Below are 57,671 nucleotides of genomic sequence, written 5' to 3'. Positions count from 1 at the left end.
GAAAGCCGTGTTCGTTGTTCGGGTCGTTGGTCTGCAGCGCTTTGAGCAATACCGGATTGAGGTTTTTCCAGTTCGGCAACTGGCTCTTGTCGAGTTTCTTCAGCGCCCCGCCCTGAATCTGCCGGGCCATGAAGTGGTTGGACGGGAACACCACGTCGTAACCGGATTTACCGGTCATCAACTTGCCGTCGAGGGTTTCGTTGCTGTCGTAGACGTCATAGGTGACACCCACGCCCGTCTCTTTCTGGAAATTTTTGGTGGTGTCCGGTGCGATGTAGTCGGACCAGTTGTAAACCTTGACCGTTTCCGCTGCCTGAGCAAGGGAAACGGCGAGCATCAGCGGTGCCAGAGCGAGGGTCTTGCGGATCATGGATCGATTCCTGTGTGGGTTTTCTTTTTTGTTGGCAGGCAATCAAAGGATCAAACAATCAGAAAATCAGCACGTAGCTCTTGCGCACGGTTTCCTGGATATCCCAGATACCGAGCGTGTTGGCCGGCAACATCAGTGCGTCGCCACCTTGTATGTGCAGGGTTTCGCCGCCACCGTCGGGGGTGAACGTGCAGCGCCCGGAAATGAAATGACAGAACTCCTGTGCGGTGATCTGCCGACGCCAGCGCCCCGGGGTGCATTCCCAGACGCCGGTTTCGACGCCATCGTCGCGCTCGACGCTGGTGGTCGAGGCAATCGCCACCGGTTCGCCGAGGGGCACGGCGACCGGGCTGGATTCGTCGAGCTGCAATGTCGCGGTGTTTTTGAACTGGGTAATGCTCATGGTCTGACCTGTCTTTTGGGCTTTCTTGAAGTCAATCGGCGTTTAGTGCATGAAACCTTCCATGAAACCCGCGACCTGGCTGGCGAGCTTGCGCCGCCATGGCGCGGTCGCCGGGTTGGCCAGGGTCTGGTCTTCGTGGACGAAACTCTTGATGATCGCGTTGTAGCCGAGCCAGCGGCACGGCTCCGGTTCCCACGCACGCAGTGCATGAATGCCGCCGTCGGGCAGCACCCACGGCTGCTGAGTCAGTTCGGTGTCGCGCTCAAGAATCAGATCCGCCAGGGTGCGGCCGCCAAGGTTGCTGGCGCCGACGCCCTCCCCGCCATAACCGCCGGACAGCGCGATACCGTTGGCGCGATCGCAGAGCATGTGCGGCTTGAAGTGCCGGGACATGCCGAGATTGCCACCCCAGGCGTGGGTGATTTGCACGTTTTTCAGTTGCGGGAACAGTTCGCCGAATAGATAGCGGCGCAGCTCGACTTCATCGCGGGTCAGATCGAAGTTATGCCGCAGCTTCCCGGCAAACTGATAACCGCCTCGGGCGCCGAAAATCAGACGATTGTCGGCACTGCGCTGGCCATAAGTAACCTGCCGGCTGAATTCGCTGAACGCCTGTCCACGGCTGAGGCCAATTTCGTCCCAGGTCGCTGCAGACAACGGCTCGGTGGCGACGATCAGGCTCTGCACCGGCAATTGATAGCGTCCCAGCGGCGGCAAGGTCACCGAATAACCTTCGACGGCCGGCACGATCCAGCGACTGCGCACGCTGGCCTTGGCGGTGCGCAAGCTGCCCGACTGCCAGTGCGTGACGGGACTGTTTTCGTAGATCTTCACGCCCATGTTCTGCACGGTGCGCGCCAGACCGCGCACCAGTTTCGCCGGGTGGATGGTCGCCACGTGTGGCGCGTAAATCCCGCCATACGGCTTGGCCACACGGATCTGCTGCGCCAGTTGCTCGGGACTTAACCAGCGGTAATCGTCGTCGGTCAGGCCTTGGGCGTGCAGTTTGTTCAGGTATTCGCGCAGGGAGGCTTCCTGCTCCGGATAGCGCGCCGCGCAATACAGCACGCCGCCCTTGCGGTAATCGCAGTCGATGCCTTCGCGTTCGAGGACGATCTCGACTTCATCAGGAATGCTGTGCAGCAGATCGAAGGATGCGCGGCGCTGTTCTGGCGACAGCCCGGCCAGCAAGCGATCCTCGCCGAGCAGGTTGCCCATCAGCCAGCCGCCATTGCGACCGGACGCACCGAAACCGGCGGTCTGGGCTTCGACAATCGCAATGTCGAGGCCCGGCGCCAGTTTCTTCAGGTAGTACGCGGTCCACAGCCCGGTGTAGCCCGCGCCGACGATCGCCACGTCGACATCCAGATCCCGCTCAAGCTCGGGCCGCGCGGTCAGCGGCTCATCGAGTTGATCCATCCACAAACTGATAGTGCGCCACGCCGGCATGCAAGACTCCGCCACTGAAACCTTCGATGGCGTCGATCCTAGTGGCTGTGCTCAGTCGATGTCTTGCGCGCGTGCCCGCAAAGAAATTTGTTTGGCGTAGGCCTTGGGCGACTGGCCGGTGTGCTGGCGGAAACAGCTATAGAACGCCGACAAAGAATTGAAACCGGCAGCGAAAGCCAGTTCATCGATGCGCAGCGGCGGCGTGGCGTTATCCAGCGAGCGCAGCAGATGTTGCAGACGTGCCTGATTGACGTAGCGATAGAAGCTCTGCCCGAGCACTTGATTGAGCAAATAGGAAATCTGATTGCGGCTGTAACCGCATTCCTTCGCCACCCGTTGCAAGTCGAGTTCGGGATCGAGGTACGGCTGCTGCTTTTCGAAATACTGCTGCAGGTCTTCAGCCATGAAACTCAACTGGCGCGGCGACAAGCCCAGGCGGCTGACCGCCGGGCGCTGGCTTGAAGAGGTTGGGCCATGAGTTTGCGTACGCACCAATGAAGCGTATTCGTTGACGCGCCAGATCAGCCCGTCCTTGACCGTGATTGCCTCACTGGAGCGAAACGACACCAGCCCGTCGCCGCCGCGCAATGTCACTTCGTATTGAATGAACGCGGTGTTGCCGTCGACGCGAATGCGGTCGCAATGCTCGAGCAGTTCGTCGGATTCGCGCGGCATGCTGACACGCACGTACTCGCGCAATTCTTCGAGGCCGAGCACGCGATTCTGGAAGAAATCGTTGTACTGGATGTCGGGGTGGTACAACGCCATGACGCTGTCGAGGTCGCGGTGCTTCCAGCTAAGGTGATAGCGCATGACCGTGGCCGCCGTGGACTGGGTCTGTTCTGGGCCGTCATCGTCGGCGTGCATAAAGGGCTCGGCGCAAAAGAAACGAGCTTGCCGAAGTTCGGCGCGGGCTTCAATGGCTAATCCGTAGTGGCCATTTGGCGATGATTGCGTAGGCCGTGACTTACATCAAAAAATACGAAGCAATCGCAAAAAGAACTGAAAAATCTCACAGAGATTTCACATCAGGATGCTACTTTTAATGTCAGTCACCGGTTGAGCCAATGAAGGCTCTTCCCACCTAACATGAGCAAACGGAAGCGCTCGATGAAGAAGGCGGGCAACACATGAATAAAGGGTCAAGCAAAGTCACGTTCCCCAATGCATGCCAGCTGATGCGCTGGCATTTTCATCCCATGGGCTTCGAGGCGACGATGGACGCGCCGGGCAGCATGATCGCCCGTCTGTTCGATCGCGCCAGTGGCGAAACCATGATCGCCATCGCCGGCATCCCGTGCGCGACGGTGATGAATGCAGCGGATGTGGAGCGAATCATCGAGGCTGTGGAGGACGAGCTGGAAGCTTTCGTACCTCCGGAGTCTCTCAGGAGTTACGCATAAGCTTATGATTTAAAACAAAAAGCCCACATCTCTGTGGGCTTTTTTGTGCCTATGCGGGTTGTTTGGTGACGCGGTGATCAACGAAGAACGGCTTGCCCTTGGCCACCCGGTCAGATGCCCGTGGCATGTTCACGGCTTGCGCCTCCTGCGGTTCGACGTACCAGTAGCAATGGCTGACCGCACGCGTGATGCCGACATACGCCAGGCGCAGGATCTCGTCTTTTTGCGCCGTGTCGTACGGTTCGCTGTCACCCGTTTTACCCAAACCTGCCATGCGATAGACCTGGTTCTTGTAAGGCGAACTGGTCAGGTGCTGGCAATCACCGAGCAAAAACACTGCATCTGCCTGCAGGCCTTTGGCGCTGTGGTAGGTCAGTTGTTTCAGGCGCCGCGCCTCGTATGGCAAGCTCGAATCAACATTAACTACAGACTGAATATGCTCTTCAATCAATGACTTATCGCTACTTTTTCGATAAAGCATCAAGATCGAATGACCTTGGCGGTAGTGCTCGGCGAGGCGTTGCCCCAAGGCCTGATCGTCGCGCTCCAGCACATTGACTGGCTGCAGCGGCTTGGGCGCACCGCTGGCCTTGGCTTTTTTGCCGGCGATCGCTGGCGCAGCGCGGACGATATGCTCAGCGGCATCGATGATGTGCTGGTGACTGCGATAGTTGTCACTGAGCATCACCCGCGTGGTGCTCGGCGACGGGAACTCCTTGTCGAACGCCATGAAGTAACTCGGCGAACTGCCCCGCCAACCGTAAATCGACTGCCAGTCATCGCCGACGCACAGCAAAGATGAACGCTGCGCGCCCCGCCCGACATGCATGGCCGGGCCGCGGCTGCGGATTTCGCTGAGGCTCGCGCGTATCCACGAGACGATCTGTGGCGATACGTCCTGAAACTCATCGATCATCAGGTGCGACAGCGGCCGTAGCAACTCATCGCTTAATAGCTTGAGGTTTTCCGGCGAGTGCTCGCTGAACAGCGCGAACATGCGGTTGTAGGTCATGACCGGCGGCTTTTGATCCAGTAGATGATCTTCAAATGCCCGCCAGAACAGACTCAGGGCCTCAAAGAAAAACCGGTCGGGGTCGTCCTTGGCAAAACTCATGCGAGCGACCGCGTCAGGCACGTCCAGGCCGAGGTTTTCGATGAAACCGGCCGCCGCAACAAAACAGTCGAGCATCGGCGCGGAAGCCAGCTCGCCCTTGACCTTGTAATCGAAACCGGGACCGGCGCTGGCATCGCCGGCCAGCGTCGCCAGAACGCGCTTTGATGACTCGTAACTATCCAACCAAATCAAGGGCTTACGACAGAAAGCTTGAAACAGGGTTCGCTTCACCGCCCATTCTGCGCGTACGCTGAGCTTGGCATTTGGCCGGCTCGTTTGCGGGTTTTCCCGCGGATCGAAGCCGAGCACCACCCATGCATCCAGGCTCGGAATGTAGCCATGGCAATGGAATTTTGCCCCGTTGATATCGAAACTCTGCCGGTTCGGCTCGATGCCCTTGATCGGCCAGGCGCCAGCGCGGAACCACAGATCTTCGATGGCATCGCACAGCTCTTCGTCGCGCTGGGAGGCCAACTGCGTTACCGCTACGCGCTTCTGCACGTCCGGGTGATCACGCTCCAGTTCCTTGAGCTGCAAACCGGCGCGAGACAATGGCTGAATCAATTGGCGGAAACGCTCGTCCTGGCTGAACAAGCGGTGATAGCAGGCGTTGAGTTGCTGGCGTTGTGCATCGTTGATGCGCAGATCGAACGGATTACTGTCGACCTCCTCGTCAGCACCTTGCGCTCGATGGCTGAGGTTTTCAAAGGCCTGCAAGCGCTCGAAACCCGGCAAGCTGCGCACCATCGGCAGAATGCGCGAGTGGAAGGTACGCACCAGTTCCCGAGCCTGGCGCAGATTCAGCGTCTGGCCCCAGAGTCCGAACAGCTCGATCAGCTTATTAATGAAATCCTTGCGCGACTCGCGGGTGAAGGTCACCACGGTCATCGAGTCCAGCTCAAAGCCCAGATAGTGGTTGAGCAAGAGGATGCGCAGCACCAGCGTGGTGGATTTGCCCGCGCCAGCGCCGGCGACCACAGATGTCGAGGGCGTTTCACTGAAAATCATTTTCCATTGTGCAGCACTTGGCTGAGCGTACTCAGGCAATAAGCGCGCGACATCAGCCTTCATGCGCTTTTTCAGCTCGGCCGTCAGTGGCAGGCGCCAATCGTCGAACAGATGATTATCAACGCTCGGCGGGCGATGCTCAGTGTTGCGGCTGTCACGGATCAGCAACACCTGCCGGCCTTCTTCCAGCCCCTCAAGCTTGCCTTCCTTAAAGCCATATTCGACGCCAGCGGTGTGGCCGCTTCGGAAGCCGTCGGCCTGACCGTGCAACCACGATGCACGGTGCTGCGCGCGCAGACGCGTCAAACCATGGCCGAAGAAGCGCGCCGCCAGGCGTTTGAACCAGGGCATCTCGGCCAAGGGGCGAAGTTCGGGAGGAAGATCGGGGGTGTGTTGCGCCACGCTGAGGGGCTCCAGTGTGTAAGGCTGTTGCGGCTATGGTGTCTGTATTTGCCGCTCAGTTCTAGCGAAATGCTTACAGGTCATCGGTTTAGGCGATGAACTGAAGGTGAGATGAGACGCTTTCGAGCTGTTTTCCTATCTGAAATATCGATCATAACGCCGCAGTTTTTACGCTTTTTATCGATTATTAACTGATAGATGATGGCCGTCATAAACCACCGGTGTCGCGTCGGGTGTCGCCATTCACGCCCCACGACGAACCTTTTGAGGAGACGATCATGCTTGAACTCAGACCTTTCAGCTCGCTGGGCGGCGCCCATCACGGCTGGCTGGATGCCCATCACCACTTTTCGTTCGCCGAGTACTACGACCCGCAGCGCATGAGCTGGGGCAACCTGCGGGTGTGGAACGATGACGTGATCGCGGCGGGCACCGGGTTCCCGCAGCACCCGCATCGCGATATGGAAATCATCACCTATGTCCGTGAAGGTGCGATTACTCACCAGGACAACCTCGGCAACAAGGGCCGCACCGAAGCTGGTGATGTGCAAGTGATGAGCGCCGGCACCGGCATCGCTCACAGCGAATACAACCTGGAAGCGAAAGACACCAAGATCTTCCAGATCTGGATTCTGCCGACGGAAACCGGCGCACCGCCATCGTGGGGCGCAAAACCGTTTCCGAAAGGCCAGCGCGAAGGCTTTGTCACCTTGGCCAGTGGCAAGGATGGCGATGACCAGAGCCTGCGGATTCGCGCTGATGCGCGATTGGTCGCGGCCAACCTCAAGGCGGGTGAAACTGCCGAATATCATCTGGATGAAGGCCGTCGCGCGTATCTTGTTCCAAGCACTGGCGTGATTGAAGTCAACGGCTTGCGCGCACAAGCTCGGGACGGTGTGGCGGTAGCACATGAGCGCGTGCTGAGCGTCACGGCCATTGAGGACAGTGAAATCGTCCTGGTGGATTTGGCTTGATTGCCTGAAGGGCAGGCAAAAAAAGGGGCGACCATCACGGTTGCCCCTTTTTTCATGCGCTTGCGAGCATCACTTGCTGGAGATGGCGCCATCCACCAGTGTCTGCGCTTCAACAACCAATTGCTTCAGATGGTCGTCACTGATGAAGCTTTCGGCGTAGATCTTGTAGATGTCTTCGGTGCCCGACGGACGCGCGGCGAACCAACCGTTTTCAGTCATCACTTTCAGGCCACCAATCGCCTGATCGTTGCCCGGTGCATGGCTGAGAATGCTCTGGATTTTCTCACCGGCCAGTTCGGTCGAAGTCACCTGCGCAGGCGACAACTTGCTCAGCAGCGCTTTCTGCTCCGGATTGGCCTTGGCATCGACACGGACCGAGAACGGTTCGCCCAACTCATCGGTCAATGCCTTGTAGGCCTGACTCGGGTCGCGACCGGTGCGCGCGGTCATTTCGGCGGCGAGCAAGGCCGGGATCAAACCGTCCTTGTCGGTGCTCCAGACGCCACCGTCCTTGCGCAGGAACGATGCGCCGGCGCTCTCTTCACCACCGAAACCCAGCGAGCCGTCGAACAGGCCGTCGGCGAACCATTTGAAACCGACCGGAACTTCGTACAGACGACGCCCCAAGCGTTTGGCCACGCGATCGATCAGACCGCTGCTGACCACGGTTTTACCCACGCCAGCATCCGCGCGCCACTGTGGGCGATTCTGGAACAGGTAATCGATCGAAACGGCCAGATAGTTGTTCGGCGCAAGCAAACCACCGGACGGCGTCACGATGCCGTGACGGTCGTGATCCGGGTCGCAAGCGAAGGCAACGTCGAAACGCTCTTTCAGGCCAATCAGGCCCTGCATCGCGTGGCTGGACGACGGGTCCATGCGAATCTGGCCATCCCAGTCGACAGTCATGAAACGGAACGTCGCGTCGACTTCCTTGTTGACCACTTGCAGGTCCAGACGGTAATGCTCGGCAATCGCCGACCAGTAGCGCACCCCTGCTCCACCCAGCGGATCAACGCCCAGACGCAGTTTGGCGTCACGGATGGCATCGAAGTCGATCACGTTGATCAGGTCGGCAACGTAGGTGTTCAGATAGTCGTGGCGATGCGTCGTGCTGGCCTTGAGCGCTTGCTCGTAGCTGATGCGTTTCACACCGGCCAGTTTGGCGGCCAGCAGCTCATTGGCCTTGGCTTCGATCCACTTGGTGATGTGGGTGTCAGCCGGCCCGCCGTTGGTGGGGTTGTATTTGTAACCACCGCTTTGTGGCGGGTTGTGCGACGGCGTGATAACGATGCCGTCCGCCAGGCCCGAGGTACGGCCTCGGTTGTAGCAGAGAATCGCGTGGGAAATGGCCGGTGTCGGCGTGTACTCATCACCTTCGGCGATCATCACCATCACACCGTTGGCGGCCAGAACTTCCAGCGCACTGGCCCCGGCCGGGGTCGACAGTGCGTGGGTGTCGATGCCGACAAACAGCGGCCCGGTGATGCCTTGGGCTTCGCGGTACAGGCAGATCGCCTGGCTGATGGCCAGAACGTGCCACTCGTTGAAACTCAAGTCGAACGAGCTGCCCCGGTGTCCGGATGTACCGAATGCCACACGCTGAGTGGAAATCGAGGCGTCGGGCTGTCCGGTGTAGTAAGCCGTTACCAGTCGCGGGATATCGACCAACAATTCTGCCGGTGCCGGTTTGCCCGCAAAAGGACTGAGTGTCATGCAAAACCTCTGAAATAGAGTGGTTCAGGAATAGAGCGCAGTTTACTGGCTGTTTGACCGCAGTGCGATGGGATCTATCCGGGACGCTCCCGATGTTTTTTAACGTTATTCAGCAGGCGCCAGACGCAGGGCGTCGCCCAGCAGTCCGACGACGCTGGCCAGGTCATGGTCGCCATGGTTCAGCGGGCTCAACCGCAGATGGTGCGCATGCAGGCCTTGCAGGCTGAACAATTCGCCCGGTGCAATGATGATTTGCTGTCTGAGCAGGCGCTGGAACACCTGTGCCATGTTCACCGGGCGCAGAGAACGTACCCAAATCGTCGCGCCACCTTGCGGTTCGACAATCTGCAGCGCATCGCCAAGACGCTCTCGCAACAACTCGATCAATTGCGTGCGACGCTCCCTGAGCATCCGTCTCAGTACCAGCAAATGCTGATCCAGCCGCCCTCCTCCAAGCAGCCTGGCAACGGCCTTCTGGCGGATCGGCGACAAGCGAAACGCGCGTAACAGGAATTGCCGCTGCAACTCATTGCGCCAATGACGTGAGAGCAAAATGCCAAAAGGCGCCTCGGCCCCGATGAATTTTTCGAACGTGGAAAACACCAGCAAACGGTCAGGATCAAGCCAGTCGCGCAACCGTTGGGCATCAGCGCTTTCATGAAGCTCGCTGTAACAGTCGTTTTCCAGCACCCAGGTGCCATGACACCCGAGCAAATGCGCGACGGCCTGCTGGTTACTCAGCGGCAGATGGCTGCCCCTGGGCATGCTCAGCACTGACGACAACAGCATCAAACGCACCGGCTCATTTTTGAGCACCGACTCCAGCCGCTGCAAATCAATCACGCCACCAGCGAGCAACGGCAACTCGATAACGCGTACCTCGGCGGCTTCCAGCAGACGTAAAATCACCCAGTCACAGGGCGATTCAACAACCACAGTGGCCCGACGCAGCTCAAGCACGGAAATCAGAATTTCCAGTACACCGCGCAGATCTGCGCCGATATAGACGTCATCCGCCCGCCAGTAATTGGCCGTGGACGAGGTATAGCGTGCGGCCAATACGGTGCGCAGCTCCAGCTCTCCCCAGGGTTGTACCAGCGCTTGCGGCTGGCGCGGATATTGACGCAGCAGCTCCCGCTCCAGCATCAGTAATGGACTGTCCAGCGGTTGCAGTGAGGCCGGCTCATCGGCACTCAGCACACACATGCCCCAGCGCCTGGCATTGACGTAAACGGTTTCCAGCAAATCACTGCCACTGTCGGGTGAGTCCATCACATGTAGCGCTTGCGCGTAGTACCCGGATTTGGCAATCGAATAGACCCGGCCTTCCTTTTCCAGAAGCGAATACGCGTACTGGACAGTCGAGATCGACACATTGAGCCGATCCGCCAATTGTCGCAGAGAGGGCAGACGCACCGCCGAGCTACTCCCGGCCTCCTCTATCAGCAGCGTCAGATATCGATAAACCGCCTGATAAACGAAGTCGTTCTCCCTCGACGCTTTCACGAACCGGCATCCATGGGCATGCCTTCATTTCCAGGCTCGCGGATCACGATCAGCCTTCCGCCGATCGATCGGCGGAAGGTTTGGCTACCGCGTCATCCTCGTCGTGGCTCTGCGCTGCCGCTTCGTCGGGTGCAGACATGCAAACAGGCCCCATTGCATACAGACGCACAATCAACCTGACCGGCAGCCCACTGACATCCGTCATCCATTTCATGACCTGTTCCGGCGCATGCAGGCCCTGCATGGCCCGATGCAGCTCCGGCAACGCCACCAGCATGCCGGGATGACAATTGCGCAGGAAGCGCTCGAGCCCGGCACCCGCATTAATGAACGGTGAAAACAACAGGCACGTGAGCTGAATTTCATTCAGTTCAAAATTGGCCAGCAGAGTGCTTTCCGCCTGCATGCGCAGTTGCTCGGGCTCCTGCAGATTGCCGAAGCTCGCCAGCAACTGTTCGCAAACGGGTTCCGGGACCTGTTTTTGGCGCATGGCGATCAAGCTGTCTTTCAGGTATTCGCTGACGCCGGCCACATAGGTCCGCCCCTCGATAAACTGAGCCTGCATGCCTCGAAGATGCGCGGCTACCAAAGGCTCGACGTGTTCGTCATCACCTTGATATAGCGTCAGGTCATCCGCTTGAAAACCCAGAAAATCACTCAGCAAAGGCCAGCGCTCTTCGAGCTTGCCGACAATCATGTCGTTGATACTGACAAAACTGGTGCGCCGACACGCCTCGAATTGACCTTCGGGACGCCAGGCTACCCGCTCCTCCTCGGGGTAAAACTCGCGGTAATAATCGCCACCGAGCCCATCGAGCAGCGGGAACAGCATGTCAAAGCCGACAGTGCTCACTTGCGGTCCGGCGATCGTGGCTTTCTGTACGGCGCGACCCAATCCGTCGAGGAAGTGCTTCTGACGGCGCGTAGACTCACTGCCGATCATCGCATCGACGCCATTGTTCCAGCGGGCAACCTGCCCGTAGAACTCGGCCGTGGCCAGATAAGCGTCATCCCATAGCTCGAGCGGTTCGTTCCAGGTTCGACGATGCCCGATCAACAGCAGATTGATGCGGTTCGCCTCACGCCCCGCCTCGCCAATAGGTGCCTGATGGTCAAACGGCAGAACCTCGCGGTGATCCACCATCACCAGTTCGACCCGAGGATCGTCATACAGAAACAGTGCGCTATAGCTGCGATGCATGTTTTGCAGCGACACCTGGCTGCTGCCGTTCCAGCGCAGGTTGGCGACCCGCAATTGAAAGGTCGCGGGCGAACGGCCAGCGATGGTCAGCTGGGCGGCCCGTAACAATGCCAGCGTATAACAACTGTCGCGCGACCCTGACTGGTTCACCAGTACCTTGAAATGACCAATGCTCTCCATACCGCCGGCAGCCACCGCCAGTCGCTGGATCAGCAACTGCAGCGCCGTGCGTTCTGCGCGAGAGAAGAAACTCAGCAAACGTTGCAATACTTGCTGGTAGACATAGTTCATTGCCTGATCATGGATCGTGCTCATCGGTATTTACCCGGTATCGAAAGTTTCATGCCACGCGAACTGAAAAACCAGTCAGGCGACAATTCATCAATAAGTAATAGACGTTCGAATGCTAACACTTACAAGTTTGTAGTTATTTGAAACACTTGAACTGACAAACCCCCTTAAACCGCCAAACTCAGCCTCCAAGCCACTGTAATTGTTGAGATATTTTTTCCCGAACGCAATCCTAGGAAACTTCCCACAACGTCCCACGGAAAGTGAGCACAAGAAAAAGAGAAGCGGTTTCCGAATAGCCCTACAACAATTAAACAAAAGTTGGCTTGATCAATCGATTTATTCGTTTGATATCGCGCAGGACAAATTGAATGCACAGCCATGACTCATTCCTTGAGATGAAAGTAATCATTCAATTATCAGGGCTTACATTGTGATTAGAAGATACAGATGGAGAGCAAAAACCAGTTCAGTTGCTGAACGGCCCCGGGCATAGCGCCAGGGAGCTCTGTTTTTCCGGAGGGGAAGTAAACGCACAAGAGTCCGTGGGGCCACGGACTCTGATGACAGGGCTTACGCCGGCTCGACCTGCAGCGCGACCCGTTCGCGGCATGGGCATTCGTCCATGTAGCGATGCGCTTCGACGAACTCGTTGAACGGGAATACACGCGTCTTCAGCGGCAGCAACACGCGATCAGCGGTCAACTGGTTGATGTCACGCAAGGCACGCTGCAAGGCGACGTGATCCTGAGTAATGCCCAGCTCAGGCTTGCCGGTGAAGTTGCCGATGCAGTGCACGAAGAACTGGATGTTCTTCTGGAACGCTGCGCAAGCCGGGAACGGCGTCTGGTTGCCGCCCTGCAAGCCGTACAACACCAGGCTGCCACGCGGCGCCAGCACATCGCCAAGCAACGACATCTGCGGACCGCCGAGGCCGTCGAACACCACGTCGACACCACGGTTGTCGGTGATCTTGTTGATTCGCATCAACAGATCTTCCTCTTCGGTGACGATTACCTTTTCTGCACCAAGGGACAGCAGGTACTCACGTTCTTCGGCTTCCTTGGTCGCGGCAATCACCCGCACGCCCATCGCCTTGCCCAACTGGACAAACGATGGACCGGCACAATGACTGGCGTCAGTGACCAGGGCGAACTGGCCCGGTTTGACCCGCGCCAGATCGGCGTAGGCAAAGTAGGCGATCAGTAACGGCGTGTAATGCACGCTGGCTTCGATCGGGCTGAGCACATCCGGATAACGGGTCAGCGCGGTACGTGGCAATACGATCGACTCGCCGTAGACCGGGTAGTCGTTCGCACTCTCGGCCGGAAAGCTGGCGACCTTGTCACCCACTGCCAGATCATCGACACCGTCGCCGACAGCGGTGATCACACCGGCCATCTCGTGACCAAGACCCGCAGGCAGTCGAGCCTGAGACGAGGCCAGATTCTGACGCCAGAGGGTGTCATACCAGCTGATGCCGATCGCCTCGACACGCACCTGCACTTCGCCAGGACCTGGCTGAGCGGCCGCATGCTCTTCGCATTTGAGCACCTCGGCCGGACCAAACTTGTGAAAACGGATCGTGCGGGACATCGCAAACCTCGTCAAAGTAACCTCTAATGCCATGAACTCTATCTGGGCTTTTGACCCAAGACTATCAGTGGCTATTAATAGTCGACATGCCTGTCATTGATTCCGCAACAGGGGCGGCATTGGCAAAATCCATGAAAAAACTGCTGCCACCGTCTCAGTAAAGCTGAATTTTCCGGTGCAGAGTACCAGCCTTTCCCCGTAAGATTCATGCCGGCCATTGTTCTCATATGGCCGCTCTCGTCAAGCTTGATGACTCTGCCAGGACTCCAGATGAATCGTAATGACCTGCGTCGTGTCGACCTGAACCTGTTGATCGTATTCGAAACATTGATGCACGAACGCAGTGTGACCCGGGCGGCAGAAAAGCTGTTCCTCGGTCAACCGGCGATCAGTGCGGCGCTCTCGCGCCTGCGCAGCCTGTTCGATGACCCGCTATTCGTGCGCACCGGGCGCAGTATGGAACCGTCCGCCCGCGCGGTGGAAATCTTCGCCCTGCTCTCGCCCGCCCTCGATTCGATTTCGACGGCGGTCAGCCGTGCAGCGGAATTCGACCCGGCCACCAGCACTTCGGTATTTCGGATCGGTTTGTCCGACGACGTCGAATTCGCCCTGCTGCCGATGCTGCTCAAACGCTTGCGCGCCGAATCGCCGGGCATCGTGCTGGTGATCCGTCGCGTCAACTACATATTGATGCCGGGCCTGTTGGCCTCCGGCGAGATATCCATTGGCGTCAGCTACACCACCGACCTGCCGGCCAACGCCAAGCGCAAGGTCTTGCGTCGCAGCGCGCCAAAACTGCTGCGTGCCGATACCGTGCCGGGGCCGTTGAGTCTGGATGACTACTGCGCGCGTCCGCATGCGCTGGTGTCGTTTGCCGGCGACCTCAGTGGGTTTATTGATGAAGAGCTGGAGAAACTGGGGCGCAAACGGCATGTGGTACTGGCCGTGCCGCAGTTCAATGGCTTGAGTACGTTGTTGGCGGGTACTGACATCGTGGCGACCGTGCCGGATTACACGGCGGATGCGCTGACGGCGGCTGGCGGTGTTCGCGCGGAAGATCCGCCGTTGCCGACGCGTACGTTTGAGCTGCATATGGCGTGGCGTGGGTCGCAGGATAATGATCCGGGTGAACGTTGGTTGCGGTCGCGGATTCAGATGTTTTTTGGCGATCCGGATAGCCTCTAGGCATCTTCGAAGCACACGGCAGCATCGATTACGAGTACCCCGTTCCTCCCGATCTTTAACCGCGACCGCTACCCGCATGACCGCGGTGTAACCGAGCTACGTTCTGATCGATGCGGCCCTGGATCGTGCGTAAGGTGTCTGGAGTAATCGCCTGTGGAAACAGGTCCTCGGCGATGCTTGCAAACCGGCTCGCCACGTCACAGATGCCGTCAATCATTCTGCCTGCAACGTCCTGTGGCACCTCGGCTTCCTCGGCAAGCCGAAGCATTTGCGTGCGGGAAATCGACAGGGCTTCCCCCATCACATCCATCTGGTGATATCCACCTGGCCCCTCGCAGAAGGTCACGTCATAAGCCGGCGACAGTCTCCAATGACCGTCTTGCGACATGATGTAGGCAAAGCTCTTGGGATGATCGTCTCGGTTGTTGAAAGCCACATTGAAGACGGCACGTTCGAAGGCTACTGCCATCTCTCGTACGTCGTTGGTACACATCTGTGTCGCCCGCAAGAAGTTGACGTAGTCCACCACTCCCGGAGATCGGTAATCTGTCCCTGTAAACGCCGCGAGGCTTTGCATGGGGACGCGCAGACCATCCCTACGGTCAAATCGCCTACTGGCAAACGCCGCCAACCCATCCGGCAGACTGAGGTACTGCGTGTCAGGGGGCTCGATAGCGCACATGCGCAGGCATTCGGCGTAGACCATTTCGATAGAGCACACCTCGGCATGCTCATCTTTGGCCGGGAATTTAATCAACCATGCCTCATAGCCCGCCGTGACGGCAGTGGTAAACCGGCCGGTTTCGGGATCGCGATAGACCAGGGCCTTAGGCCTTTCACCTTGAGGCGAGCCGCCCACTAACAGCAACGCCTGCAAGAACTCGCCACCCTCTCCATGGAGCACTTCCTGCACTTCGGCAGCAAGTTGCTCCAGCGGGATGTGGACTTCAGACGCCTGCCCTTCGGGCGCCACTGGCTCAAACGTCATGGCCCCCCATTGCATTGCTACCGATACAGGCCAGCCGTTCCAGTGAGCCGATGCGCGCCGTGGTGAGCCCCTTGCGCCTGAACATACGATCCATCAGCAACACGCCCCAGCCATCCGGCAAGGCGTCGTAAACAGGCCCTGGCAAGTACAGTTGGTGGTCGGGAAAATCTCGGCGCAACTGAGTCCCCTCCAACGGCAACCTGTAGGAGGACAGTTCCAGGCCCCTTTGCCTTGTTTCATTGCTGTATTCGAACACGATTAGCGGGCGGCCGGTCAGGGCGGTCGTGGAGACCAGTGTGCCGCATTGGAATCGCTCACCCCAGCCCTCGTAGAAGACATTCACCTGCTCAAGCATTGCGGGGCTTCCTCTTTGTACGGAGACGATTGGCGCTGTTTTCGTAGCGCCGAATATCCTCGAGGGTGTCCAGCTTCGGCAGGAACAGACCTTCAAGCTCCTTGAATATTGTTGAACACAGCAGTGGCTTGCGGCATGCTCCGTAACGAAATTTCCAAGGACGGTAAGAATCCATGCATGCTTCACGTATGCAAGCGCTTGTTCCTCTCGCTTCTTCTAGCCTCTTCGGTGTGATTGAAGGCGCCCCTCCCCCTATCCGTCCGGATACACAAGTGGTCAATGTCTCGCTGAGAGGACACCACACTTGCGCAATGAATAGCCTTCATGCACCGCCATCCGGTTACCCATCACCGTCGCCCGATCTGAACTCTTGAAACGGAACTTCTTATGAGCGGAAAACCTGCTGCACGCCTTTCGGACCCCACTAGCTGCCCTCTTCCGGGGCATGGCACGAATCCAATTGCCAGTGGTTCACCCAATGTGAACTTTGACGGGCTTGCTGCCGCCCGGATGACCGACAAGTCCGCTTGCGGCAGTCCAATCACGGGGGGCGTCAGTTCGACCGTTTTCATCAATGGCTTGAACGCTGCGACGATAGACAGCACGGGCGGGCACGGCAATGTCGTGGTGGGTGGCTCCGGAACAGTCATCATCGGCGACACATTCGTCTCGGCACCTTTCAGCGGCCTGCTGCCGATGCCTGTGCACTTCAGCGACAAGATCAAACTGATCGACGAAAGCACTGGTGAGCCCATGCCTAACCATGGCTACGCCATTCAACGCGCTAACGGCAGCTTCGAGTACGGAACCAGTGATGCGCAGGGGTTCACCCACGTGGTGAGTTCACACGTGGCAGAAACCTTCAAACTCTTTCTGGAAGATTGACAGCATGCCGGCAGAGCAAATCCAGCTTCCCAATGGTAATACCGCGAGCCTGGCAGTCACACCGACGCTAACGCTCGTGAAGGATCAGTCGGTAAAGACGGCTCCCGTTGCAGTAAAGAAAGCGATCGTTTTTTTCATCGGTGGGGCTGCCGACCAGGAGAAATACTATTTCCAGGGCGCGTTCCACAATATCGATGCCGCACAGCAACTGCTCGACGGCAAAATTGCCGGTAACGAAAAGCTGAAGGCGAAATACTCGGGATTCCCCAAAAGCTACAAGGATGCAAGGGGGGCCGGCGATATCCAGACTCACTTCATCGACAACATACCCAGCAAGTCCTGCCCGGTTTATATCGTCGGCCACAGTCTCGGTGCGTGGAACGGGGCGCATCTGTCACAGATTCTGTCCGAAGCCGGTTACACCATCAAATATCTGGTGACACTCGATCCCGTGGGTGAAGGGTTCCTCGTATGGCTGGGTTCTGACATCTACTTCTCTGAACCAACGCCGGTCGCTGAAACATGGATCAACATCCGGGCCAACGCCAGTACACCTGACCAATCCGACGGTGTCGCGGACTTCGGTGAGCGCTGGATTATCGAGGCAGGTCCGACCATCAATAAAACCATTGATAAGCACCATGCTTCTGCTGACTGGATGTTTTACGAACTGGTGCAAGGAACGAAGTCCGCTTGCGATCTGATTTTTGATTCAATCAACGATATCTTCGGCCAATGAACAGATTCCGCGCAGTCATTTACCTGGTAGTTCTTTTCTGCACCGGCTGCGTAAAAACAGCCAGCATCCCACCCGCTGACCTCACGTTATCGTCGTTCGAGCTCGGCCCAGCCAATCTGTTCACGGCGCACTTCAACTCCACTGTGGATTTGCAGAGCGCTTTCAATGATTACGAAAACTCCAACCAGCTCACCCCTACCCTGATCTGCTCTCTCAATCGAGACACGGAATTTTCATCCGAGCATTCAATCGCGGTAAAAGCCGAAGGACGGGTGACCGCGAGCAGTCAAGCCAAACCCAATTACAAATTTTCCTCTGATCTGATCTTTTACTACACCAATCCGAATGGCACGCAACGCGACCTGAATGACTACGACGCCATCAAACCGTTGCTGGCGTCGCAAGCTTCAATCCCCTGCAAAGTTCGCATAACCGCCTATGGGTATGAGGCCTATTACACGAACACGTTATTCATCCCATCCCGAGTCATGATTGAACAGATTTTCAGATAGCCACCCTTCGCTGAACTTGGTGCCGGGATTTGCAGAAGCGCTGGTCGTCGGTTGATCTCAGCCATAAAACAAGCCCGGGAACCTTCCCCCCGGGTTTTTTCATTTGTGCGCCTCTTTTGCATTTTTGTGCGACAGATCCCCTTTCAGGACTCCCGCAAGGCTCTGGCGCGGTGTTAGTTTGTAAGTGTATGTGTCTCAGCGCTGAGACACGCCTAACTCACTGCCCTGCAAAGGAATGCCCTTCGTAATGAATGTCCCTTTCAAAAAACTGGCTGCCACCACCTTGATGCTCGCCGGTCTTGCCGTGTTCACCGCGCCCGCGCAAGCCAATATCACCCCGCAACAGAGCGCCGAAATTCTCAAGACCTACAGCGCCGACAAAGCCACAGACTTCCGCCAATTCCTCGGCAATCTGGGCAAGAGCGATCTGGCGAAAACCGCCGACATCGGCCCGGCAATTGGTGCTTATCTCGACAACAAGACTTTGACGGCTGATCAGCAGAATGAAATCTATCGTCTGCTCGGTCTCTACACGCGCGCGAAATACAGCGCTGCCGCCACTGAAACCCTGCGCGAACTGGTCGAGATCCCGACTTATCGCAAAGACGGCGTCGATCAGCATGACAACCCGGAATTCACCAAGATCGCGGCGAAGATTCAGAGCCTTGCCGAGTCCTTCAACCTGAAATTCCGCAACATCGACAATCGTGTCTACGAGATCTCTCTCGACGGCACGGGCGATGAAGTCGTCGGTATTCATGCGCACGCTGACGTGGTGCCGGTGACGCCGGAAAACTGGGTGCTCAAGGATGGCACCCGCCTCGACCCGTTCAAGATCACCCTGATCGGCGATCGCATGTATGGTCGCGGCACCGAGGATGACAAGAACGGCATCGTGGTCACGCTCTATGCCATGAAAGTCATCAAGGAAGAAAAACTGCCACTGGTGCGCAACTTCAAGTTGCTGGTCGACACCACTGAAGAAACCACGGGCGACGCGATCCCTTACTACTTCGAACGCAATCCGACGCCGAACTACAACCTGGCGCTGGATGGCGGATATCCGGTGGTGATTGCCGAGAAAGGCTACGGCACCGTCATGGCCAACTTTGCCAAGCGCAAAGGTGAAGGCAAAGGTGCGGAAATCATCTCGATGACCGGTGGCCTGGCGACTAACCAGATTCCATCGGTGTCGGTCGCCACGCTGGTCACCGACAAGCCTGCGGAACTGGCCGCCAGTCTGCAAAAGGCCGGCGACGAGTTTGCCAAACGCAATGGCGGCGATTTCCAGGTGAGCGCCAAGGTCGACGGCAAAGACGTCAAACTGACCGTGACTGGCGTATCTGCACACTCCTCCGAGCCCGAATCCGGGGTCAACCCGGTCGCGCGGATGCTGGTCTTTATCAATAGCCTTGATGGCAAAGTCGCGTTCAAGCACAACCACATCACCGATGCCGCACGTTACGCTGCCGACAACTGGGGTCTGGATTACCTGGGCAACAAGCTGAGTGTCGGTTTCTCCGATGCCTTCATGGGGCCGCTGACAACGTCGCTAACCTACGTCGGCACGGACGAAAAGGCCTTCAAACTCGCAGTCAACCTGCGCGTGCCGAAGGGCAAATCGCCAGAGAAGCTCAAGGCTGAAATCGCTGAGAAACTGGCGGCGTGGAGCAAGAAAAGCCACGTCGCCGTTGCCTTCGACTACTCGATTGCCGAGCCGATGTACCGCAACCCTGAGGGTGAGTGGGTCAAAGCGCTGTTGGCAGTATCGACTGAAAACCTCGGCATGAAACACGAGTTCGGCACCTCCGCCGGCGCCACCTCGGTGCATGAATTGCCGAACGGCGTGCAATTCGGTCTGGCCATGCCGAACGTGAAGTACACCGGTCACACCGATGGCGAGTTCAAGACTGTGGAGCAATTCCAGCTGGATCTGCAGATCGTGACTGAAATGATCGGACGCATCGGCCAGTTGCCGAAACTCTAATACAGCTGTGGCGAGGGGCTTGCCCCTCGCCACAGATTATTAATCTGTTACGCAACCCCCACTGCTCAACATTCGCAGGTCTGGCAAGGAAGTCTTGCAGCCACAACCCGCCGCTCTATATGATAAGCATTATCATTTGTGATACAGCTCACACGGCGTCCCATTAAATGCTTCCATCCACCCAGACCAACACTTTCTGCGATGTCGCCGTGCTCTATCGTCAGCAGCACAGCTGGCTACAGAACTGGCTACGTCGCCGGCTCAATTGCTCGCAAAGCGCAGCGGATCTGGCACAAGACACGTTCTTGCGCCTGCTGGCCAAGGAACACGTGCCAGAACTGCGTGCCCCTCGCACCTTTCTGGCGAAGGTCGCACAAAGCGTTTTATCCAATCATTACCGCCGGCAGAAACTCGAGCGTGCCTACCTTGAGGCGCTGGCGGCAATGCCCGAGCAACTGGCGCCGAGCCTGGAAACCCAGGCGATCCTGCTGGAAACCCTGATTGCCCTCGACGGCGCACTCGAAAGTCTCGAGCGCCCGGTTCGCGAAGCGTTTCTGTTGTCGCAAATGGACGGCTTGAGTCACGGCGAAATCGCTGCGCGGCTCGACGTTTCGGTCACTACGGTCAAGCGCTACGTCATCAAGGCCGGGGCGATGTGCATCATGCTCGATGAGAGCCTCGACCTGCCATGAACCGCGAAGACACTTTGGCGATTTCCGGCGACGTGGCCGAGCAAGCCATGCAGTGGCACCTTGAATTGCAGGAACCCGAGGTCAGCGAAGCAACCCTCGCCGCATGGATGCGCTGGCGTCAGGCGCATCCGGTGCACGAGCACGCCTGGCAACGGGCGGAAGTGTTTACGCGACGCATGCGTGAAATGCGCAGCCCCGACCAGCGTCCCCTCGCCCACGCAGCCCTGCGACCGACGCTGTCGCGGCGTTCGGCACTCAAGCAGTTAAGCGTTTTGTTCGCCGCCGGTGCAAGTGCCTGGGCCATGAAAGACGCGGCGTTCGTGCAAGACTGGAGCGCTGATTACTACAGTCGCATCGGTGAGCAACGCAGCTTCACGTTGGCCGATAGCACGCAAATCCAGCTCAACACCGACAGCGCGATCAATGTGGTTTTCGAACGTGAATCGCGGCGCATCAAACTGCTTCGTGGCGAGATGCTGGTCACCCGCGCCGATGAACGTTTGTTGTCGGTCGACATCGCTCAGGGTCGGCTGGAATCCGCACTCGCGCGTTTCAGCGTCAGACAGCGTGCCGGTTTCACTCAGGTCAGCGTTTATAAGGGCACGCTGGTGATCAAGCCATCCCGGCAACCACATCAGCCCATCGCACTGAAGGCAGGCGAACAAATCAGTTTCAGCGCAGGGGAGATTTTCAGCAGGCAAGCCGTGGCGCTCACCCCGCCGGCCTGGAGTCAGGGCATGCTGGTCGCGCAGGGGCAGCGTCTGGCGGACTTCCTCGAAGACCTGAGCCGCTATCGCCAAGGCCATCTGGCGTGCGATCCGCGATTGGCCGACCTGCGGGTTTCCGGCACCTTCCCCCTCGGCAACACCGAGAAAATCATCTTCGCCGTTGCCGACACCTTGCAGCTCGATGTCCAGCAATTCACCCGTTATTGGGTGACGCTAAAACCGCGCGCCGCCTGATACTGAAAAATATTCGCATTTGGGTGATCCGATTTCGATTCTCACGAGACTTAAACCCCAGACATTCAATTCTATGGGGAAACAACTCGTGAATCTCACCGCACGCAAACGCCAGAGCTGGCAGTTCTCGATCAAGCAAAACCTGGCCGGCGCCGTGGTTCAAGGCATCGCTTGCATGACCGTGACCGCACCACTGCTGATCGCGCCAAACTGGGCCGCTGCCGAGCAAACTCAAGAAGATTTCGATATTCCCGCCGGAGCGCTCGCACCGGCATTGACGCGCTTCGGCCAGACCGCGCACATCCTGCTGTCCTATTCCACGCTGCTGACCGAGGGGCGCAACACTTCCGGGCTCAAAGGGCGTTACAACGTCGATCAGGGTCTGGCGATTCTGCTGGCGGGTTCCGGGCTTGAGGCCAGTCGCGGCGCCAATGGTAATTACTCGCTGCAAGCCAGTGCCGGTGATGCGCTGGAGCTGGGCGCGGTGTCGATTTCCGGCAAGGCCCCGGGTTCGACCACTGAAGGCACGGGGCTTTACACCACGTATTCCTCCAGTAGCTCGACGCGGCTCAACCTCACGCCGAGGGAAACACCGCAATCGATGACGGTGATGACCCGTCAGCGCCTCGATGACCAGCGCCTGACCAACCTGACCGACGCCCTTGAGGCCACCCCGGGCATTACCGTCGTGCGCGACGGACTCGGCTCGGAAAGCGACTCCTATTGGTCGCGCGGTTTCGCGATTCAGAACTACGAGGTCGACGGCGTTCCCACCAACACGCGCCTCGACAACTATTCGCAAAGCATGGCGATGTACGACCGCATAGAAGTCGTGCGTGGCGCCACCGGTTTGATCAGCGGCATGGGCAACCCGTCCGCGACGATCAACCTGATCCGCAAGCGCCCCACCGCCGAAGCCCAGGCCAGCATCACCGGTGAGGCCGGCAACTGGGATCGCTACGGTACCGGTTTTGACGTCTCGGGGCCGCTGACCGAAACCGGCAACGTGCGTGGACGCTTCGTCGCCGACTACAAAACCGAAAAAGCCTGGATCGACCGTTACAACCAGCAATCGCAACTGGTCTACGGCATCACCGAATTCGACCTCACGGAAGACACGCTGCTGACCTTGGGCTTCAGTTACCTGCGCAGCGATATCGACTCGCCGCTGCGTTCCGGCCTGCCGACGCGCTTCAGCAGCGGCCAGCGCACCGACCTGCAACGCTCCCTGAATGCCGCGCCAGACTGGTCGTACAACGATCATGAGCAGACCAGTTTCTTCACCTCCATCGAGCAGCAATTGGGCAACGGCTGGAGCGGCAAGATCGAGTTGACCCACGCCGAAAACAAGTTCGACGAACTGTTCAACTTCGCCATGGGTGACCTGAATACCGACGGCAGCGGTCTGTCGCAACTGCCGGTGCGCTTCTCCGGCACACCGCGTCAGGACAACCTTGATGTGTACGTCACCGGCCCGTTCAGCCTGTTCGGTCGCGAGCACCAACTGATCACCGGCATGACCCTCTCACAGTACAAAGAAAGCACGCCGAGTTGGGGCGGTTGGCGTTACGACTACAACGAGTCGCCTGCGGGCGCCATCGACAACCTGTTCACCTGGGACGGCAACTCGGCTAAACCGGACTTTGCCGTCAGTGGCAAGTCGTCGATCGACGAAGACCAATACGCGGCGTATCTGACCTCGCGTTTCAGCGTCAGCGATGACCTGAGCCTGATCGTCGGCAGCCGCGTGATCGACTGGAAACGCGACACCCACGAACGGCCTTACGGCGGCGAAGCAACCGAAGTCAATCGCGAAGAAAATGGCGTGTTCATTCCTTACGCCGGCGTCGTTTACGACCTCAACGACACCTGGTCGCTGTACGCCAGCTATACCAAGATCTTCAACCCGCAGGCTTCGTGGGTCACTGACGAAAACAACAAACCGCTCGAACCAATGGAAGGCAAAGGCTACGAGATCGGCATCAAGGGCACGCACCTCGATGGCAAGCTCAACTCCAGCCTGGCCGTGTTCAAACTCGAACAAGACAACCTGGCGATCTGGCAACACGACAACGTCTACGACTCCGAGCAGGACACCACGTCCAAAGGCATCGAGATGGAGCTGAACGGCGAACTGGCCGAAGGCTGGCAGGCCTCCGCCGGCTACGCTTATTCGGTGACAACCAACGCCGACGACGAGCGCATCAACACCAACCTGCCGCGCAACAGTTTCAAGACCTTCACCACCTATCGCCTCCACGGCCCATTGGACAAAGTCACGATTGGCGGTGGGGTGAACTGGCAAAGCAAAGTCGGCGCCGACCTGCACACCTTCAGCCAAGGCAGCTACGCGGTAACCAACCTGATGGCCAAGTACGACATCAGCCAAAACCTCAGCGCCTCGGTGAACCTGAAAAACCTGTTTGATCGCGATTACTACAGCCAATCCGGTCTGTACGGTGTTTACGGCGCACCTCGCAATATCATGACAAGCTTCAAGTACACCTTTTGATCCGAGCCGAGTGGCGCGCCCTCTTGATGGGTGCGCCACGTGACGGCAGGCCCTCATGCATGAAACTTTCATTAAGGATATTGATAGCACCCTAACGAAAGGTGCATGCTAGAGGGCTCGTTCGGCTCTTATATCATTCCGAATGATAGTTACCTTTGCTTCATTCGATTCGTGCCATCACACCCCGCCGAGCATCATCCGCCCATCTTCAATACATTGGCGGATGCATCCATGGAACAGTCACTCAAACATTTGCGCTTCCCGTTGGCCATGTTGGCCGTACTGGTGATGAGCGCCTGCGGCAAGACTCCGGAGACTGCCGCCACCGCGCCTGCTGCCAAAGTCAGCGTGGCCAAGGTGCTGGAACAACCGGTCAACGAGTGGGACGAATTCACCGGGCGCCTCGAAGCGCCGGAAACCGTTGAAATCCGTCCACGGGTCTCCGGCCAGATTGATGACGTTGCGTTCACTGAAGGCGCACTGGTCAAGAAAGGCGACCTGCTGTTCCAGATCGACCCGCGTCCGTTCCAGGCTGAGGTGCGCCGCCTCGAAGCACTCGTAGCTCAGTCCCGCGCCAACGCCACCCGCAGTGAAAATGAAGCCGGTCGTGGTGAACGTCTGCGTGCCAGCAACGCCATTTCCGCCGAACTGGCCGACTCGCGCACCAGTGCTGCACAAGAAGCCCGCGCCGCCGTCGGCGCCCTGCAAGCGCAACTGGACCTGGCCAAACTGAACCTCAGCTTCACCCGCGTAACCGCGCCGATCAGTGGCCGCGTCAGCCGTGCCGAGATCACCGCCGGTAACCTGGTGACCGCCGACACCACACCGCTGACCAGCGTGGTTTCCACCGACCGCGTTTATGCCTACTTCGATGCTGACGAGCGCGTGTTCCTCAAATACACGCAACTGGCCCGTAACGGTCAGCGCGGCGCCACCACCCCGGTGTACATGGGCCTGTCCAATGAAGACGGTAATCCGCACCTCGGCCAGATGAACTTCGTCGACAACCAGGTCAACCCGAAAACCGGCACCATCCGTGGTCGTGCGGTGTTCGACAACAGCGACGGCACCTACACCCCGGGCCTGTATGCACGACTGAAACTGGTTGGCAGCGGCACCTACAACGCCATGTTGATCAACGATGAAGCGGTCGGTACCGACCTCGGCAAGAAGTTCGTACTGGTGATGGATGCGGACAACAAGACCGCGTACCGCGCCGTTGAACTCGGTCCGAAAATCGAAGGCCTGCGCATCGTTCGTACTGGTCTGAACAAGGACGACACGATCATCGTCAAGGGTCTGCAACGGGTTCGTCCTGGCTCGCCGGTCACTCCAGAAGTGGTGCCGATGGCCAGCGAACAGACCATCGCGGCACTCGCTCAACAACGTCAAGCGCTGGAAGCCAGCAACCTGCCCAAAGTCGCCCCTGCCAAAGGTGCGTCCGGTTCGGTTGTGAAGCTGGCTGCTACGACCCCACGCGGTTAAGGGACGACAACTCCGATGAATTTTTCCCAATTCTTCATTTCACGGCCGATCTTCGCAGCGGTGCTTTCGCTGTTGATCCTGATCGCCGGTGCGATCTCGCTGTTCCAGTTACCGATCAGCGAATACCCGGAAGTCGTGCCACCGACCGTGGTGGTGCGTGCCAACTTCCCGGGCGCCAACCCAAAAGTCATCGGTGAAACCGTGGCCGCTCCGCTGGAGCAAGCCATCACCGGCGTCGAGAACATGCTGTACATGTCCTCGCAGTCGACCGCCGACGGCAAGATCACCCTGACCATCACCTTCGCCCTGGGCACTGACCTGGACAACGCGCAGGTGCAGGTGCAAAACCGGGTGACCCGTACCGAACCGAAACTTCCCGAAGAAGTGACGCGCATCGGTATCACCGTCGACAAGGCATCGCCCGACCTGACCATGGTTGTGCACTTGACCTCCCCGGACAAGCGCTACGACATGCTCTACCTGTCCAACTACGCAATCCTCAACATCAAGGATGAGCTCGCTCGTCTGGGCGGTGTCGGTGACGTGCAGTTGTTCGGTATGGGCGACTACTCGCTGCGTGTCTGGCTCGACCCGAACAAGACCGCTTCGCGCAATCTGACCGCGACCGATGTAGTGACCGCGATTCGTGAGCAGAACCGTCAGGTGGCGGCCGGTCAGTTGGGTGCGCCCCCTGCCCCGAATGCCCAGAGCTTCCAGCTGTCGGTCAACACGCAGGGCCGTCTGGTCAGCGAGGAAGAGTTCGAGAACATCATCATTCGCGCAGGCGACAATGGTGAGATCACTCGTCTCAAAGACATCGCTCGCGTTGAACTCGGTTCCAGTCAATACGCCCTGCGCTCGTTGCTGGACAACCAACCGGCGGTGGCCATCCCGATCTTCCAGCGCCCAGGCTCCAATGCCATCGACATCTCGAACGAAGTTCGCGGAAAGATGGACGAGCTGAAGAAAAACTTCCCGCAAGGCATGGATTACAGCATTGTCTATGACCCGACGATCTTTGTGCGCGGCTCGATCGAGGCGGTGGTTCACACCCTCTTTGAAGCGCTGATTCTCGTGGTGCTGGTGGTGATCCTGTTCCTGCAAACCTGGCGTGCCTCGATCATTCCGTTGGTGGCGGTGCCGGTGTCGTTGATCGGTACGTTTGCGGTGATGCACCTGTTCGGCTTCTCGCTGAACGCGCTGTCGCTGTTCGGCCTGGTACTGGCGATCGGTATCGTGGTGGACGACGCCATCGTGGTGGTGGAGAACGTCGAGCGCAATATCGAGCTCGGATTGAATCCGGTCGAAGCCACCAAGCGCGCCATGCGTGAAGTGACCGGCCCGATCGTTGCCACGGCTCTGGTGCTGTGTGCGGTGTTCATTCCGGCGGCGTTCATCTCCGGCCTCACCGGGCAGTTCTACAAACAGTTTGCACTGACCATCGCCATCTCGACCGTGATCTCGGCGTTCAACTCGCTGACCCTGTCGCCAGCACTGGCCGCTGTGTTGCTGAAAAGCCATGACGCGCCGAAAGACCGCTTCTCCAAGGCACTCGACAAGATCTTCGGTGGCTGGCTGTTCCGTCCGTTCAACCGTTTCTTCGATCGTGCCAGCCATGGTTACGTCGGCACGGTGCGCCGGGTTATCCGTAGTAGCGGCATCGCCCTGCTGCTGTACGCAGGCCTGATGGTGCTGACCTTCTTCGGTTTCTCCAGCACGCCGACCGGTTTCGTCCCCGGCCAGGACAAGCAGTACCTGGTAGCTTTCGCACAACTGCCGGACGCTTCGAGCCTGGATCGCACCGAAGAAGTGATCAAGCGCATGTCCGACATGGCGCTGAAACAACCAGGCGTGGAAAGCGCCGTGGCGTTCCCGGGCCTGTCGATCAACGGCTTCACCAACAGCCCGAACGCCGGCATCGTCTTCGTGACGCTGAAACCGTTCGACGAACGTAAAGATCCGAGCATGTCCGCCGGTGCAATTGCCGGTGCCTTGAACGGCCAATACGCGAACATTCAAGAGGCGTACATGGCGATCTTCCCGCCACCGCCGGTACAAGGTCTGGGCACCATTGGTGGTTTCCGTCTGCAAATCGAAGACCGGGGCAACCTGGGCTACGACGAGCTGTACAAGGAAACCATGAACATCATCAACAAGAGCCACAGCGTGCCGGAACTGGCTGGCCTGTTTACCAGCTACACGGTGAACGTGCCGCAGGTCGATGCCGCTATCGACCGCGAAAAAGCCAAGACCCACGGCGTGGCCGTCAGCGACATCTTCGATACCCTGCAGATCTACCTGGGTTCGTTGTATGCCAACGACTTCAACCGCTTCGGGCGCACCTATCAGGTCAACGTTCAGGCTGAGCAGCAGTTCCGCCTCGAGTCCGACCAGATCGGCCAGCTGAAAGTACGTAACAACAAAGGCGAAATGATCCCGCTGGCGACCTTCATCAAGGTCAGCGACACCTCGGGCCCGGATCGCGTGATGCACTACAACGGTTTCATCACCGCAGAAATCAACGGCGCGGCTGCCCCGGGCTACAGCTCCGGTCAGGCCGAAAAAGCCATCGAGAAGCTGCTGAAGGATGAACTGCCGAACGGCATGACCTACGAGTGGACCGACCTGACCTACCAGCAGATTCTGTCCGGCAACACCGCGCTGTTCGTGTTCCCGCTCTGCGTACTGCTGGCGTTCCTGGTACTGGCCGCTCAATACGAAAGCTGGAGCCTGCCACTGGCGGTGATCCTGATCGTACCGATGACCCTGCTGTCGGCCATCACCGGTGTGATCATCTCGGGCGGTGACAACAACATCTTCACCCAGATCGGCTTGATCGTACTGGTGGGACTTGCCTGTAAGAACGCGATTCTGATCGTCGAATTCGCCAAGGACAAACAGGAAGAAGGCCTCGACCCGCTCGCTGCGGTACTGGAAGCCTGCCGTCTGCGTCTGCGGCCGATCCTGATGACCTCCTTCGCGTTCATCATGGGTGTGGTGCCACTGGTGTTCTCCAGCGGTGCCGGTGCCGAGATGCGTCACGCCATGGGTGTGGCGGTGTTCTCCGGGATGCTCGGGGTGACCTTCTTCGGTCTGTTGCTGACGCCAGTGTTCTACGTACTGATCCGTAACTTTGTTGAGCGCGGCGAAGCCCGCAAAGCGGCCAAAGCTCTGAAACTGGAGGCGCAACAATGAGTCTGAAAGTCTTCCTGCCGAGTCTGCTGGTGCTGGCCCTCAGCGCCTGCGCTGTCGGCCCCGACTACAAGACCCCAGCCACGGAGGCGGCCAATATCACGGCCGTCACCGACGGCGCCGCCGGGCAAAAGAACTTCGACCGTTCGAAATTCGAAGGCATCTGGTGGCAGCAATTCGACGATCCGACCCTCAACCAGTTGGTGACCCAATCGCTGCAAGGCAACCGTGAGCTGCGCGTGGCGTTCGCCCGCTGGAAAGCCGCCCGGGCGATCCGCGACGACGCCAGCAACGATGCGATGCCGACCATCACCAGCCGCGCCAGCAGTGATCTGGCCAAGGGGCAAATCCCTGGCCAGACCACCAACCGGGTCAACAGCGAGCGCTATGACCTCGGTCTGGACATGGCCTGGGAACTGGACCTGTTTGGCCGCATCCAGCGCAATCTGGAAGCCAGCGACGCCGACCAGCAAGCGGCCGAAGCCGATCTGTATCAACTGCAAGTCACCATGATTGCCGAACTGGTGGACGCTTACGGTCAACTGCGTGGTGCGCAACTGCGCGAAAAGATCGCCGTGGCCAACCTGAACAATCAGGTGGAGTCGCGCAAGATCACCATCAGCCTGCGTGATGCCGGCGTTGGCGATCAACTCGACGTCGAACGCGCCGATGCGCGTCTGGCTTCGGTCGAAGCCAGCGTGCCGCAATTGCAGGCAGAACAGGTTCGGCAGAAAAACCGTATCGCTACCCTTTTGGGCGAGCGTCCGGACAAACTGACTGTCGATCTGAGCCCGAAAGACTTGCCGGCGATTGCCAAGGCCTTGCCGATCGGTGATCCGGGCGAGTTGCTGCAGCGTCGTCCGGACATTCTCAGCGCTGAGCGCAATCTGGCTTCGGCCACGGCGCGTATTGGCGTCGCGAAAGCTGATCTGTTTCCACGGGTCAGCCTCAGTGGCTTCCTCGGCTGGACGGCCGGGCGCGGTTCGCAGATCGGTTCCTCGGCGGCCAACGCTTGGGCACTCGGCCCGAGCATCACGTGGGCGGCGTTCGACCTTGGCAGCGTGCGCGCCCGTTTGCGTGGCGCCGATGCTGATGCCGAAGGCGCCCTGGCGAACTACGAGCAGCAAGTACTGCTTGCGCTGGAAGAGTCGGAAAACGCCTTCAGTGATTACGGCAAGCGTCAGCAACGTCTGATCTCGCTGATCCGTCAGAGCGAATCCAGCCGCAAGGCTGCCGACTTGGCTGAAATCCGCTACCGCGAAGGCACGACTGACTTCCTCGTGCTGCTCGACGCGCAGCGTGAACGGCTGAACGCCGAAGACAGTCAGGCCCAGGCCGAAGTTGACCTGTATCGCGGCATCGTCGCGATCTACAAGGCCCTTGGCGGCGGCTGGCAACCGGAGACTGTTGCCAGCAAGTAATTGATTGTTAAAGAGCTCCTTTGGTTGGCCGCAACCAACCAAATTTTTTGCCCCGCGTATCATTCGGTCGCGGGGTTTTTTTATGCCTCGAAAATCACACCCTCTTCTGTAGGAGCTGCCGCAGGCTGCGATCTTTTGACTTTGCCTTTAAAAGAGCAGATCAAAAAATCGCAGCCTGGGGCAGCTCCTACAGGGATCAGTTTTCCAGCACGGTGACCGTCGCCGTGGTGCCTGCACGCAGGCGATTCTTGCCGGCATAGTCGCCATCGATCTCGATCCTCACCGGCACCCGCTGTGCCAGTTTTACCCAGGTGTAACTCGGGTTGATGTTGGCCAGCAGCCGACTGCCAGGCGCGTTCTCCCGGTCAGCGATGGCGAAGGCAATGCTCTGCACCGTGCCGCCGAAGGTCTCCCCGCTCATCAATTGCACCCGCACCCGATCGCCCTCGCCGATGCGCGGCAGTTTGGTTTCTTCGAAATAACCACTGATGTAGAACGAGTCACTGTCGACCAGCGCCAACAAAGCGCCGCCGCTCACCGCGTAGTCACCCTCACGGGTCAGAAGGTTGGTCACATAACCGCTGACTGGCGACTCGACGCGGGTGCGCTGCAAATCCAGTTCGGCCTGGGTCAATGCGGCAATCGCCAACTGCACGTTGGCCTCAGCCAGGCCGAGATTGGCCTGATTGCGCAGCAGATCGGCCTGGGCCACCGCCACATCGGTACTGGATTTTTCCCACTCTTCCCCGGAAATCGCAAAACCCTGCTTGAGCGTACGCCGCCGGCGTTCTTCGCTTTGCCGCTGCTTGAGTAAGGCTTCGCTGGCAACGATCGCCGCTTGCGATTGGCCCAGCGTGGCTTTGGACACCTCCACCGAGCGCCGCGAGTGCTCCACCGCCAGACGGTAGCGCGCCGGGTCGATTTCCATCAGCAGTTGCCCCTTTTCCACATGCTGGTTGTCCTGAACCGCCAGCCTGACAATGCGCCCCGAAACATCCGCCGACAGCGTCACCACATCGGCTCTGACCCGGGCATCGCGAGTCCACGGCGCGCGGGTGTAATGCTCCCAGGCAAACCAGCCGAGCACGATCGCCAGCAACACCACCGCCAACGTGATCAATCGCGTGAATAACAGTTTCAAGGCATCAGGCTCCCATCAGCAAAATCAGCGTGGCACAGACGCAGGCATACAAAGCGCCTTCGAACAGTGCTTCATGCCAGACCAGACGCAGTACGCCAAGTCGCCGCAACCCCCAGTCCAGCACCATGAAGATCGGTATGGCCAACAGCAACGCCTGGGCAATGGGCGGCAGATAAACACCGCCGATCTCGAAATCAATGGGCAAGAGCGGTTTCTCCTTCCGGAACAGAGCGCTGGATAGCGTCACCGTGGCGTTGCAGAAATGACACGACGATCAACAGGGCCACACGCATACGAAACAGCGACCAGACATGCTCATGGCTGGCGACATGCAGTTCATCCAGCTCATCGCCAAGTGTATGCAGCGTGGTCAATAACGGCGCCAGTTGCACATCTTGCCGCCCGGCGACAAAGCGCCCGGTCTTGCGCACGGCCGAAGCCAGACGCTGAACAAAGGCATCTGTCAGCAGCGCATTGTTGTGCGCCTGCTGACGCAACTGATGCATTGCCACACCCAGTGCCACACAGCCCAGACTGATTTCATAGAGTTGCTGCATGGCACGGCTGTTCACCGCTGGCAGCAGGCCGAGCATGCTGGTCAGGCGATCGACCATGCGGCTTTCAAAGGCAAACTGGTGTTCATCGGTCGCCGGGGTTTTGCTCAGCGCATACACCTGCTCGCGCGCTTCGTTGTACAAGCGGCGAAGACGCCACGCCGGGCGAAACGGAAAAATCCACGCATAGACGATCAAGGCGAGCATTGCCGCACTGACGTAGGCGCCGGCGAACTCGAACCATTGGATCGCCGTATTCTGCCCGGTACCGATATTCTGTGGGCCAAGCATGAGAAAACTCGACAATCCCAGGCCCATGCCGATTCCCGCAGTGGCCGGGCTGGCCAGACCGATTGCAATCACATATAGCAGCGGCGCCAGCAGCAATGCCAACAGCTCGAAATCGCTGATCGCTGGCACCAGCATGAATTGATAGAGCGCCGAGACCACCAGCGCCAGGCCCAAGCCTCGGGCATAACTCTGCGCCGCCATGAGTGGACGCGGAAACGTGGCCATCAGCGAACAGAGAATTCCCACCAGGATCATTCCGCCCCGCGCACCGTCCCAAGCGGTTTCGATCCAGATCAACCCGGCCACCAGCAACGCGGTGAAAGCGCGGATCGCATTCATCGACGCCAGGGTGAAATCCAGATGCAGCGGGCTGACCTGACCGCGATAGAGGCAACTGGCCTCGCGCCCTTCCTGAATGGCATCGCTCAATTCGAGGATCTGCTCGAGTTGCTGCAACAGCCGCGCCTGTTCCCAGCGCAACGCCCAGGCCAGTGAACGCAAAGTGGCGCTCATGTCTTCGGTCAATTGCTCGGCCTGATAAGCCAGAACCTCGAACTGATGTTGCAGCGTGACGAACTGATGACGCGTGTTTGCAGGCAGCGAGCGCCCCTGCTCCGCCAATTGGTCGAGTAACGCCAGCTCTTCAGCGCGCAGGCGCTGAATGTCCAACGGCAGATCGCCCTCCCAGCGTTCGGTGAGCAGTTCGCGCTGATGACGCAGTGCGGTCAATCGCGAGGTCAACAGCATCAGTTGATTGCCCAGCAGCAGCACCAGATGGTTGGCGCTGCGCAACCGTGGCGCATCGAAATACAAGTGCCGGCGCAGGCCTTCGAGGGCACTGATCTCACCGAGCAACTGCATCTGTCGGCGCTGGAACTCGGCCTCGCTTTCTTCCGTGCGAAGCACCGCCGCAGCGTGACTGGCGGCCAGTTTGATGACTTGATCAACCTTGGCGAAATACCCCTTGGCCACCGCTTGCGGGCGTGCCGTCAACAGGCTGACCACGCATACGCAGGCCACGGCCAACAGGGTTTCGGTAACGCGGGTAACCGCCAATAGAAACGTGCCGTCCTGATCCGGAATCGCCAGCAACGCCACCACCACTGCGGTGTAACCACTGAGCACAAAGGCTTGCGAGCTGGTGTAGCGCAGCAACGTACCGCCGGCCGTGCACAGCGCCAGCCACAGGGCCAGGGTGGTAATGAATGGCAGCGGTGCCTGAGGAAAGATGGCCATGATCAATACCGCCACCGCCGCCCCGAGGGTCGTGCCGATCACCTGGCCGAAACTGCGTGCCAGCGCCATCCCGGCCAACGGCTGACTGACAATGACCACCGCCATGATCGACCACTTCGGCTGATCGAGATCGAACAAGAACGCCAGATACAGCGTCAACAATCCCGCCACAATGGTTCGCAGGGCAAACAGCAGGACAGCCTGACCCGGATGGATCACCGCCTTGAAGTAAGTGAACAGGGCTTGCATGGGCACACTCAACGAAACGACTTCTGCAAGCGTAGACACTGCATCGAAAGCCTGACGGGTAACTGAGTCGACGCAACTTGTAGGGGGATTCGCATGCACAGGGTTTGACTCGTGGCCCGAGCTGACCGAAGCTTGCCGCTCCGCTCAAGAACGCCTGTTTCGGAAACCTGCATGCCTCAGTCTCGCCGCTACCTGCTTATCAGCCTGGGCCTTGTGCTTGTCGTCGTCGTGGCCTGGATATCTGTGCGCAGTACCGTCCCGGTCATACCCGATGCGATCAAGCACGGCTACAGCGAAGCGCTGAATGCCGCACGCACCGGCGAGCCGGGCGCGGCGCGTCAGCTGTATCAGCAACTGGGCCGACCGGACATCTCGATCAAGCGCCGCGTGTGGCTGCATGGTGAACTGCCCAATTACCCAAGCCCGCAAGCATTGAAACTGGCTGACACTGACTTACAGAACGAAGCCCCCGCGGTGCGGCTGGCGGCAATCAAAAGCGTGGTGGGACTGGTGCCGGGCGGGCAACGCAGCCTGTTGCTCGGCCCCCTGCTTGAGGATGAGGAGCAAACCGTGCGCTTTGCCGCGATCAATGCCCTGCTGGGCTTGACGCCGGATGAACTGGGTCTGTATTTCGCGCCATTGCAACAAGCAATCGACGGCTGGGAACAAACGCTCAAGGCACAACCGGAAAGCGCCGCCAACTACGCGCAACTCGCCCGGCTGCATCTACACAACGCCGAACTCAAAGAGGCGCAGGTCGCGCTCGACAATACCCTGCGCCTGGAACCCGGCAATCTGCAGGCGCTGGTGATGCAGATCGATGTCCTCGATCGCCAGGGCCAAACCGACGCCGCCCGGCAACTGCTGGGCCAGCAACTCAAGGCACAACCTGACTCGGCTTATCTGCAACATGCCTTGGGTCTTTGGCTGTTGCACCACGATCAGCGCGAATACGCCCTGCTCGGTTTGTCCAAAGCCGTCGAACTTGAGCCAGACAACAAGGATTACCGCTACGACCTCGCCACCACCCTGCACAGCGCCGAAGAACTGGAAGCGGCACAAAAGCAATTGCAGGAAATCGTCCAGCGCCACCCCGCTGACCGCAAGGCGCGGGTTTTGCTGATCAACTACTGGAAGGAAAGCGGCCAACTGCAGAACGTGCAAATTCTGTTGGCGCAGCTGGAACAGCTCAACCCGGATGATCCGGCCTTGCAGCAAGGCCTCTGAACCACTTTCGACAGTACGCTCGACACATCTCGCAAGGAATTTCGGAACTGCCATCACGGCGCAAGGTCAAGTTATTCAGGCCGCTCGATAAGTTGGCGGCCTCGCTTCCCTTAGTCATGAGAGGGCATTTTTTGTCTACTTCTAACGAGTTGATCAGTGCGAAAGCCGCTACCGGCATTGTGGGTCTGGACGACATCCTGGCCGGTGGTTTGTCTCGCGGTCATGTTTTCCTGCTGGAGGGTGAACCCGGTACCGGTAAAACCACGGTCGCTTTGCATTTTCTCCTGGCCGGCGCGAAAGCCGGCGAACGCTCGTTGTACATCACGCTCTCGGAAACCGAGCGCGAACTAAGGCAAGGGGCGCTGTCCCACGGCTGGACGCTGGATGACAACATCAAGATCTTCGAGCTGACGCCCCCGGAAAGCCTGCTCAATGCTGAGCACCAGCAGAGCCTGCTGTATTCCTCTGACCTGGAACTGGGCGAAGCCACCAAGCAGATTTTCGAAGCAGTCGAACGCTTCAAGCCCACGCGCGTGGTGCTCGACAGCCTGTCGGAGATTCGCTTGCTGGCGCAGAGCTCGTTGCGTTATCGCCGACAGATTCTGGCCATCAAGCATTACTTCGTGCGTTACAACGCCACCGTACTGCTGCTCGACGACCTGACCACCGAATCCCTCGACAAAACCGTACACAGCGTGGCTCACGGGGTGATTCGCCTCGAAGAGCTGACGCCCAACTACGGCGCCGAGCGCCGACGCGTGCGGGTGGTCAAGTACCGTGGCCAGAAGTATCGCGGTGGTTTCCACGACTTCACCATCATGGGCGATGGCGTGCATGTGTTCCCACGGCTGGTGGCGGCTGAACATCGCGGTGACTATGCGCGTTTGCAGCTGTCCAGTGGCATCCCGGAAATGGACGCCCTGCTCGGCGGCGGCATCGAAACCGGCTCCAGTACGCTGATTCTCGGCCCTGCCGGTACCGGCAAATCGCTGATCTCGATGATCTTCGCCGCCGCTGCCGTACAACGCGGGGAAAAAGCTGCGCTGTTTATCTTCGATGAAGAACTCGGCCTGCTATTCGAGCGGATGAACAACATCGGCATCGACCTCAAGGCACTGCAAGCCACCGGCAATCTGTTGATCGAACAAGTCGACGCCGCTGAACTGTCGCCGGGCGAGTTCTCCCATCGCGTGCGTCGCTGCGTCGATGAAGGTCAAATCAAAACCGTAGTCATCGATAGCATCAACGGCTATCAGGCAGCAATGCCGGAAGAAAATGCGCTGGTGCTGCACATGCACGAACTGTTGCTGTACCTGAACCGCAAAGGCGCGGCGACTTTCATGACCGTCGCTCAACATGGCCTGGTCGGCGACATGCAAGCGCCGGTCGACATTACTTATCTGGCTGACACGGTGATTCTGTTGCGCTACTTCGAAGCATTGGGCAAAGTCCGCCGCGCGATCTCGATCATCAAGAAACGTACCGGCAGCCACGAATCGACCATTCGTGAATACCGCATTTCCACGCAAGGCATGACCATCGGCGAACCGCTGGAAGCCTTTCAGGGCGTGCTGCGTGGCGTCCCCACCTACCTGGGCGCGAGTAATCCGTTGCTTCGGGAAGAAAACTTGTGACGGTCCAGGTGCCGCTGGCCGAACGGGCGCTGATCCTGGCGCCTGTGGGTCGCGACAGCCAGATTGCGCTGATGATCCTCAACGAGGCCGGCTTCGAAGGTTTAGTCACACCCAGCCTTGGCTCGCTATGCAGCGAACTGGAACTGGGTGCCGGTCTGGTGCTGGTCGCCGCCGAAGCGTTGCGCGGGCCGGAGCTGGAGGTGTTGTTCCTGCACCTCGAACAGCAACCGGCCTGGTCGGATCTGCCCATTGTGCTGTTGACCCATCACGGCGGTCAGGAACAAGGCCCCTCCTCGCGCCTGAGCGATCTGCTGGGCAACGTGACATTCCTTGAACGCCCGTTTCACCCCGCAACGCTGGTCAGTATGGTCTCCGCCGCATTGCGCGGCCGCCGACGACAATACGAGGCTCGCGACCGGCTGATCGACTTGAGTGAGAGCGAACGGCGTCTGCAATCGACCCTGGAAACGCTTGAGCAACAGGTCGAGGAACGCACCGCGCAACTGCGTCACAATGAAGAGGCGCTGCGCCAGTCGCAGAAAATGGAAGCGGTCGGCCAACTCACCGGCGGCATCGCGCACGACTTCAACAATATGCTCACAGGCATCATCGGCAGCCTGGAGTTATTGCGTCGGCGTCTGGCCCGTGGCCGCACCGATGACCTCGACAGTCTGATCGATCTTGGCGTGACCTCGGCCAATCGCGCCGCCGGTCTGACCCATCGTCTACTGGCGTTTTCACGTCGCCAGTCGCTCGACTCCAAAGCCGTGCAGATGAACACGCTGGTGTTGTCCATGGGTGAGCTGCTGCAACGCAGCCTCAACGAAAGCATTCAACTGGACATGCGCCTCAACGACAAACTATGGGTGGCCGAGGCCGACCCCAATCAACTGGAAAGCGCCCTGCTCAACCTGGTGATCAATGCCCGTGATGCCATGCCCGACGGCGGCAAACTGGTGGTCGAGACCAGCAATCAGGTGCTCAAACGCGATTTCACTGAAGCCTACAGCAACCTCGAACCCGGTGATTACGTGATGCTCAGTGTCACCGACAACGGCAGCGGCATGCCGCAGAGTGTCATCAATCGTGCGTTCGACCCTTTCTTCACCACCAAACCGATCGGCCAGGGCACGGGGCTGGGCCTGTCGATGATCTACGGTTTCAGCAAGCAGTCCCGAGGCCATGTCTCGATCGACAGTGAAATCGATGAGGGCACCACGGTCAGGCTCTACCTGCCGCGCTTTCGCGGTGAAGAACTGGAAAGTCCCGACCCCGACATTCAACAGGCACCGGATGCGCTAGATGGCGAAACCGTGCTGATCGTCGAAGATGACCCGGCCGTGCGCGTACTGGTTTGCGCGGTGCTCGGTGAATTGGGTTATGCCTTCGTCGAAGCCTGGGATGCCGACAGCGCCGTGCCGATTCTGAACTCGACGCAGCGCATTGATCTGCTGATCAGCGATGTCGGCCTGCCGGGCATGAACGGCCGGCAACTGGCGGAAGTCGGCCGTCAATATCGGCCGGGGTTGAAGGTGCTGTTTATCACCGGATACGCCGAGCACGCGGCGGTGCGCGGCGGGTTCCTCGATTCAGGGATGCAGATGATCACCAAACCGTTCACTTTTGACCTGTTGACCGCCAAGGTCAGGGAAATGATTCGGCAATGACCAATCGCTCATCTCATCAGACAGACGTCGTAGCGTTGCTCAGTAGTCGTTGGCCACCGTTCCTGGTTTCTTTATAGAGTTTTCGTTTTTCTGCGGCGTTTATCAGATTTCTGTCGGTATCGGCTCTGGGCGTCGTTACATTGGGAACGGCGGTGACCTCATGCAGACCCACCCCAGACAAAACCCTTTCACCTACGAGGGCGTCGAACTGACCGGCGAGCTGAAGATTTTCAAAGCCGGCTCGTAAAACCGGGTCTACCACATGATTCCCCAGAGCAGTACCTATCCCACGGTTGATCAATACATCACCTACACCGTAGACCGAAGACATAGCGGTATCGTGCAGAAAGCCTTTTCCGAATGTTTTCATGTCTTCGAGTGTCGGGAACGTCGGATTGCTTTCGCGATAACTGGCCGGGACGGAGGCTGCAGAGCGAATAGAGTCACCCAAACCACTTTTCATCGCCCCGTTAGACATCGACTTCAAGATTGGAGGGACTGCGCCTGGCAAGGCACTGAACAACATGCCCTCGCCAAAATTTACCGCGAGATCGGCACCGACATTCACCGCTTGCGATCTCGGCGTCGCATTGCCGTCATAGGCAATGGAACCACCAACACTGGAAATCAATCTGCCGGTGACTCCGCTGCCGAGATTTTTTGCAACTTCGGCCAACACATCGACAGGGTTGGAAAGAAAAGCAACCCCAACCCCCGCTGCCAGGCCTCCCAATGCCGCCGCCCCCATTCCCAAACCTTTAGAGATTCTGCTCACACCAGCAGCTTCAAGATAATGCCCCGCGAATCCTGCTGACGCGTAAGCCCATGAAGCACCGCTCAGAACCATTGCCGCGCTTCTCAGAGTTTCCTGCGCAGCCAGCTTCATCACGGTCTTCGCAACATACTTGGCAGCGTACCCCGCAGCGCCCTTCACAATCCCCCGGCCCACTCCGGATGGAATGGCCTTAAGGCGCTGGGTCGGGGTCACTCGCGTTTTGGCCAAGCCCTGCAAGTCGACGAAACCGATCGGGTTTCCGCCCACCATCCGATACAAATTCAGCCCGTCGTGAACACCCCCCGGGTCGGCACTCAGCCATCGTTGACGCCACGGCAGGTAATAACGAAACCCGTAGTAATACAAGCCTGTCGCATCCCGCTCCTGGCCCGAATAGCGCACCGTCCGGTAACTGGCTTCTACCTTGTCACGCCCGGCCCACCAGGCTGTGCCGCCATACGGGTAGTAAATTTCCTGACTGATGAGTTGCGCATCGGCATCAAGTTCCAGAGTGCTGGAGTTCAGGTGATCGTTAAAGATGTAACGTTGTTGATCTTTATCAATCCGCGCCGACCTGCCTCGCTCCCAATGTAAAACCTGCACTGTGCAGCGACCGGCCTGCGCGCTGATGACATGCAGGGTTTGCTCGGGGGCTTTACGGAATTCCAGCCCGGGCAGATATCGGGTTTCATGCAGGCGGGTCAGATTGACGCTGTCGGTTGTGCGGATTTTGCGTACCCGTTGGCCTTCACCGTTATAGATATAGCACTCGCCATCGTTGGCCGAGTCGGCACGGACGACCTGATCGACCTGAAGCAGTTGGTTGCGACTGCCCCAGCGTAAATTCTGACCCTTTTGCAACACATTGAGGTTTCCATTGGCGTCGTACCCGGCGGCTATCTCTTGTTCTCCCGGCCGGTCACCGTTGGCGGTATACGGCAAACTGCGATTGCTGAATGCGGCCACAGCAGTACGCTCGGTGCGCTGACCACTTCCTGCATGGTGGTGCATTGTCAGCAGATTTCCACTTTCGTCGTAATGGTACGTCTGCAGATAGTTTTCCAACTGATTGGGATCTGGCGGAGAGACGAATTCGGGCAAATGCGGGCCTGCTGGCGCATTGATCCGCTGCCAGCCACTGGCTTCAATCAGTTGATAAAGGGAGTCGTAACGGTAGGTATTGACCGCAACGATGCGCTCATTTCGAAAGTATCGGATCGGCTGTGCCCTGTCTGTGACACTGATCAGATTACCCACCGCATCATAGTTGTACGCCAGGCTTTGTAGCAGGGGCCGGCCTGCAACCTGGGCGATCAACGTGCTCAGGAGCCCGCTTTCTGCCTGGAACGTGCTGCGCGTGATGACCCCGTTCCCCGCTGTTTGCTGCACTACCTGGCCGGCCGCGTTGTAGTGAACGTCACCGACCAGTCTGCTGTATTGATCAGCACCTGCCAGCTTCAAAAGTCTTTCGGAAAGCGCACCGGCCAAGGACTGACGCGAACATTGTTCATTGCCCAAGGCATCCAGTACATAGACCGGCTCGCCGACGGCGTTATAGCCCGTGCGGGTGACCGCGACCTCAGGCTCCAGCAAGATCTCGCGCAGGGCCTGACTCTGCGGCCAGTCCGGCGGATCCAGTGTGTCGAGAAACTGCCGAGCCTGCTTCAGGGGCAATCCGAGGAGGCTGAACTCGTCGAAATTTTCCGTGCCTGCGGTGTCGTCATGACGAATCAACTGTCCGCAGCGGTTGTGCGATGCCGACTCGGCGCTGCTATCCGCATAGGAAAAGCATTCGCTGCGGCGCACCGCCCCCTGCGCCTCATGCTCGAAAAACGATGCTGGCCGCAACAGTTGGTCATAGTCGATGCGATGGTGATTGAGCTTCTGATCCCAGGTATCAATTGGCAGACCGGAGGCCCCGGACAAACTCAACCGCCAGCCCGCGTCACTATTGACGGACAACAGCGACGCACCGGACAGGCTCGTGACGCTGGTTTCGTTGGCCGGTGTCGATGGATCGTTTCGAAACAGCGCAAACAGTCGGGGATCGCGACTGTGCCTGGCCCGATGCTTGAAGTCGTCGACGGTTTGGCTAACGTACGCCTGCGAATCATCCTCGGCAGAACGTCTGCAATAGGCAACCGTGCGCGCCACTGCGCCGCGAGCGTCATACACAGTGATTTGGGGCGTGTTCCGGTGCATAAATCGACCTCAATCGCGAATGAGGTCTTTTATGAGCTTGCGCCGTGATGGCGTCAACTGTCAGAAATTACAGGTATGGCGCCATTCGTCGTGTATTCAGGCGAGCAATTCCTGAATCTTTTCCTGCAATACATCGAGATCGAACGGCTTTTCCAGGATCGGCGCCTTGCGGGTGATCGGGCTGCCGGTTTCGCGGATTTCCTGCGGATAACCGCTGATGAAAATCACCTTCAGGTCCGGGCGCAGCTTGACCGCCGGTTCAGCGATCTGCACGCCGGAGATCCCGCCCGGCAAACGGAAGTCGGTGATCAACATGTCCAGATGCGGCTTGCTCGCAAGAATCTCGAACGCCTGCTCGCCGTTTTCCGCCTGCAACACGCGATACCCCTGCCCTGACAAGTAATCCGTCAGGACCATCAAGATAACCGGTTCGTCCTCGACGACGAGTACTACATCTTGTGCATCTACGCTCATGGGAAGCCTTTGTTCGGTCAATAGCTGCTGATACGACCGTACGGTCAATCAGAGGTTGCGTCGGATGTGCCGTTTTCCTGAATTGGCAGACAAACGCGAAACTGGGCGCCTTCGTTGATCTCACTCTCGACGACGATGGAACCGCCATGGGCGGCGACGATCTGCTCGGAAATGAACAGACCCAGCCCGAGCCCGGCCACTACCGTCTTGGCGGAAACCCGTTCGAACTGTTGGAAAATACGCTTCTGGTTCTCCTGGCTGATGCCGATGCCACGGTCCTGCACCTCGACCCGCGCCTCATCACCTTCGCGGTAAACCCGCACCTGAATCGGGCTGCGACCGCCATAACGCAAGGCGTTGGTCAGCAAGTTGGTGACCACCTGCTCGATACGGAACTCATCCCAATTGCCTTCCACCGGCGCTGGCGCGGTAAACGACACTTCGGTTTCCGCTGCCTCGATCTGTGCCGCGAAGTTCTGCAGCAGGTTGCTCACCAGTTGCACCAGATCGAAACGGCTCGGTCGTATCGACAACTTGCCGGTGCGAATGCGCGACACATCGAGCATGTCTTCGATCAGGCGAATCAGGCTTTTGATCTGCCGTTCATCGCGGTCGACCATGGCGTGCATCTTGTCGAGGGTGAACGCCGCAGCGTTGTCTCGGGCCAGGTGCATCTTGCGCAACTGGGTCTCGAGGATCAGGCCGTTGAGCGGCGTGCGCACTTCGTGAGCGACGATGGACATGAAGTCGTCGCGCATGCGCACTGCCTGTTCCAGTTCCAGCTGAGTGCTTTGCAGTTGTTGCAACAGCGCTTCCTGCTCGCGTCGAGCCTGTTCCAGCGCTTCAAGCTGTTGTTTCATCGCCTTGCTCTGGCGGTACAGATCGACGAAGACGTTGACCTTGCTCTTCACCGCATGGATATCCAGCGGTTTGTGCAAAAAGTCCACCGCCCCGCTCTCGTAACCCTTGAACGCATAATTAAGTTCACGGCCGGCAGCGCTGACGAAAATGATCGGGATGTTTTTGGTTTTCTCGGTACCGCGCATCAACTCGGCGAGTTCGAAGCCGTTCATGCCCGGCATCTGCACGTCGAGGATGGCCATGGCGAACTCGTGTTGCAGCAGCAACGACAGCGCCTCATCCGCCGACAACGCTTTGTAGACGGTACGGTCTTCACGCTTGATCAGCGCTTCGAGTGCCAGCAGGTTCTCCGGCAGATCGTCGACGATCAGCAGTTTGGCTTGGATATTACTCAGCATGCGATTCGTTCCAGCTCGACAAGCAGACGGCCGATGCCGTGAATGGGTAGGACATGATCCGGCTGCTGAATGTTCAGTGCAGCCCGGGGCATGGTGGCGACTTGCGCCTCTTCGGGATCCTGGACGATGGTCAATCCGCCACAGCGTTTGACCTGCGCCAGCCCACGCGCGCCATCGTGATTGGCGCCGGTCAGCAGAACAGCGGCCAGTGATGAACCGTACGCGTCGGCGGCCGATTCAAACAGGTAGTCGATCGAAGGCCGGGAATAATGCACGCGGTCCTCAAGACTCAGCGAAAGGCTGCGATCCTGCTCCACCGACAGGTGGTAGCCCGGCGTCGCGAAATACACGTTGCCGGCGACAATGTCCTGTTTGTCGCAAGCCTCGTGCACCGGCATATCGACGCGTCTGGCGAACACCTCGGCCAATTGGCTGCGACGCTCTTCAGGCAGATGCAGAACAACAATGATCGGCAACCCATAGCCTCGGCGCAGCGGCCCGAGCAAGCTCAGCAGCGCCTCAACGCCACCGGCGGAAGCACCGACCACAATCGCCTCGACGCGAGGTAAAGCCACAGCCTCGTTCATGTTTTGCGGTAAATCCGTTCTTGTTTCACCAGCGCTTCGAACTGGTTGGCATAACTGGAAAAATCCAGCGTCTCTTTGCTGCCGAGCACCAGAAAACCACGATGGCAAAGCGATTCATGGAACAAGCCAAACGCCCGATCCTGAAGCTTCTTGTTGAAGTAGATCAGCACGTTGCGGCAGGAAATCAATTGGGTTTCAGAGAACACGCTGTCCGTCGCCAGACTGTGGTCGGCGAAGGTCACGTTCTCGCACAGGCTCTTGTCGAAAATCGCGTAACCGTACGCTGCAGTGTAGTAGTCGGCAAACGAGCGCTGACCACCGGCCTGCTGATAGTTGGCTGTGTACGCGCGAACATTCTCCATCGAGAAAATCCCCTGCTTGGCCTTGTCCAGCGAGCGCGGGTTGATGTCAGTGGCATAAATGATCGTGCGATCGAGCAGGCCTTCTTCGCGCAGCAGAATCGCCATCGAATAGACCTCCTCGCCCGTGCTGCACCCAGCGATCCAGATCTTGATCGACGGATAGGTACGCAGCAACGGCACCACTTCCCTGCGAATGGCGAGGAAGTGCGACGGGTCACGAAACATTTCGCTGACCGGTATCGTCAGCAATTGCAGCAACTGCATGAATGCTGTCGGGTCATGCAGGACTTTTTCCTGCAGTGCAGAAATGGTCGCGCATTCGAACTGGCTCAATGCGTGCTGCACCCGGCGCTTGATTGAAGCGCCGGAATAATCGCGAAAATCGTAGCTGTACTTGAGGTAAATCGCCTCGATCAACAAGCGCAGTTCGATTTCACTGTTTCGTTCGGCTGGCGTACTGGGTTCCACTAAATGCGTTCCATCTTCGGTAACCACACGCGAATCAGCGAGAACAGTCGATCAAGGTCGATGGGCTTAGCCAGGTAATCATTGGCGCCCGCCTGCAGGCAGCGCTCCTGATCGTCCTTCATGGCCTTGGCCGTCACCGCAATGATCGGCAGCTTGCGCCAGCGCGGATCCTTGCGGATTTCAATGGTGGCTTCGAAACCATCCATTTCCGGCATCATCACGTCCATCAACACCAGATCGATGTCCTCGACTTCATTGAGTCTTTCAATCGCCTCACGACCGTTACGGCCGATCACCACGACTGCACCTTTGGTCTCCAGCGCACTGGTGAGGGCGAAAATGTTACGCACATCGTCGTCCACCAGCAGCACCTTGCGACCCTCGAAGACCTTGTCGCGACTGCGCGCGGTCTTGAGCATCTTCTGCCGTTCATGGGACAACTGCGATTCGACTTTGTGCAGAAAGAGTGTGACCTCGTCCAGCAAACGCTCCGGCGAACGTGCACCCTTGATGATGATCGAACGCGAATACTTGCGCAGTTCGGCCTCTTCATCACGGGTCAGGTTGCGCCCGGTGTAGACAATCACTGGCGGGAACGAGCAGATGTCTTCGGTGGACATGCGCTTGAGCAGGTCATTGCCGAGCATGTCCGGCAACTTCAAGTCGATGACCATGCAGTCGTAGATCGTTGTGCGCAGCAGCTCCAAAGCGTCCTGCGCAAGACCGACGGCGGTGATTTCGATGTCTTCGTCGCCGATCAGTCGGGCAATGCTTTCGCGCTGCAGATCGTCGTCCTCGACCAATAGCACGCGTTTGACCTTCTGCGTCAGCTTGGCTTCGAGGCGGGCAAACACATCCTTGAGCTCTTCGCGGGTGGTCGGCTTGACCGCGTAACCGATGGCACCCATGTGCATGGCCGCTTCGACACGGTCTTCGACGGAAATCACATGCACCGGAATGTGCCGGGTTTCGGCGTGCTCTTTAAGGCGCTGCAGCACGGTCAGGCCAGAATGATCCGGCAGGCGCATATCCAACAGGATGGCGTCCGGCACAAACTCTTTCGCTAGGTCATAACCTTCGTCTGCGCCATGGGCTACCAGGCACTGATAGCCGAGTTCATGCGCCAGATCGTAAAGGATGTGCGCAAAGTTCGGCTCGTCTTCCACCACCAGAATGCAGCGCGTGGCGAATGGAGCCTTGTCGCGGTCGTCGGCAAAGCGCGGAATGTGCACCGGTGCCAATGGCGAAACCACTGGCGCCAGCGGTGCGCTGACCATTGTGGCTGGCGGCGTAAAGGTCGATGGCGCGAACGGAACTTCGTTGGACTCGTTGTACTGCTGCGGCAACACCAGTGTGAACACACTGCCCTGCCCCGGCGCGCTGCTGACGCTGATCGAACCACCGAGCAAGTTCGCCAGATCCCGGGAAATCGAAAGGCCCAGACCAGTGCCACCGTATTTGCGGTTGGTGGTGCCGTCGGCCTGGCGGAAGGCTTCGAAAATGCTTTCCTGCTGATCGGCGGCAATGCCGATACCCGAATCGCGAACGATGAACGCAATCCGATCATCAGGCTGACCAGCGATGGTCAGACTCACAGTGCCTTTCTCGGTGAACTTCACTGCGTTGGACAGCAGGTTCTTGATTACTTGCTCCAGACGCTGACGGTCGGTGTACAGCATGCCCGGGGCGCCGGGCTGCAGATCGACACTGAGGGTCAGTTGTTTGTCTGCCGCCAAGGGTTCGAACACGCTGCGCAAACCATCGGCCAGACGCGCGACGCTGGTGTTCTCGGGAATCACTTCGAGCTTGCCCGCCTCGACCTTGGAGATGTCCAGAATGTCGTTGATCAGGTTGAGCAGATCGTTGCCGGCGGAGTAGATCGACTCGGCAAACTTGACCTGTTCGGCGCTGAGGTTGTCCTGCGGGTTCTCCGCCAGCAACTTGGCCAGAATCAGCGAACTGTTCAGCGGCGTGCGCAGTTCGTGGGACATGTTGGCGAGGAATTCGGACTTGTACTTGCTCGAGCGCTGCAACTCTTCGGCGCGTTCTTCGAGCTGTACTTGGGCCTGGTTGAGTTCGGTATTCTTCAGGTCCATGGCGTCGCGCTGCTCGGCCAGGGTCTGCGCCTGCTCGGCGAGCTGCTCGTTGGTCTGCTCCAGTTCGACTTGCTGGGTTTCCAGATGCGCCTGGGACTCCTTGAGAATCCGCGATTGTTCTTCCAGCTCTTCGTTGGCGGTTTTCAGCTCTTCCTGCTGCACCTGCAACTCTTCGTTGAGTTGCTGGGTTTCGGCCAGCACTTCCTGCAAACGCTGACGATAGCGCGCGGCTTCGATGGAGGTGCCGATGTTGCCGGCAATCAGCTCCAGCAGTTCGATATCACGATCATTGAGCGGCCGCAGGAAACCCAGTTCGACCACTCCATTGACGCGATCATCATCGCTGGTGGGCACCACCAGCACGCTGTGCGGCAAACCTTCGCCCAGACCTGAGCTGACTTTGAAGTAGTCCGACGGCACCGAATCCAGACGAATCAGCCGCGCCTGTTGCGCCACTTGGCCAACGATGCCTTCGCCGCTGTAGATCGACTGGTCTTGCTCTTCCTGCTCGCGGGAGAAACCGTAAGTGGCGACACGCTTGAGGCCACCGTGCTCTTCGCGCACATACAACGCGGCTACGGCGGTGCCGAGGTATTGCGCGCAGAATTGCAGAATATTGCGTCCCAACAGATTCAGCGTCAGTTGCCCCAGCACCTGCTCGGCCAGTTCGGTCTGACCATTGCGCAACCACGCCTGCTGCTCCAGACGCTCGGCACTGGCTTGCTGTGCGGCAAGGTTGGCGCCGTAGTTAGTGGACAGATTGACCAGATCACGTCGGCCAATATAGGCCAGCAAGCCACTGATACCGGCAATGAACAACAGGTAAAGGCTGATGCTCCAGATCGTGGTGCGGCGCACGTCTTCATTGCGCGTGGTGCGCAAAACCTGTTCGGTCTCGATAACGTCTTCGAATTGCTTGCGGATTTCGTCCGTCAGGCGCTTGCCGCGTCCGGCCTTCACCGCGCCCCGGTAATCGCCGCTGGAACGCTGCAGATCAATCATCGACTGTGCGTAATTGGCCCATTCAATCTGCAAGGCTTGCAGACGGCGCAGACGATCGGTTTGCACCGGGTTGTCGGCGGTCAATTCAAGCAAGGTGTTGAGCGCCACGGCAATGCGTGGCTTGGCCGTTTCATACGGATCGAGGAAGTGCTCGTCACCGCTGAGCAGAAAACCACGCATGCCGGTTTCCAGGTCCACGGTGAGCTTCACCGCTTCATTGGCGTTATTGATCACCCGGTCGGTGTGCTCCACCCACTGGATAACCGACAGCAGATAAGTGATCAGCGACACGAAGAACACCGCACTGAGCACACCGACGCCCAAGGGCAGACTGATGTTGCGACTCAGGAGTTTGCGAAACCGTTGCTCATCAACCGTAGACGGAGAGGACATGGGGCAGCCTTGTCGAACTGTTGAAAAACAGGCAGTTTGCCCCAAAACGGCGGTATGGATCCATTTTTCTCACACCTTTCGCCGCAAATTCCTACACTCACCGGCGTGTTCGCGGCCCTGAACAGTTATCCTTGCGGCCCCATCTGCGGCTATGCTTTTTTTGTCTCGGGCGGGGAACTTGTGGCACTGCGCCACTTACTGATGAAAGAGCCCGGCACTTTTGATCGACCGGCGACCCTGAATTGACTTTTGAGAGCCTTATTATGTCTACCCCCGCCTCCACCATCCTTGTCGTAGAAGATGACGACATCGTGCGCATGCTGATTGTCGATGTGCTGGAGGAGTTGGAGTTCGCGGTGCTTGAAGCGGATGGTGGCGAACAGGCTCTGGAAAAGCTCAACGATTCGAGTCTGCACATTGACCTGATGATGACCGACGTGGGTTTGCCGGGCATGGATGGCCGTGAACTGGCGACCGAAGCACGCAAGCTACGTCCCGCCCTGCCGATTTTGTTTGCCAGCGGTTATGCCGAATCCATTGACGTGCCTAAAGACATGCATGTCATCGGCAAGCCATTTTCGATTGATCAGTTACGCGACAAAGTAAAAAGTATTATCCAATAACACAGCCTTTTATTGCGCCCCTTCAAACAATGACGAAGGGGTATCGCTGCCCGCCTCCATAGCGCAAAATGCCCAACTTTATTAACTACCGAACAATGTACTTACACAGTAGTACTTGATAGACGAAAAATAAAAAATGAGGATATCCGACACATCAGACAAACGGATTTCTCATGAACCTCACAAACATAAACTGGACAACCCATAAAGACTTTTCGAATCCAGCTCGCCACACTCAACTTGACCACGCCGAACGCCTGGAAGTTATATACAAATTAAAACAGCGCAATAACACAACCGGATCATCACAGGCGATATCTCTGGCCGGCGCCTCCATTACACTCGAATCCGGCTCTACACTTGAAGCCGCTTTGCAACCTGGCAGGAAAATGTTGCAAAACCTGTGCGAGCAAGAAGCCTTCAAAAAACTTTCGGCCACTTTGCAACTTCCTGACCATTCGGAGTTTTCAGTAACCGCCGCAGGGGAAATACACGCAAAACACGCTGACAGTACCGTGCAATTTACCAACGCATACAAACTCGCACCCAGCCTCAAAGATGATCTTTTGACGCTGTACGAAATGGCCGAACTGACCGGGGGAAGCATTTCCCTGTCTGAACAAATCGAACTGGAACAATGGCTCAAGTTTCATGACTTCTTCATCCCCCAAACGGCCACTGAATGTTCCAGCCTGACAACATTCCTGATGCAACCGCCCGTAGTGACACCGCCGCTCGGCAACTATTGGGAAATGATCAAGGCTGGAGTCGACAACTCGGTCACGCTTTCTGCAGATCAACGTAACGCGTTCCGTTTATTCATTACCAGTTACATGCAGGGGCAGCCGCTACTGGAGCACCTTTCGCACAGCATCTTTGGCGAACAGTCGACACCCTTCAAACGCGATGAAGCTGAACACACTCTCGAACGACTGGTTTCCAGCCCCATTGCGCTTCGATGGGCCGGCGTCTTTGTCCAGGATTTGGGTTGGTATGGCGCGCGAGACCATCAGCCGCAACCAGATGAATCGCTCAAGCAGGTGATGCTGACGGCTTTGCTGCTCGACCTTCATCCTCGAATCGGTGAACCAGAGCCGCGTAATCAGGTGGCAGGTTTCGATTTATACGCCGTCGAGCATATTGAGAAATCCTTCGCTGACGTTCAGAAGGCATTCGAACAGCACCTCATCCAGCATCACCGGATCAGCAAAAAAAATGCAGCATTGGCCGCTCACTTGTTACTCGCCGAGGCTGCACCGGAATTTCTGGTGAAAGATCTACCAGCGACCCTGGCTTTGGGGACACCGCAATGGGTCGAGTTCTGCCGAACCGTTGCAGTGCAGGAAACCCTCGCGCCGGGATCGACACGTTCGATGACCTATACCCGGTTGCACCAACTGTCGAAGCAACCTGCGGTTTCCGGATTCCACAAGACAATCGATGCACTCGCGGCAGGAGACGCTGTGATTGATTGGGCGTTACTCAACAAGATCATCACACCGGATGATGTAGCGAAATCTATCCCGGACGTCCTTGAAAAAGCGTCCAGTGCTTACGAACGGGTTGCCCGGACACTTGCCGAGACGGCCGACACACTGGTCCGCCCATTGCCTACCCGCAGAAGTATCTCGCTGGACATCCTCAAACAGGTCGCCAAAGGGTGCAACTATCTGGAACATGACGTCATGTTTCAGAAGAACAATGTGGCGTGGGCAGATGCCTTTGGCGACCGGGCTTATCTGTCGCCTGTGGAACTGCATATGTCCAATGACCTGGCAACCCGGGAATGGGACGTGAGGAAAGGAGAAAGCATGTACACCGCGTTTCCTCGCATGCTGCCGAATCTGATTGCGCCTGACGGAGAGTTTCACCGGCAGTTCAATCGCGATTACCTCAAACATATGAAGGCAATGAGTACGCACTTGAAGCAAGCGTTTTGCGCGATGCCTATTGCCGATAGAACGCGTTTGCTCAAAGGCAAGGTGACAATTTTCAGTCTCAGACCCTCCGTCGCGAAACTCCAGACGCCCAACAATCTACCCACTAATCCAATATCGTCGACCCTTTACTCAATCTTCGCTAGCACCTCACGCAAACCGACGGAAAGCCATAAAGAAATAGAGGAGTCAATGGGTCGCTATGGTGTGGTCCTCTGCTGCGAATTCGAAGACCGGATGACCTGTTACGAACTTTTCACTTTGCATGGCACCTGTCGCGAGAATCGTCAGTTGGCAGCGCTGATTGAAAAAGAAAACCTGCTGAGTACCAGCGTGCGCAGCAATGCAACAGGCTACTCGCTGCCGGCAACAGTGCATTCACTGCCGACGAACATCGAGTGTTATACCCATGGAGTTCCGCCTGGCCTCATCGAAGTCAGTTCGGGCGTGATTGATAAAATCGGTCAGTTGCCGGTGTCTGCTCCCCCCGAGGAAATCAAGGGTTATTACCAGAGTTTCTACTCAGCCGAATTCGACCCCTTGGCGAATTTCGTACTCAAGCACCGACCGATCGCTACCTATGACGAGTTGGTCAGAGAATGCTGGGGACAGACTCGCCTGGAGGCTGTGCGCGCAAAACGGGAAGCGGATCTGGATACCTTTCTCAATTTCGTGGTGCCCTTCAAATCCTGTATCGAAGACTTGAGTTCGGACGACGTGGAGCGACAAGTCCAAGGGGCCGGGGCATGTGCGCTCGAAGCGGCGATGACTGTTTTGCTGGTGGTCGGTGCCGTTGCCCAGGTGGTCAGCCTTGTTGCCAAAACCATGACCGTGGCCACCAAAGCCAGCGCGCTGGCAAAAGTGGGTCTGGGGTTGGTCAATAATGTGTTCAACCCGCTGGACGGCGTACCTGATCTGCTGTTCAAGGGCGGAAAACTGTTACGCAAGGGATTCAACAAAGGTTTCACCCAGCTGGAAAATGTGTTGTCCGATGCCCGTAAATGGTCGGCTCCCACCCCGCAACGCCACTGGGTCGCGGTGATTGATCCAGACACCATTCGCCTCGCAGACTGGCGGCCTGCAAACGCGTCTGAGGACCTCTTTCAGGTCTGGTCCGCACGACACAATGATGAATGGTTCGCATTGAACACACGCGGTCAGGCCTGGGGACCGGCGTTGAAAAACATCAAGCCGCGAGAAAAATTCTCATTCTTCAGGTTATTCAAACGAGCGACGCCTTTCAGTTATACAAAAGCGTACTTGAAAAAAGCCACGCCCCTTGCTCAGAGCAAACTGGACAACACACTCCAGTTACTGTCAGAGATCGACAATGACGACGTTCGGTCCATCGTCAAATACGTTTTCGGCACGGATTCGGACGAAGCCATCAATTACGTGAGCAGGAACTTGCGGGCAATGCGCAAGGATCTCGGATCGCTGGGCCCACACCATATGTCTTTCCGCCAACGTGGCACCGATACACTCGCCGCGTTGAAAACCACAACTTATAAACACTGGAAAGCCAGTCTTGATGCGGGCACACAGGTGGATGACAGCGCGACGAAATTCCTGGCGATCTATCCTGACAACCTGGATGAGTGGTACCAGTTAGCCAAGTATGACGATGCCCGAATTGGCGATGTTCTCGTCCACGAAATATCCCATGGCACGCCAGGCACACTTGATTTCTACTACGGAGAAGTCAGAGCCGGCATCACACCCGCAGAATACGATGCGGCAGGCTTGATGGAGTTCGCGCGAAATGCTCGCAAGGCACACCCGAAGAATCTGGCCAACCCTCACCACACTTTTGCGAACCTTGCAGACTTCGAGGAGTTTGAGGCGAACCTCACCAAATGGCCGAAACTGGTGCAAGACCATCCTGCATTGCTCAATGCCGAATCCTATTCAGTGGCGGTCTCGCTGATCGATCAGTACCGGACCCATCCGGCTACCTTTATGTTTAACCTTGCCACTCTGCGGCATGCCATAGACAGTGCAGACGCGGGGGAATTTCTGAAGGGGCCGCTCTTGCTGAATCTGGCAAACCCGCATTTCTAAAGTCGGTTTACGCAGGATGCCGAGCCGCGGTATTGAGGGATATTGTTCACAATCGGGCGCACACCCCACCCCTGTGGTTTAATTGCGCCCTTTTTTTACCCCTCGTCGCCGTGAAGGAATGTTGTCCATGATTCAACCCGCCGCCACCAAAGTCCTGGTCATCGGATACGTCTGGCCAGAGCCGCGTTCCTCAGCGGCGAGCGGGCACGTCATGCAGATCCTCGAAACATTCCTTCAACAAGGCTGGGAAATTACTTTCAGTAGCCCGGCCGGCCCAGGCGAGCACAAGGCGGATCTTGCCGCACTCGGCATTCGCGAAGTCGCTATCGAACTCAACAACAGCAGCTTTGATCACTTCATCAGCGAACTGGCCCCGGACATCGTTTTGTTCGACCAGTTCATGATGGAGGAGCAGTTCGGCTGGCGCGTTGAAAAACACTGCCCTCAGGCCCTGCGCGTACTGGAAACGTCCGACTTGCAAAGTCTGCGGCATGCGCGTCATCAGCGACTCAAGTCTCGCCTCAAGGTCAATCCGGACCAGAATGATTTCAGTGATGTATTTGCCCCCGCCCTGCGCGACGAGTTCGAACTGATGGCCGAAACCGATCTGGCCAAACGCGAAATTGCCGCGCTGTTTCGATGCGATCTGAACCTGATGATCTCCGAAGTGGAAATTCAATTGTTGATCGAACAGTTCGGCCTGCCTCAGCAGTTGCTGCACTGGTGTCCGTTAATGATCGATCCGCCTGCGCCAACACCTGCCACGTTTGCAGACAGGGCGAACTTCTTGAGCATCGGCAACTTCCGTCATGCGCCCAACTGGGATGCCGTGCTCTGGATGAAGAGCACGATCTGGCCGCTGATTCGCCAACAACTGCCCCAGGCACAATTGCATATCTACGGCGCCTACACGCCACCGAAAGCCACCGCACTGCATAACGCCAGTGAAGGCTTCCACATCATGAACTGGGCCGAAGATGCGTTGCAGGTCATGTCTGCCGCTCGGGTCTGTCTGGCGCCTTTGCGCTTTGGTGCCGGGATCAAGGGCAAACTGATTGATGCCATGCTGTGTGGCACGCCCAGCGTCACGACACCGGTGGGTGCCGAGGCAATGCATGGCGATCACGCGTGGCCCGGCGCAGTCACGAGTAGCGCAGTCGAGTTCGCCAACAATGCCGTGGCGCTATATAACGACGAGGCACGTTGGCAGGTTGCTCGCCTGACGGGATACACGCTGTTGAATGAACGCTACTCACAATCAGAACATGGTTTGGCATTGATAGAAAAACTGAATTATTGCCAACAACACCTGCATAGGCTTAGAGCGAAAAACTTCACGGGCAGCATGCTTCGCCATCACGCACATAAAAGCACTCAATATATGTCGCAATGGATTGAAGCAAAAAACAACAACAGCCAACACACACAAAATTCATAAGCAATTACTTCTACACGACTTGCATTAAAAGCAAACTTTTCCAATCAACCGGCAACCGTTATAAACATCCTGCGCGCACAACTCTCTATAAACTTTAAATCCATCGCAGGATGTATAACATGAACGAAATTGAAAACTTCCAGGCCTCCCAATGGATGGCAGATACACCGCAAATCGATAACTTGTCGCTGTTTGAGTTGACCTTGCCAGGCACACATAATGCTGGCTGCGACAACGAAGCGAGTTATGCGCTGATCCCCGGAAAGAACTGGCTGGCCTGTCAGGACGTATCCTTTTACTCACAACTGAACCGCGGAGCCCGGGCCCTTGATGTACGCCTGACTGTCGATAACAAGGCGCGAGGCCTGGCGAAGTTTCGCTGCCACCACAACGGTTACCTGTCTTCTCGAACCCTTGAAGATCTTGTGCGTGATTTGAAAGGCTTCTATGAACGAAACACCAATGAATTCATCATTCTGGACTTTCATGAACTGGGAAATGGCAAAGACCCGTTTGACCACTCGGAATTTCAGACGTTAATGCTGGAACATCTGGGTGACCGAATGATCCCCAATCGGAACTTGCATATGACCCTCGGCCAGCTCAAGGCAACCAGTCCATTGCAAAGAATAATGGTGGCAGCGCCAATGACCTGGGAAACACAGGACTATCGAATCTATGGAAAAATTGAGCATGTATGGATCGATAAACAGCTTGTCAGTGCTCTCGACCTGCAGGGTTATATCAAAGAAGTATTAAAAACCCACAAAAGCACGCTGTACCCATGGTCGCTGTCGGCAACCAGTTTTACCCTTGGCGGCCCTCAGCGAATTCTCGACGAGATCGACTCGTGGTTCGACCCTGACAAATCCGACTGGGCAAAAAAGTGCAACATCATCAATTTCGATTTTATTAAAAACTCGAACATTGTGCGTTTCTGCCAGCGGGTCAATCAGGAAAAAGCCGTTGATAAGTCCCGAAGCATGGTTCACGAACAGGCCGTTTGAGTGAAGCTGGCGCACACCCCGAGAAACGAGGCATGATCGGCAGGCGATAATAAAAAAAGTAGCTCGCCATGACCCGAACCGCCCGCGTGACCGACCCCTCATACGAGTTGATGGATGACCATAACGGGTTGTCCATCATCTACCGCCAGCACGGTTTTCCGTGCCCGCTGGTGCGCTGGCATTTCCACAAGGAATACGAACTGCACCTGATCGTCGCCAGTTCCGGCAAGGTGTTCATTGGCGATTACATCGGCAACTTTTATCCCGAAACCCTATTCCTCACCGGCCCCAACCTGCCGCACAACTGGATCAGCCAGGTCGCCGAGGACGAGGTCGTTGAAAAGCGCGACATGCTGGTCAACTTCACCGACGAGTTGTTCGAGAGTGGCCACCAGGTGTTTGCCGAACTGAAGACCCTGGCGCCCCTGCTGGAGCGTGCACAGTATGGCATCGAGTTTCGCTGCAAGCGCACCATCCGCCAGGCCATGACGCTGATGCAACGGATCGCCGACAGCAAAGGCATCACCCGTCTCGGGCACTTTTTCATTCTGATGGAGCTGCTGGCGGCAAGTGATGATTTCCAGTTGTTGTCTGGCGCCACCACTCCGCAACTGGCCGACGAGCACAACATCGATCGCACCAACCGGGCGGTCGATTACATCTTCAGCCACTACGCCCGCGACATCTCGCTAGAGGAAGTCGCCGAGCATCTGGGCATGACGCCGACCTATTTCAGCCGGGTGTTCAAACAGGCCACCGGGCGCAATTTCATCGAGTTCGTCAATCGCCTGCGTATCAGCAAATCCTGCGAACTGCTGGCCGATGGTGACAAACCGGTGACCGAGGTGTGCTTTGAGTCCGGGTTCAACAATATTTCCAATTTCAATCGGCGCTTTCAGCAGCTCAAGGGCATGACGCCATCGCACTACCGGCGGCTCGCCGTGCAGCGCCTGACCGAGCAAAACCACCACTGACAACGCAATTCCCCTGTAGGAGTGAGCCTGCTCGCGATAGCGGTGTGACAGCTTGCAAAAATGTTGGCTGACATTCCGCTATCGCGAGCAGGCTCACTCCTACAAGGGGCTGTGTCGGCAACAGAAACCTGTACGCATTCGATAGCACCTCGGCGCTGAAAAGCCCTTCTCTGCATTCACCACGTCAAAGCCCAGTGCAAAAAAGTACCGATCAAAGTGCTAGGGATGATTTGTCAGCCCTGCGATTGAAGGCTGTAATCAGTGCACATTCTTCCTGCACAGGAAGACACAAAAACAATAACTGTCCTTCTGTAACCCACCGGGTGCAGAAAAGGAGTGCACGATGCAACCCACTGCAAAAGCTCTGCTTGCCCTCACCTGCATGACCCTCAGCAGCGTCAGCCTTGGCGCCCAGACCCTGACCATCGCCACCGTCAACAACAGCGACATGATCCGCATGCAAAAGCTCTCGAAAACCTTCGAGACCGAGCATCCGGACATCAAGCTCAATTGGGTCGTGCTCGAAGAAAACGTTCTGCGCCAGCGCCTGACCACCGACATCGCCACTCAGAGCGGTCAGTTCGACGTGTTGACCATCGGCATGTACGAAGCCGCACTGTGGGGCGCCAAAGGCTGGCTGGAACCGATGAAGGATCTGCCGGCCGGTTATGCCCTCGACGATGTGTTCCCGTCGGTGCGTGAAGGCCTGTCAGTCAAGGGTTCGCTGTACGCCCTGCCGTTCTATGCGGAAAGCTCGATCACTTATTACCGCACCGACCTGTTCAAGGATGCCGGCCTGACCATGCCGGAACGTCCGACTTGGGAACAGATCGCCGGCTTCGCCGAAAAACTCACCAACAAAGACAAAGAACAGTACGGCATTTGCCTGCGCGGCAAGGCCGGCTGGGGCGAGAACATGGCACTGATCACCACCGTCGCCAATGCCTACGGCGCGCGCTGGTTCGATGAGCAGTGGAAACCGGAATTCAGCGGCCCTGAGTGGAAAAACGCGCTGAATTTCTACGTCGACACCATGAAGAAATCCGGCCCGCCGGGCGCCTCCAGCAACGGTTTCAACGAAAACCTTGCGCTGTTCAACAGCGGTAAATGCGCGATGTGGGTCGATGCCAGCGTCGCCGGCTCGTTCGTCACCGACAAGACCCAGAGCAAGGTTGCCGATCACGTTGGCTTCACCTTCGCCCCGCATCAAGTGACTGACAAAGGTTCGGCCTGGCTGTACTCGTGGGCGCTGGCGATTCCGACCAGCTCCAAAGCTAAAGACGCCGCCAAAGAATTCAGCGCCTGGGCGACCTCCAAAGAGTATGGCGAGCTGGTGGCCAAAACTGATGGCATTGCCAACGTACCGCCAGGCACTCGCGCCTCGACCTACAGCGACGCCTACATGAGCGCAGCGCCGTTCGCCAAGGTCACGCTGGAATCGCTGAAAGCGGCTGACCCGAGCAAACCGACGCTGAAACCGGTGCCGTACATTGGCATTCAACTGGTGACCATCCCTGAGTTCCAGGCCGTGGGCACCCAGGTTGGCAAGCTGTTCTCGGCGGCGCTGATCGGCCAGACCACGGTGGATCAAGCCCTGGCCGCTGCGCAGCAAACCACTGAACGCGAGATGAAGCGCGCCGGTTATCCCAAGTAACTTGCAAAGCTC

General features: G+C 57.8%; 40 protein-coding genes and 2 pseudogenes (1 of these 42 running past the window's edge). 22 read left to right on the top strand and 20 right to left on the bottom strand.

What is annotated here, in order from left to right:
• The 4 genes in view from FGA82_RS00220 to FGA82_RS00205 are tightly spaced (at most 58 nt apart) and all read right to left on the bottom strand, a layout consistent with a single transcriptional unit that may run on beyond the window.
• On the bottom strand, positions 1–370 hold the start of the coding sequence (locus tag FGA82_RS00220; RefSeq protein ID WP_141125573.1) for a polyamine ABC transporter substrate-binding protein. It extends 716 nt beyond the left edge of the window; the window shows 370 of its 1,086 coding nt (coding positions 1–370); the start codon lies at positions 368–370; its stop codon lies beyond the left edge, outside the window.
• A 58-nt stretch (positions 371–428) separates the two neighbouring features.
• Positions 429–773 (bottom strand): cupin domain-containing protein, encoded by a 345-nt coding sequence (locus FGA82_RS00215; RefSeq protein WP_141125572.1) that lies wholly within the window; start codon positions 771–773, stop codon positions 429–431.
• A 42-nt stretch (positions 774–815) separates the two neighbouring features.
• Positions 816–2,222 (bottom strand): NAD(P)/FAD-dependent oxidoreductase, encoded by a 1,407-nt coding sequence (locus FGA82_RS00210; protein WP_141125571.1) that lies wholly within the window; start codon positions 2,220–2,222, stop codon positions 816–818.
• A 51-nt stretch (positions 2,223–2,273) separates the two neighbouring features.
• Positions 2,274–3,089 carry a helix-turn-helix domain-containing protein gene (locus FGA82_RS00205; protein WP_141125570.1) on the bottom strand — a complete coding sequence of 272 codons (816 nt, stop codon included), beginning with the start codon at positions 3,087–3,089 and terminating at the stop codon, positions 2,274–2,276.
• 263 nt (positions 3,090–3,352) lie between these two features.
• On the opposite strand from FGA82_RS00205, the gene FGA82_RS00200 reads away from it, so the two are divergent.
• A complete protein-coding gene (locus FGA82_RS00200) occupies positions 3,353–3,625 on the top strand; it encodes a DUF1652 domain-containing protein (protein ID WP_038367758.1) in 273 nt (90 codons plus the stop codon).
• A gap of 49 nt (positions 3,626–3,674) precedes the next feature.
• On the opposite strand, the gene FGA82_RS00195 is transcribed toward FGA82_RS00200, so the two are convergent.
• Positions 3,675–6,149, bottom strand: coding sequence for a UvrD-helicase domain-containing protein (locus FGA82_RS00195; RefSeq protein WP_141125569.1), 2,475 nt, complete (start codon positions 6,147–6,149; stop codon positions 3,675–3,677).
• A 278-nt stretch (positions 6,150–6,427) separates the two neighbouring features.
• Between FGA82_RS00195 and FGA82_RS00190 the strand changes: the two genes are divergently transcribed.
• Complete coding sequence (locus FGA82_RS00190) at positions 6,428–7,123, top strand: pirin family protein (RefSeq protein ID WP_141125568.1); 696 nt, start codon at positions 6,428–6,430, stop codon at positions 7,121–7,123.
• Between the two features lie 69 nt (positions 7,124–7,192).
• Here FGA82_RS00190 and pgm read toward each other — a convergent pair whose 3' ends face one another.
• The 4 genes from pgm to FGA82_RS00170 form a co-directional block, all read right to left on the bottom strand.
• Positions 7,193–8,839: a phosphoglucomutase (alpha-D-glucose-1,6-bisphosphate-dependent) gene (pgm, locus tag FGA82_RS00185; RefSeq protein WP_141125567.1), complete on the bottom strand. Its 1,647-nt coding sequence runs from the start codon at positions 8,837–8,839 to the stop codon at positions 7,193–7,195.
• Between the two features lie 105 nt (positions 8,840–8,944).
• Positions 8,945–10,345, bottom strand: coding sequence for a PLP-dependent aminotransferase family protein (locus tag FGA82_RS00180; protein WP_141125566.1), 1,401 nt, complete (start codon positions 10,343–10,345; stop codon positions 8,945–8,947).
• Between the two features lie 49 nt (positions 10,346–10,394).
• Entirely contained in the window at positions 10,395–11,861 is a 1,467-nt protein-coding gene (locus tag FGA82_RS00175) for a hypothetical protein (RefSeq protein WP_141125565.1), read from the bottom strand.
• 549 nt (positions 11,862–12,410) lie between these two features.
• Entirely contained in the window at positions 12,411–13,433 is a 1,023-nt protein-coding gene (locus FGA82_RS00170) for a zinc-dependent alcohol dehydrogenase family protein (RefSeq protein ID WP_016983050.1), read from the bottom strand.
• A 270-nt stretch (positions 13,434–13,703) separates the two neighbouring features.
• Between FGA82_RS00170 and FGA82_RS00165 the strand changes: the two genes are divergently transcribed.
• Positions 13,704–14,618: a LysR family transcriptional regulator gene (locus FGA82_RS00165; protein ID WP_034154182.1), complete on the top strand. Its 915-nt coding sequence runs from the start codon at positions 13,704–13,706 to the stop codon at positions 14,616–14,618.
• Between the two features lie 55 nt (positions 14,619–14,673).
• Here the strand turns inward: FGA82_RS00165 and FGA82_RS00160 are convergent.
• Positions 14,674–15,961: pseudogene (locus FGA82_RS00160) on the bottom strand (type II toxin-antitoxin system HipA family toxin).
• Positions 15,954–16,064 (bottom strand): annotated as a pseudogene (locus FGA82_RS00155) (XRE family transcriptional regulator); the annotation flags it as partial. The pseudogenes FGA82_RS00160 and FGA82_RS00155, both read right to left, overlap by 8 nt.
• A 284-nt stretch (positions 16,065–16,348) precedes the next feature.
• Between FGA82_RS00155 and FGA82_RS00150 the strand changes: the two are divergent.
• The 10 genes from FGA82_RS00150 (at position 16,349) to FGA82_RS00105 (ending at position 30,348) form a co-directional block, all read left to right on the top strand.
• A complete protein-coding gene (locus FGA82_RS00150) occupies positions 16,349–16,846 on the top strand; it encodes a PAAR domain-containing protein (RefSeq protein WP_141125564.1) in 498 nt (165 codons plus the stop codon).
• Positions 16,847–16,850: 4 nt separating this feature from the next.
• Positions 16,851–17,585 carry an alpha/beta hydrolase gene (locus tag FGA82_RS00145; protein WP_141125563.1) on the top strand — a complete coding sequence of 245 codons (735 nt, stop codon included), beginning with the start codon at positions 16,851–16,853 and terminating at the stop codon, positions 17,583–17,585.
• Positions 17,582–18,097, top strand: coding sequence for a hypothetical protein (locus tag FGA82_RS00140; protein WP_141125562.1), 516 nt, complete (start codon positions 17,582–17,584; stop codon positions 18,095–18,097). The genes FGA82_RS00145 and FGA82_RS00140 overlap by 4 nt, the downstream gene beginning before the upstream one ends.
• Positions 18,098–18,344: 247 nt before the next feature.
• Positions 18,345–20,084 carry a dipeptidase gene (locus FGA82_RS00135; protein ID WP_141125561.1) on the top strand — a complete coding sequence of 580 codons (1,740 nt, stop codon included), beginning with the start codon at positions 18,345–18,347 and terminating at the stop codon, positions 20,082–20,084.
• A 167-nt stretch (positions 20,085–20,251) separates the two neighbouring features.
• On the top strand, positions 20,252–20,776 hold the full coding sequence (locus FGA82_RS00130; RefSeq protein ID WP_141125560.1) for a sigma-70 family RNA polymerase sigma factor: 525 nt from the start codon (positions 20,252–20,254) through the stop codon (positions 20,774–20,776).
• Entirely contained in the window at positions 20,773–21,738 is a 966-nt protein-coding gene (locus FGA82_RS00125; protein WP_141125559.1) for a FecR domain-containing protein, read from the top strand. Before FGA82_RS00130 ends, FGA82_RS00125 begins: the two co-directional genes overlap by 4 nt.
• A gap of 175 nt (positions 21,739–21,913) precedes the next feature.
• The gene (locus FGA82_RS00120; protein WP_249384203.1) at positions 21,914–24,250 is read left to right on the top strand and encodes a TonB-dependent siderophore receptor; all 2,337 of its coding nucleotides are present in this window, start codon (positions 21,914–21,916) and stop codon (positions 24,248–24,250) included.
• Positions 24,251–24,481: 231 nt separating this feature from the next.
• Complete coding sequence (gene mexE / locus FGA82_RS00115; RefSeq protein ID WP_141125557.1) at positions 24,482–25,735, top strand: multidrug efflux RND transporter periplasmic adaptor subunit MexE; 1,254 nt, start codon at positions 24,482–24,484, stop codon at positions 25,733–25,735.
• Positions 25,736–25,750: 15 nt separating this feature from the next.
• Entirely contained in the window at positions 25,751–28,930 is a 3,180-nt protein-coding gene (locus tag FGA82_RS00110; RefSeq protein WP_141125556.1) for an efflux RND transporter permease subunit, read from the top strand.
• The gene (locus FGA82_RS00105; protein ID WP_141125555.1) at positions 28,927–30,348 is read left to right on the top strand and encodes an efflux transporter outer membrane subunit; all 1,422 of its coding nucleotides are present in this window, start codon (positions 28,927–28,929) and stop codon (positions 30,346–30,348) included. The genes FGA82_RS00110 and FGA82_RS00105 overlap by 4 nt, the downstream gene beginning before the upstream one ends.
• A 196-nt stretch (positions 30,349–30,544) precedes the next feature.
• Here the strand turns inward: FGA82_RS00105 and FGA82_RS00095 are convergent, their stop codons facing one another.
• The 3 genes from FGA82_RS00095 to FGA82_RS00085 are packed head-to-tail and all read right to left on the bottom strand — an operon-like array spanning position 30,545 to position 33,819.
• A complete protein-coding gene (locus FGA82_RS00095; protein WP_141125554.1) occupies positions 30,545–31,489 on the bottom strand; it encodes a biotin/lipoyl-binding protein in 945 nt (314 codons plus the stop codon).
• A gap of 4 nt (positions 31,490–31,493) precedes the next feature.
• Positions 31,494–31,694, bottom strand: a complete 201-nt coding sequence (locus FGA82_RS00090) for a DUF1656 domain-containing protein (protein ID WP_016987298.1) — start codon at positions 31,692–31,694, stop codon at positions 31,494–31,496.
• On the bottom strand, positions 31,684–33,819 hold the full coding sequence (locus FGA82_RS00085; protein WP_141125553.1) for an FUSC family protein: 2,136 nt from the start codon (positions 33,817–33,819) through the stop codon (positions 31,684–31,686). The genes FGA82_RS00090 and FGA82_RS00085 overlap by 11 nt, the downstream gene beginning before the upstream one ends.
• A gap of 171 nt (positions 33,820–33,990) precedes the next feature.
• On the opposite strand from FGA82_RS00085, the gene FGA82_RS00080 reads away from it, so the two are divergent.
• The 3 genes from FGA82_RS00080 to FGA82_RS00070 all read left to right on the top strand — a co-directional run bounded on the left by FGA82_RS00080 (position 33,991) and on the right by FGA82_RS00070 (position 38,347).
• The gene (locus tag FGA82_RS00080) at positions 33,991–35,046 is read left to right on the top strand and encodes a tetratricopeptide repeat protein (RefSeq protein ID WP_141125552.1); all 1,056 of its coding nucleotides are present in this window, start codon (positions 33,991–33,993) and stop codon (positions 35,044–35,046) included.
• 131 nt (positions 35,047–35,177) lie between these two features.
• The gene (locus tag FGA82_RS00075) at positions 35,178–36,680 is read left to right on the top strand and encodes an ATPase domain-containing protein (RefSeq protein WP_141125551.1); all 1,503 of its coding nucleotides are present in this window, start codon (positions 35,178–35,180) and stop codon (positions 36,678–36,680) included.
• Positions 36,677–38,347, top strand: a complete 1,671-nt coding sequence (locus FGA82_RS00070) for an ATP-binding protein (protein WP_141125550.1) — start codon at positions 36,677–36,679, stop codon at positions 38,345–38,347. Before FGA82_RS00075 ends, FGA82_RS00070 begins: the two co-directional genes overlap by 4 nt.
• Positions 38,348–38,363: 16 nt before the next feature.
• On the opposite strand, the gene FGA82_RS00065 is transcribed toward FGA82_RS00070, so the two are convergent.
• The 6 genes from FGA82_RS00065 to FGA82_RS00040 all read right to left on the bottom strand — a co-directional run bounded on the left by FGA82_RS00065 (position 38,364) and on the right by FGA82_RS00040 (position 47,965).
• Complete coding sequence (locus FGA82_RS00065) at positions 38,364–41,324, bottom strand: RHS repeat-associated core domain-containing protein (RefSeq protein WP_141125549.1); 2,961 nt, start codon at positions 41,322–41,324, stop codon at positions 38,364–38,366.
• A 96-nt stretch (positions 41,325–41,420) separates the two neighbouring features.
• A complete protein-coding gene (locus FGA82_RS00060) occupies positions 41,421–41,798 on the bottom strand; it encodes a response regulator (protein ID WP_003225116.1) in 378 nt (125 codons plus the stop codon).
• A 44-nt stretch (positions 41,799–41,842) separates the two neighbouring features.
• The gene (locus FGA82_RS00055; RefSeq protein WP_141125548.1) at positions 41,843–43,057 is read right to left on the bottom strand and encodes a hybrid sensor histidine kinase/response regulator; all 1,215 of its coding nucleotides are present in this window, start codon (positions 43,055–43,057) and stop codon (positions 41,843–41,845) included.
• Positions 43,051–43,644, bottom strand: a complete 594-nt coding sequence (locus FGA82_RS00050; RefSeq protein ID WP_141125547.1) for a chemotaxis protein CheB — start codon at positions 43,642–43,644, stop codon at positions 43,051–43,053. The genes FGA82_RS00055 and FGA82_RS00050 overlap by 7 nt, the downstream gene beginning before the upstream one ends.
• Positions 43,641–44,474 (bottom strand): CheR family methyltransferase, encoded by an 834-nt coding sequence (locus FGA82_RS00045; protein ID WP_141125546.1) that lies wholly within the window; start codon positions 44,472–44,474, stop codon positions 43,641–43,643. Before FGA82_RS00045 ends, FGA82_RS00050 begins: the two co-directional genes overlap by 4 nt.
• Entirely contained in the window at positions 44,474–47,965 is a 3,492-nt protein-coding gene (locus FGA82_RS00040) for a response regulator (protein ID WP_141125545.1), read from the bottom strand. The genes FGA82_RS00045 and FGA82_RS00040 overlap by 1 nt, the downstream gene beginning before the upstream one ends.
• A gap of 263 nt (positions 47,966–48,228) precedes the next feature.
• Here FGA82_RS00040 and FGA82_RS00035 point away from each other — a divergent pair, with 263 nt between their 5' ends.
• The 6 genes from FGA82_RS00035 (at position 48,229) to FGA82_RS00005 (ending at position 57,659) form a co-directional block, all read left to right on the top strand.
• A complete protein-coding gene (locus FGA82_RS00035) occupies positions 48,229–48,588 on the top strand; it encodes a response regulator (RefSeq protein WP_141125544.1) in 360 nt (119 codons plus the stop codon).
• A 173-nt stretch (positions 48,589–48,761) separates the two neighbouring features.
• Complete coding sequence (locus tag FGA82_RS00030; protein ID WP_249384196.1) at positions 48,762–52,586, top strand: hypothetical protein; 3,825 nt, start codon at positions 48,762–48,764, stop codon at positions 52,584–52,586.
• A gap of 127 nt (positions 52,587–52,713) precedes the next feature.
• On the top strand, positions 52,714–54,024 hold the full coding sequence (locus FGA82_RS00025) for a glycosyltransferase (RefSeq protein WP_141125749.1): 1,311 nt from the start codon (positions 52,714–52,716) through the stop codon (positions 54,022–54,024).
• Between the two features lie 119 nt (positions 54,025–54,143).
• Entirely contained in the window at positions 54,144–55,031 is an 888-nt protein-coding gene (locus FGA82_RS00020; RefSeq protein ID WP_141125543.1) for a phospholipase, read from the top strand.
• Positions 55,032–55,099: 68 nt separating this feature from the next.
• On the top strand, positions 55,100–56,005 hold the full coding sequence (locus tag FGA82_RS00015; protein WP_077573033.1) for an AraC family transcriptional regulator: 906 nt from the start codon (positions 55,100–55,102) through the stop codon (positions 56,003–56,005).
• A gap of 343 nt (positions 56,006–56,348) precedes the next feature.
• Positions 56,349–57,659, top strand: coding sequence for an ABC transporter substrate-binding protein (locus FGA82_RS00005; RefSeq protein ID WP_141125541.1), 1,311 nt, complete (start codon positions 56,349–56,351; stop codon positions 57,657–57,659).
• Positions 57,660–57,671: the final 12 nt, after the last annotated feature.

The organism is Pseudomonas fluorescens, from assembly GCF_005938625.1.
GTDB classification, from domain to species: Bacteria; Pseudomonadota; Gammaproteobacteria; order Pseudomonadales; family Pseudomonadaceae; genus Aquipseudomonas; species Aquipseudomonas fluorescens_BD.
Note: the sequence above shows the minus strand (reverse complement) of the source record. Positions and strands in the feature narration are given on the sequence as shown.

Coding starts and splice junctions, on each gene's coding strand:
- FGA82_RS00215 (WP_141125572.1), bottom strand. CDS start 773: ATGAGCATTACCCAGTTCAAAAACACCGCGACATTGCAGCTCGACGAA.
- FGA82_RS00210 (WP_141125571.1), bottom strand. CDS start 2,222: ATGCCGGCGTGGCGCACTATCAGTTTGTGGATGGATCAACTCGATGAG.
- FGA82_RS00205 (WP_141125570.1), bottom strand. CDS start 3,089: ATGCACGCCGACGATGACGGCCCAGAACAGACCCAGTCCACGGCGGCC.
- FGA82_RS00200 (WP_038367758.1), top strand. CDS start 3,353: ATGAATAAAGGGTCAAGCAAAGTCACGTTCCCCAATGCATGCCAGCTG.
- FGA82_RS00190 (WP_141125568.1), top strand. CDS start 6,428: ATGCTTGAACTCAGACCTTTCAGCTCGCTGGGCGGCGCCCATCACGGC.
- pgm (WP_141125567.1), bottom strand. CDS start 8,839: ATGACACTCAGTCCTTTTGCGGGCAAACCGGCACCGGCAGAATTGTTG.
- FGA82_RS00175 (WP_141125565.1), bottom strand. CDS start 11,861: ATGAGCACGATCCATGATCAGGCAATGAACTATGTCTACCAGCAAGTA.
- FGA82_RS00170 (WP_016983050.1), bottom strand. CDS start 13,433: ATGTCCCGCACGATCCGTTTTCACAAGTTTGGTCCGGCCGAGGTGCTC.
- FGA82_RS00165 (WP_034154182.1), top strand. CDS start 13,704: ATGAATCGTAATGACCTGCGTCGTGTCGACCTGAACCTGTTGATCGTA.
- FGA82_RS00150 (WP_141125564.1), top strand. CDS start 16,349: ATGAGCGGAAAACCTGCTGCACGCCTTTCGGACCCCACTAGCTGCCCT.
- FGA82_RS00145 (WP_141125563.1), top strand. CDS start 16,851: ATGCCGGCAGAGCAAATCCAGCTTCCCAATGGTAATACCGCGAGCCTG.
- FGA82_RS00140 (WP_141125562.1), top strand. CDS start 17,582: ATGAACAGATTCCGCGCAGTCATTTACCTGGTAGTTCTTTTCTGCACC.
- FGA82_RS00135 (WP_141125561.1), top strand. CDS start 18,345: ATGAATGTCCCTTTCAAAAAACTGGCTGCCACCACCTTGATGCTCGCC.
- FGA82_RS00130 (WP_141125560.1), top strand. CDS start 20,252: ATGCTTCCATCCACCCAGACCAACACTTTCTGCGATGTCGCCGTGCTC.
- FGA82_RS00125 (WP_141125559.1), top strand. CDS start 20,773: ATGAACCGCGAAGACACTTTGGCGATTTCCGGCGACGTGGCCGAGCAA.
- FGA82_RS00120 (WP_249384203.1), top strand. CDS start 21,914: ATGACCGTGACCGCACCACTGCTGATCGCGCCAAACTGGGCCGCTGCC.
- mexE (WP_141125557.1), top strand. CDS start 24,482: ATGGAACAGTCACTCAAACATTTGCGCTTCCCGTTGGCCATGTTGGCC.
- FGA82_RS00110 (WP_141125556.1), top strand. CDS start 25,751: ATGAATTTTTCCCAATTCTTCATTTCACGGCCGATCTTCGCAGCGGTG.
- FGA82_RS00105 (WP_141125555.1), top strand. CDS start 28,927: ATGAGTCTGAAAGTCTTCCTGCCGAGTCTGCTGGTGCTGGCCCTCAGC.
- FGA82_RS00085 (WP_141125553.1), bottom strand. CDS start 33,819: ATGCAAGCCCTGTTCACTTACTTCAAGGCGGTGATCCATCCGGGTCAG.
- FGA82_RS00080 (WP_141125552.1), top strand. CDS start 33,991: ATGCCTCAGTCTCGCCGCTACCTGCTTATCAGCCTGGGCCTTGTGCTT.
- FGA82_RS00065 (WP_141125549.1), bottom strand. CDS start 41,324: ATGCACCGGAACACGCCCCAAATCACTGTGTATGACGCTCGCGGCGCA.
- FGA82_RS00060 (WP_003225116.1), bottom strand. CDS start 41,798: ATGAGCGTAGATGCACAAGATGTAGTACTCGTCGTCGAGGACGAACCG.
- FGA82_RS00055 (WP_141125548.1), bottom strand. CDS start 43,057: ATGCTGAGTAATATCCAAGCCAAACTGCTGATCGTCGACGATCTGCCG.
- FGA82_RS00050 (WP_141125547.1), bottom strand. CDS start 43,644: ATGAACGAGGCTGTGGCTTTACCTCGCGTCGAGGCGATTGTGGTCGGT.
- FGA82_RS00040 (WP_141125545.1), bottom strand. CDS start 47,965: ATGTCCTCTCCGTCTACGGTTGATGAGCAACGGTTTCGCAAACTCCTG.
- FGA82_RS00035 (WP_141125544.1), top strand. CDS start 48,229: ATGTCTACCCCCGCCTCCACCATCCTTGTCGTAGAAGATGACGACATC.
- FGA82_RS00030 (WP_249384196.1), top strand. CDS start 48,762: ATGAACCTCACAAACATAAACTGGACAACCCATAAAGACTTTTCGAAT.
- FGA82_RS00025 (WP_141125749.1), top strand. CDS start 52,714: ATGATTCAACCCGCCGCCACCAAAGTCCTGGTCATCGGATACGTCTGG.
- FGA82_RS00020 (WP_141125543.1), top strand. CDS start 54,144: ATGAACGAAATTGAAAACTTCCAGGCCTCCCAATGGATGGCAGATACA.
- FGA82_RS00015 (WP_077573033.1), top strand. CDS start 55,100: ATGACCCGAACCGCCCGCGTGACCGACCCCTCATACGAGTTGATGGAT.
- FGA82_RS00005 (WP_141125541.1), top strand. CDS start 56,349: ATGCAACCCACTGCAAAAGCTCTGCTTGCCCTCACCTGCATGACCCTC.